Genomic DNA, 57,671 nt, shown 5'->3' with positions numbered 1-57,671 from the left:
TGACAGTAAATTATCTGTAGAATTGTTACAGGAATTGAAAGAAGATGGGAGGGAAGACCATTTATGGATGTACTGCTTGAAAAGGATCGACGAATATCTTAATCTTTTTGCTTTTAGTGTCATTGACAGGTTGAGGTTTACCGAGAATATTTTTTCTGCGTTTTCTGACGAATTTAACCTGGATAAGGATGGTAAGAAGAGTATTGCGGATAAGTTCAGGCAGCATTCAAAGGCGTTGGATGGCTTCTTACAAAAGGGAGATAGCAAATATGATAAGCTGATCAGCGCAGAAAGGAAGATAAGGGAAAATATTATTTTAGAAATGTTAGCGTGTATCCCGAAAGAAGAAATAGAGAATTTTGTGGCCAGTCATATACATATGCATGTGAATAGACTGATGAAATCCAGACCGAGATTACATGAAATGGTACTGTATGGAATACTGGTGAAAATTTATAGGAAGGAGGTGGGGATGAATAAATATAATGTTAGCTTGATATAAATAGGAAAATGAAATTTGTTGCTCAACATGATTTAATGGATTGCGGACCAGCATGCCTGTCAATGGTAGCCAGTCACCATGGCAAAAATTACGCATTGAATTTTTTAAGGGGGCTCTCTTTCCTTACCAGGGAGGGCGTGAGCTTATTAGGACTTAATGAAGCGGCTGAGAAGATAGGGTTTGAAACATTTTCTGCCAGTCTGACCCTGGAAGAGTTATCTGCCATGGGCGGATTGCCCTGCATTCTTCATTGGAACCAGAACCATTTTGTTGTGCTGAAGGACATCCGATCCCGCAGGAGGCTATTTTCAGAGGATAAAAGAAATATTTATGTGATCGCGGATCCTGGTCATGGGATAATTAAACTTGAAGAACCTGAATTTAAGCGGTCTTGGTATAGTACCGACAATAAAGGAATTGCTTTTTTTACAGAGCCGACAGATGCTTTTTATGGAAAAGAACCCGCCAAATCAACCAAGGGGTCTTTGAGATTCTTTTTCGATTATCTCAAGTCTTATAAATCAGAATTACTACAGCTAATACTCGGATTATTTGTAGGTACCGGTCTTACGCTTATTTTCCCTTTTCTAACCCAGGCACTTATAGATAAAGGAATTGGAAATAAGAGTATGTACATTGTATACATCATTCTCCTTGCACAGATTTTTTTATTTCTGGGTGCCTCTGTAATAGAAATTACCAGAAACTGGCTTATGCTATATATAGGAGCAAGGATTAATGTCACTATTATCTCTGATTTTTTAAAAAAAATAATGAAGCTGCCGATTAGCTTTTTTGATACAAAGATGATCGGAGATTTTACACAAAGGATTGCAGATCACGAGCGAATTGAACAATTTTTGACCTCTCAGAGCCTGTTTACCATTTTTTCTATGGTGAATGTTTCTGTGTATTTCTTTGTACTTGCTTTTTACGATTGGAAGCTGGTAGCTATTTATTTGTCCTTCACTTTATTTTCCATTTTATGGGCAATGTTTTTCCTAAAGAAGAGGAAGAAATTAGACTATCAGAGTTTTATCCAGAAAGCGGATAATCAAAGTGCCATTTATGAAGTAATAAATGGGATACAGGAAATAAAACTGAATGATTATGAGGCGCACAAACGTTCTGTATGGGAAGATATCCAGGTGAAGCTCTTTAAGATTAATCAAAGGGTATTGCAATTAGACCAATACCAGGGAGTCGGTTTTAATTTCATTAACCATCTGAAAAATATACTGGTAACCTTCATTGCTGTTAACGAAGTGATAAACGGAAAGATCACCCTGGGAGCAATGCTAAGTATTTCTTACATCATCGGCCAGATGAATGGACCTATTGGCCAACTGATCATTTTCTTCCGATTAATGCAGGAAGCAGAGATAAGTTTCGACAGATTACGGGAAGTGCATACTTTGGAAGAGGAAGAAAATATGAGGCAAGTTCACGATGTAAGCAATGATGAGCCCGTTGCTACAGGAATCCATTTACACCAGGTTTGTTTTCAGTATGAGGGTCCAAAGTCCCCATTGATACTGAAGAATATTGATCTGCATATTCCACAGGGAAAAGTAACCGCTATAACTGGAGCCAGCGGAAGCGGGAAAACAACGCTATTGAAAATTTTATTAAAATTTTATGCCCCCACAAGCGGAGCAATTCTAGTCAATAAAACCCAACTCGTAGATGTTTCTCCCAAAACATGGAGGAAAATTTGTGGGACTGTTATGCAAGACGGCTATATTTTCTCCGACACAATAGAAAGAAATATTGTTGCCGGAGATGAGTATATTAATGAAGAGAAACTCTGGAATGCTATCTACGCGGCAAATTTGCAAGACTTCATTGAAAACCTTCCACTGGGTTTAAAGACTAAAGTTGGTATATCTGGTAATGGCATTAGTGGTGGACAAAAGCAGAGAATATTGATTGCAAGGGCTATATATAAAGATCCGGCATATTTGTTTTTTGATGAGGCAACCAGTGCGCTGGATGCAGAGAATGAAAAAGTGATCATGAGAAATCTCGATAAATTTTTTAAAGGAAGAACAGTTGTTATTATCGCTCACCGTTTAAGCACTGTGAAAAATGCGCACAATATTATTGTGCTAAAGCATGGTGAAATTGTTGAAGTAGGTGATCATAATGCTCTTGTCGAGTCAAAGGGGAGCTATTTTAACCTTATCAAAAATCAATTGGAGCTGGGTAGTTAGTCATCTGAAACCAGGAAATATTGTTGGTTGTATCCATGGACAAAATTTCTGAAATATCGTTAGGGAACAAAAGCCGCCACATGAGAATAGGGGTGTTTGGTACTATTGTCCTAATTCTGGGAATAGTACTTATAGGACTTTATGCGGTGGAGATTCCAACCTATAGGGAAATAGAGATAATTGCAGAGGGTAATCACTATTACATGATGTCGAGGGTGGAGCTCAAAGAAAATGAAAGTATCCAGGTTGTGGGATCTGAGACCTCATACACCATAAATGCATCCATAACAAGATTGTCAACATATAAGTATGAACTTCTACAGATGACATTACCAGATACGGTGAAGGCCAATTTGAAGAAACAGTACATTACCAGGGGAAGAATATTAACAGGTAAAACCGGGCTCCTGAATGGAATAATGAATTTTTAACATATGAACAACGGGAAACATAATTATTGACGCTATGAATACAATAATATCAAAATACCTTGAGTAGGCCCCGTTTTACGGGGCTTTTGCTTTTATAAAATAATCCGGGAAAGAAGACGTAACAATAGTAAATTTATGACCGGTGAACATTCAAAAATTTAACATCCTACATGTATCAGATCAACCACCATTCCCGCAACATCAGGAAAGGATTACTGCTGGCAGGACTTACCTTCGGCGTTCTTACAACGGCCCATGCCCAGGAACTGAAGTATACTGCCGGTAACAACAGCTGGAACGCAGATTCGCTTGGTAACCACCGTGCAGTAGTCAGCTTTAACGGTACTTCCAACGTGGCCCGTGTGATGATTCCATGGCGCCGCCGCGATGAACATCCCGAAGCAAAACGCATCATTATCCAGGACGCCAAAACAAAACAGAAAATTACCAACGTAAAAACGTTGACCATTACCCGTGAACAGGGCGATATCTGTTTCGAACCAGTATCAGGAAAAGGCGACTATTATATATATTATCTCCCTTCAAAAAATGAGGGCCGCGATAACTACCCCAAAGGGGTATACCTGGCGCCGGAACAAACCGCCAATAACAACTGGCTGCAATCTGTTCCCGCCGGAATGAAACCGAATACCATCGTAAAAGAGCTGGAAGCGATTGATACTTTCAACAGCTTCTATCCTATGGAGGTCATCGCTACCGCAGCAGAAAAACAACAGCTTCTGTTGAAATACCCGGGTACCGGTTATATGGTGTTTCCGGAAGACCGGCAGTTCCCCATCAAAATGACGGAAGATCTGCCTCAACGCTGGATTAAGAAAGGCCCCTCGCAAAGCTTTGCCGGGGAAGCCGATAAAGGTGAATACTATTCATTTCAGCTTGGTATCTACGCCAAACGCGAGATGAAAAATGTGAAGATATCTTTTGCAGATCTTAAAGCAGCCAATGGCGCCGGTATCCCCGCCGCTCAACTCAGCTGTATTAACACCAGCGGCACCACCTATGATGCGAAGCCATTTGCGCCGGTGGTGAATATTCCGGCCGGCGAGGTACAGGCGCTCTGGTGCGGAGTAGATGTGCCAGCCAACGCTGCAGCAGGTATTTACAAGGGTACCGCTATCATCAGCGCAGACGGCATGCCTGCTATGCCCGTAAGGATTGCATTAACGGTAACGAATAAACAGGCCGTAAACAGTGGCTTTAATGAGCCCTGGAAACAAACCCGCTTAAAGTGGCTGAACTCCACACTGGCACAGGATAATTCCCTGATCTCTCCATACACGCCACTGGAAGTGAACGACAGCGTAATCAGTTTATTGGGTCGTAAAGTAGGCATCAACAAAGATGGTTTCCCGGCACAGATACAAACTTTTTTTACGCCTGAAATGACAGAACTGTCGGCACAGCCCAAAAATATTTTTACGGAGCCGGTACATTTTCATTTCACGGCAGCCGCCACCGGTAAGGATCTCCCATGGAAAAGCAATGGCTGGAAAATAACTTCCAAAGAAGCCGGTAAGGTGAGCTGGACCGCTGTTAATACCACCACCGGGTTACAGATGGAAGTAAATGCCACCCTGGAATTTGATGGTTTCCTGGACTATACCGTAAAGGTTACGGCCCTGGAAGATGTGTCCCTGAAGGAAATTACCATGCACCTGCCATTTGATAAAGGCGCTGCAAAATATATGATGGGTCTCAATCAAAAGGGCGGTGTACGTCCTGAAAAGATCGACTGGAAATGGGATGTGAAAAACAAAAACCAGGACGGCGCCTGGATTGGTGATGTAAATGCCGGCGTACAGTTTAACCTGCGTGATGAAAATTATGTACGCCCGTTGAACACTAACTTCTACCTGCAAAAACCTTTGCTGTTCCCTGTTTCCTGGGGCAATGGCGATAAAGGTGGTATCACCATCGGTGAAAAAGGTAAAGCGATCCTGGTGAATAGCTATAGCGGCGAAAGAACCATGCATAAGGGAGAAGTGCTGTACTATAACTTCCACCTGATCATCACACCATTCCATACTATTAATACGGATTTCCAGTGGTCTACGCGTTTCTATCACAGGTATCATAACCTGGACAGTATCAAAGCCACCGGCGCCACCGTGGTGAATATCCATCATGGTAATAATATCAATCCGTGGATCAACTATCCGTTTATTGAATGGAAGAAGATGAAGGATTATATCGACGAAGCGCATAGTAAAGGCCTGAAAGTAAAGATTTATAATACTGTAAGAGAGCTTTCTAATCATGCCTGGGAAACATTCCCTTTGCGTAGCCTGGGCCATGAAGTATATAGCCCCGGAAAAGGTGGTGGCTTCTCCTGGCTGCAGGAGCATGTGGGGAAAGACTACATTGCGGCCTGGTTTGTACCGGAATTCAAGGATGCTGCGATTATTAACAGTGGCATGAACCGCTGGCATAACTACTATGTGGAAGGCATGAACTGGCTGGTACAAAATGTGGGTATCGATGGTATCTATCTCGATGATGTGGCGTTTGACCGGGTAACCATGAAGCGGGTGAAAAGAGTGCTGACACAGGATAATCATCCGGGTATTATTGATCTGCACTCTGCTAACCAGTACAATAAATCAGATGGTTTTATTAACAGTGCTGTGCTGTATATGGAGCATTTCCCGTATCTGAACAGGCTTTGGTTTGGTGAATATTTCGACTACGAAAAAAATGGTCCCGACTTTTTCCTGACGGAAGTAAGCGGTATTCCATTTGGCTTGATGGGTGAGATGCTGCAGGATGGCGGAAACCAATGGCGTGGAATGGTATATGGGATGACTAATCGTATGCCATGGACAGAGAATGCAGATCCACGTCCTATCTGGAAAGTATGGGATGATTTTGGTATGCAGGGAACAAAAATGATTGGTTATTGGGTGGAGAACAATCCGGTTAAATCCAGTAATCCACTGGTACCAGCCACTATTTATAAAAAGAACGGCGCAGTGCTGGTGTCAGTGGCCAGCTGGGCTGCAGAGGATACGTCTGTTCAGTTGACGATCGACTGGAAGGCGTTGGGACTGGATCCTGCAAAGGCTGTAATAACAGCACCGGATATACGTAACTTCCAGACCGGCCAGGTGTTTGCCAAAGACGCCCCTATTCCGGTGGCTAAGAATAAAGGAATGTTGTTAATTATTAAGTAGAATTACGAATTACGAATTTGTGGGTAAACATCAGCGACTGTCAAACTTCGTCGGTCATCTGCCCACAAATTCGTAATTCGTAATTTCTAATTCGTAATTCTCCTTCCCGCTATCGCTACCCTGAAGGTTTCCACGCACTTCCTGTCCTGGAGTGTTACATAAACGGTTTTCCCGTCTTTATCTCCAAAAACGAGGTTGCTGCACTGTTTGCCTTTCAGGGGTACTTCGCGGATCAGTGCGCCTTGTGGTGACATAACGGCGATGACGCCTTTTCCCCATCTGGCAATATAGAGGTTGCCGGCTTTATCGCATTTCATACCATCAAACCCGAAGTCGGGGAAGGTAGCGAATAAGGTTTTATGGGAGATGTTGCCCGCGTCGTCTACATCGTATTTCCAGATCTTGCGCTGCACGCTTTCATTTACGTACAGGGTTTTTTCGTCGGGGCTCAGTTCTATCCCGTTGGTAGTACCCATATTGGCTTCCAGCAAAACGGGGGTGCGGTTGGCATCTATACGCCAAAGTTGCCCGGTGTTGTTGGCCCATTTCGGATCGGACACAAAGATCTGGTCTTTGCGATTGATACAGAGATCATTCGGCTGATTGAATTTATTGGAATGGACAAATACGCTGACCTTTTTTGTTTTCATGTTTATGGTCAGCACATTATGATTGATGAAATCGGGTAGGAACATGGTGCCTTTGCTATTGAAGTGAATGCCATTGGCCACGCTGCTGTCGGGGAGCGTTACAAAAACTTCTCCGCTGCCGGTATGGGTATTTATTTTTCCGATGGTGCCATCTTTCTCAAAATTTACCACATAAAAATTGCCTGCTTTGTCAAAGTTGGGTCCTTCAATGTTCACGGAAAACATATTTTCGGCGGTCAGGTCACGGGCTTCGTATAGTGGTCTGGCTGCGGTTTTTTGTTGGGCCATCATTGGCAGGCCCCAGCCGGCCATCATTACCACCAGGTATATGTGTTTTCTCATGTTCATTTTATTTTAAAGCTTTAAATTAAGGAACTAATCGGTACTTTTCAGTGTAATCGTGCAGGGGAGATGTTATGTAATGAAATTATCAAGAATTAATTACGGCCGGAAACGGTTCTGCTGCCTGTCAACTAATTTATTAATTTTGCGCCCATGATCCATGTTTCGGAGTTTAAAGATTTGGCGCACTTAACGATACACAAGGTGGGGAATTCTTCCAATGAGGAGGCGTTACTCTGTTCCAAAGCGCCTTTGCAGCTGGAAGATGAAACGATCAGCCAGTTATTGGTTACCTACTTTATACAGCCTTTTGCCAATGCAGCGGAGTATTTTCGGTTCCGGCATGATGCGGATATAGAATTGAATGAAATATTTCAATATTGTCGACGTATATTTACTGACCAAAGCGAATTTCAGGAGCAGTCGGTGAACATTGCCAAACATCTATATAAACATTCCACCCATCCCAAAATAAAAGGGGGAGAGCTATATATAGCCTACTTTAGCAAGTGCCAGGTAGATGGAGAAGAAGTGGAGGCAATCGGTATTTTCAAGTCGGAGAATCGCGATACTTATCTGAAAGTGTTCCTGGCAGATGAGAATTACCAGGTTAATTATGAAGATGGCATCAATATTAATAAGCTGGACAAGGGTTGCCTGGTTTTTAATACAGAAGAGTCAGAAGGTTTTAAGGTAAGTATAGTAGACAGCAACAGCAAACAAACCGAGGCTGTATACTGGAAAGATGCTTTCTTACAGGTTCAGCGGAGAGAAGATAGCTACCATCAGACAGAAACAGCAGTAGACATGTGTAAGCTGTTTATACATAACAAGCTGCCAACCGAATATGAGATGGATAGAGTGGATCAGGTAGATCTGTTAAATAAATCAGCCGCCTATTTCAAGGAAAAAGAGCAATTCCAGCTGGATGATTTCGCGAAAGAGGTACTGGGTCATCCCGACGCCATTGCTTCTTTTAAGGAATACAGAAATGAATACGCGAATCATTTCCAGCAAGATATCCCTGATGAATTTGAAATATCTGCACCTGCTGTAAAGAAACAGCAGAAAGTATTTAAGAGTATATTGAAACTGGATAAGAATTTTCATGTGTATATTCACGGCAACCGCGAAATGATTGAGCGTGGGTTTGATGAAGCCACCAACATGAACTATTATAAGCTGCTGTTTGAAAATGAAGCGTAGGTCCGTGTAAAAGAACAGTAGAGGCACCTGTGGGGTTGATTTTGTGAAGGGATAACAACGACATTTTATAATTTTCTCATAAGCAAAAACCAATTGTTAACAAAGGCTGCCTCGTCTGGGCGGCCTTTTATTTTTTTAGCTGTTAGCCTTTAGCAGTTAGCTTTTAGAAAAAATGCAAAGGGGTAAAAAATGAAAGAAATTATATGTTTCTCTCATTTTTTACCCCTTTGCATTTTTTCTAAAAGCTATTTTTCAGGATTGTTGTTCCTGTTTGGATTGCCTGGGCGGTGTTTATGCCTGGGCGGACGCCTGTCTTGTCTGGGTGCAGATCCCTGCTGACCGCCGGTTTGGTCGGGCTGCTGTCCTGGCTGGTCGGGTTGTGCAGACGGTTTCGGTCCTTGTTGTCTAGGTCCTTGCTGTCTCTGACCCTGTTGCCTTGGTCCCTGTTCAGACCGGGATCCTTGTTCAGGGCGGGGTTGCTGTTCGCGTCCCTGCTTGGGTTGGTTACCACCGGGTTGCCGTTGTTGCTGCTGACGGTTTTCCTGTTTAGGTTTACGGTCCTGCTGCTGGCGGTTGTCCGGCCGTTGATTGCCTTTAGGTTGTTCCGTTCTCGGTTGAGCGGAGCCCTGGCCTTGTTTCTGCTCGCCGGTTTTCTGTTGTTTTTGTTTGTCCTTATCTTTCTGTTTACGCTTTTGCGCTGTTTTTTCGAGAGATTTCAGACTAATCAGTCCAACCACATCAGCGTATCCGAGATCGGCTTCTTTTGGTTTGGCCGTTACCACCTCCACTGGTTTCAGGTCATCTGGTTTTACGCCTTGCCTGTTGAGCTGGCGTATTTCTTTAGCCCTGGAAATGGTGAGCGGGTATTGTTTGTTACTGCCTTCGTAGGAGTACCACATGAGGCTTTTGAAGATATCCCTTTTTTGCAGGTGGGCAACGCCGCCGGCAGTTTCAATGTTATCAGCATCATCGGGGAAGTCCTTCAGGGCATCGAGGTAGGTATCCAGTTCGTAGTTCAGGCAGCATTTCAAACGGCCGCATTGTCCGGATAGCTTAGCCTGGTTGATAGACAGGTTCTGATAGCGGGCAGCGGTTGTATTCACGCTTTTGAAGTCCGACAGCCAGGTGGAGCAGCAAAGCTCTCTGCCACAGCTGCCTATGCCACCTACTTTTCCGGCTTCCTGGCGGGCGCCTATCTGGCGCATCTCCACCTTGGCCCTGAATTCAGAGGCATATACTTTAATTAATTCTCTAAAATCAACGCGATCATCTGCTGTATAGAAGAACGTGGCTTTACGGCCATCGGCCTGTATTTCCACTTCTGCGAGTTTCATTTCAAGTCCGAGGTTACGGGCAAGTGCTCTCGATTTGATGAGCGCTTCCCTTTCGCGGGCCTTGTTGTCATTCATTCGCTGCAGGTCGTCGTTAGTTGAACGGCGTAGAACTTTTTTTACTTCGGGTGTGTCTTCCGCGCGTCGCTTCTTCATTTGCAGTTTTACCAGCTCGCCGGTGAGGCTTACTGTACCAACGTCAAATCCGCTAACTCCTTCCACTGTTACCATTTCTCCTTTATCAAAGAGCTGTTTGGTCACATTACGGAAAAAATCCTTGCGGCTGCCGTTGTTAAAACTTACTTCTATAATGTCAAATGGTGCTAAGCTATCACCAAGAGGAATATTGGACAGCCAATCAAATACATTCAGTCTGTTACAACCTCCTGTGCTGCATCCTCCATTACTCTTGCATCCTGACGGCTTCCCTTCCACACCCGTACCACATCCGGCACAAGCCATATTATTAATTAGTTTAAATTTTATAAATAAGCATTTCAGGTTATTCCAGTTCTTCAAAATACGTTTTTCCTTTTAGAAAAACAAAAGGCCGGAAGCAACAAAGATAGGGAAAAGCAGCAGATAAGCCCCCGGAGATGCGGATGCTTATTACATAACCGGTAAAGGTTTCTTTTTGAATATATATTGAAGCTTGATGGACAGTGCATGAAATAGCATCTTTCCGTTGGCGTTTCGTTCAATATAATAGCTGGCATTGTTCAATTCTTCGGCAATTTCCTGCATCTGGTCGAGATTGGCCAGTTTGGCCAGTTTGCCTGCAAAGTCCGTTTCTTCCGGGGAAAAAGCCAGCAGGTTCTTATCCAGGTATTGAAGCCGGATGGTATGTTCCAGCAGGTTAATGAAGTACCGGAGGAACTGTTTCTGGTTTTCCCGCCCGGTTTTGGCGCTGGAAATACCTTCTATCCATTCCTGCAGGGCTACCCGGTTCCCGGTAAACAGGTGGTTGAGCCAGCTCCGGAGTAATTCGTGATAGTCATCCTCGGAGTGTTGCAGCAGGTAGAGGGCTTCCCTGTAGTTGCCTGCCGTGAGAGTAGCTATCTGTTGTGCCCGGGATGCGGGTACATTGTTTCTCTCCTCCAGCGCAACTATCATGTCGGCTTTTGCCAGCGGATTTATTTTAATAAGATGTGTTCTTGATAAAATAGTGGCCAGTATCTGCTCCTGGTTTTCTGCTATGAGGATAAAAAGGGTGTTTTTAGGCGGTTCTTCGATGAGCTTCAGGAGGCGGTTGCCTTCATTGCCCAGGTACTCGGGCATCCACATGACCAGTATCTTATAGCCACTCTCAAAGCTTTTCAGGTTCAGTTTGTGGATAATATCCTGGCATTCCGTGGCCGTTATGTTTCCCTGTTTGTTTTCTGCGCCAATAAACTGAAGCCAGTCGTAGGCATTGCCATATGGCTGTGCTACCACAAATTCGCGCCACTCGCTGATATAATCAGTACTTACAGGTTTATCGCCCGACTTCCGGGGAATAACCGGGTAAGAGTAGTGAATATCCGGATGTACAAACTGCGATGCCTTGATACAGGCAGCGCATTGCCCGCAGGCATCCTGGTCCTTTTTGTTTTCGCAAACAAGGTATTGTGTGAATGCCAGTCCCAATGGGAGGCCGCCTGCTCCTTCCGGGGCAAGCAGTATCATGGCATGACTGAGCCGGTTATGCTGAACGGATTGAATGAGCTGCTGCTTTACATCAGCTTGTCCTATGATCTCTGAAAATAGCATGGGCGCAAGATAATGAAAAGGGGGATAATCGTCATTTTTACCAAGGCGCTCCCCTTACTGCAACGACACATAACAGGCATTTTCAAAGGCGCCTTCGCCGCTGATGCCCAGGTTATCTGCCATGAAAAAGAAATTGCCGGATATAGTTTGGGTCCTGGTATTTACTTTTTTAATGATGATATAAGAGGTGTCTGTGACTACAGGGTTATAATTGCCGGTGTTGTCTATTATCGCTGCGGCTACCAACCCGCCTTTTACAGGCCCGGTCCGCGAATAGAAGAAAGTATCCAGGCGCAGACTGTCATTCTTCAACGACGTTGCATCAGGAGCCCGGTCAGTAAGATTCAGCACTATCCTGAAGGTATCAGAGATGGCCTCCATACTGAAGAATTTCTCGCCGCCTTCATTATCCTCCGCTTTGCGGAATATAATGCTGTTGCTAAGGTTCATTGGCCTGCTGCGGCCTTCTATGGCAGTAGTCATTTTCATCTCCGGACAGGCAAGGGAAGGAGTGTCAACACTGTTCTGGCATGCAGACAAAAAAAGAAGGAGGCTGATGGCAATGCATGTCAGCGGTTTTCCAAAAGGGATAAGTTGGTGTTTCATGAATATAGTTGCTCGTTGTGTATAAAAATATCAGGATGCTTACGTTAACGACTATACGTTTAACGCAAGCACCTGCAAAAATCTTTTAAAACACAAAGTTGGCAACAGGAAAATAAAAACCGTATATCGCTACTTTTCTATTGCCGCAATAACTTCGGCTGATTCAGGTTGGGTTTTGGGAGAAAATACCGCCACCAGGTTTCCTTTTTCATCCAGGAGGTATTTCTGGAAGTTCCAGGTAACTTCAGCCGGTTCAAAATGTTTGGCTTTACTTTCTTCCAGCAACCATTTATAAAGCGGATGTATGTCGGCGCCCTTTACGGATATTTTAGCGGCCATAGGAAAGCTCACTGCATACTTTTTGGTGCAGAATTCCTGTATTTCCTTGTTACTGCCGGGTTCCTGTGAACCAAAGTTATTGGCAGGAAAACCAATGATCACCAGTTTGCCCTGGTATTTCTTATACAGTTTTTCCAGGCCTTCATATTGCGGCGTATTGCCACAGAGCGATGCTGTATTAACGATTAATACCTTCTTCCCTTTGTATTTGGAGAAATCAATTTTTCCTCCGTCAACGGCATCTACTTTAAAATCATAAAGGTGGGAAGAAGCAAAAAGCATAACAATTGATAATATTGCTAACCTGAACATATAGACAATTTTTTAAAGACTGATGAAAGGATCAGCGAAAATGCTGCACTTGTAAAGTTAGCATTCCCGCATGAAAAAAAAGAAGTTTTTTGGTTAATGGCCGGCCCCTGTCAAATACAACAGTAAACACCGCATCATCGACCTGATTAATCTCCGCTGCATTTGCTAATAGCTAACTGCTAATAGCTAACCGCTAGGTCCATGCATACGCCAGACAACATACGCTCACCCTGGCTCCCGCCTCCTGCAGGGCCACGCAGCAGGCTTCTGTGGTGGCGCCGGTAGTAATAACATCATCGATCAGTAATACGTGTGATCCGGGGCTGAGGTTGCCGCTGGTTTTGAAAGCGGCCGACACATTTTGCCAGCGGTCTGTCCGTCCTTTTTTTGTTTGTGTGGCGGTATATTGCTGTCGGCAGAGCGTAGCCGGGTATACTGGCAATGATATTATCCGGGCAATGCCATTGGCGAGCAGGGTGGCCTGGTTATAACCGCGTAGTTTTTCTTTCCGGGGAAACAGGGGTACCGGCGCCAGCAGATCAACATCGCTGATCCAGGAACAGTCCTGCAGCTGATAGCCTATTTGCTTACCCAGCCAAAGCGCAATATCTGATCGTTGCCGGTATTTGAACCGGTGTACCAGTTGCTGTATGCCGGAAGACTGGTTGTAATAATAGGCAGCGGTGGCCTGTTGTACCATTACTCTTCCGTTGAAGATGCGGGCAACCGGGTTGGCCGGATACCGGTGAAAGTGTGTGGCAGGCAATGCCTGCAGGCACCGGATACATAACAGTTCATCTGTTTGTTGCAGGTCTGTGCCGCAGAGTTCACAACAATGCGGATAAAACAGATGAACCAGTGGGGATAACAAACTGGTAAACATGTGTTGGATTTAAAAAGATATGGTGTTAACGGTGTTTTAAAATAATCGCTGATATACTTCTTCCACTCTTCCTACAGCAATTACTTCAATATGGAATTTACTGAAATCAATTCCTTTTTTGTTATAACGGGAGATAAATATTTTTTCGAAGCCCAGTTTTTCTGCTTCCGCGATCCTTTGTTCAATGCGGTTTACCGCCCTTATTTCTCCGCTCAGCCCTACTTCTCCTGAAAAACAAACTTTGGGAGGAATGGCATTGTCTTCATAAGAGGAGAGCAGCGCGCACAGCACGGCCAGATCGATGGCAGGATCTTCTACTCTGATGCCGCCTGCAATATTGAGGAATACATCTTTTACGCCGAAGTGAAAGCCGCCGCGTTTTTCGAGTACTGCCAGGAGCAGTTGCAGTCGGCGTAAATCGAAACCGGTGGCGGTGCGTTGCGGGGTACCGTAAACGGATTGTGTAACGAGCGCCTGTACTTCCACAAGGAGCGGTCGCATGCCTTCCATGGTAGCAGCAATAGCCACGCCGCTTAACAGGTCTTCACGTTGTGAGATCAGGATTTCCGAAGGATTGGTTACCTGTCTTAATCCTGTACCTGTCATTTCGTATATGCCCAGCTCGGCGGTAGAGCCGAACCTGTTTTTGATGGTACGTAAAATGCGGTAGGCGTAATGTTGGTCGCCCTCGAACTGTAAAACCGTATCCACCATATGTTCCAGCACTTTAGGGCCGGCTATGGAGCCATCTTTTGTAATATGACCGATAAGGAATACGGGGATGTTACTTTCTTTGGCAAAACGTTGTAATTCTGCTGTTGTTTCCCTGATCTGGGATACACTTCCCGGAGCGGATTCTATAAAAGGAGATTGGAGGGTTTGAATAGAATCTACAATCACGAGTTGTGGCTGTAGTTTTTTTATTTCCTGGAAAATTGTTTGTGTGGATGTTTCCGTGAGCAGGTAAAACTGTTCATTGGAATTTTGTATGCGGTCTGCCCGCATTTTTATCTGTTGTTCACTCTCCTCACCGCTGATATAAAGCGTTTTAATATGCTTCAATTGTAATGCATTCTGAAGGAAGAGGGTAGATTTCCCGATGCCTGGTTCTCCGCCCACCAATACGAGCGAACCCGCTACTATACCGCCTCCCAGCACACGATTCAATTCGTTGTCGGGTGTTAATATCCTTTCTTCTTCCCGGGTAACTACCTCGGCGAGGTTAATAATTTTATGGGTGCGGGCAGGTGAGATATCGTTGTTTTTCCAGTCTTGTTGCTTCTGCGGAATATCTTTTTGCACTCTTTCCTCCACAAACGTATTCCATTCTCCGCAGCTCGGACATTTTCCATTCCATTTTGCTGATTCATATCCACAATTCTGACAAAAAAAAGCAGTTCTTATTTTACTCATAATTTTTTTAAACAGGATGCATACAAAGTAAATGGTTTTATACTTATTGCATCGAAATGATAAAAAGAGAGGCGATAAAAAGAGAGGTAAAAAGGTATAAAAAGAGAAAAGAGCCAAACGGAAGATTCCGCTGACTCTTTCTACTTACTAACCCATTAAATTCAGGTCTAAATTACTAAATGGCTTCAGAATAAAAAAGTTTATTTAATTGATGTGAATAACTTTTGAGCCCTTGGCAGGATCTAACAAAGTGGCTGCCATCGCTTGTTTCAGCGTATGTTTTTATCCAATATTACTTTCATTGGGAACTCGTAAAATGTTGATAAATAGGGTTGATGTCGATGATTTTTGCATATGAGAAAAGTTTAATAAGATACTTTTTTATAAATGACAAACAGGCGCTTTTTGCTCGTAAAAAAAATATTTTAACGCCATAATGACAGTGTTAAATTTATAATTTCGGGACAAAAAGGGGAGATGGCAGTCAAGTGCTAAATAAAACTTAAAAGGGGGTATCTGGAGAGATATTTGTGCCTTCTTTTTATCAAATTTTACACAATATGACACCTGGAATCATGTTTTTATCGCTGATTTTTGTGGGGATCAGCATGCTGGTAAGCTATATACTTAAAAGTAAGTTCCAGGCTTACAGCCAAGTACCCACTTCTTCTGGTCTCACCGGTAAGCAAGTTGCCGATAAAATGTTGAGAGACAATCAAATATACGATGTTCAGGTACGGGAAACGGAAGGATTTCTGTCGGATCACTATAATCCGGCCGACAAAACCGTTAATCTTAGCCCGGACGTTTATAGCGGCGCCAACGTGGCGGCTGCTGCAGTAGCTGCCCATGAGTGCGGTCATGCCGTACAACATGCAGCAGCCTATCCCTGGCTGGGACTCCGGTCAAAGCTGGTACCGGCGGTACAGTTCAGCTCCAGTCTCGTTTCATGGGTATTGCTGGCCGGTATCTTCCTTATAAACACCTTTCCGCAACTGCTATTGGGGGGTATCATCCTTTTTGCCATTACCACCTTATTTGCCCTTATAACGCTGCCGGTGGAATTTGACGCCTCCCGCCGGGCGCTGGCCTGGCTGGATAATAGCCGAATAATGCCGGCTGCGGAGCATGACAAGGCAAAAAATGCGCTCTGGTGGGCCGCCATGACTTATGTGGTAGCTGCCCTGGCATCCGTGGCCACCCTGTTCCAATATATTTTAATATATATGGGCGCAAGAAACCGGAATAATTAATAATATAAATATCCCTGGATATGTAAAAAGCGACCGCCCAGGTCGCTTTTTTATTTTATCATGTTCCAGTATCCTTTAACATTTTGTTAAGGAATTGAAAATATTTTTCTATTTTTATTTCCTGAATGTGAATTTCAGCCACTTTAAAAGTGTTTCGCTTGTGTTTTTGCTTAATGATAAGGCCCAAAAGTACCTCATCAACCAATTTGTGTCAAACTGCTGTTCAATAATAACTCAAAATCTAAACTAAGAACCATGTTGCGATTCTACTCGTTGATGGGCATGTTGCTGTTCCTATGCACTATGTCATATGCCCAGTCAAAACAAATTTCTGGTAGGGTTACAGACCAGAAAGACGGTAGCAGCCTGCCAGGCGTTACAGTGAAAGTAAAGGGTACCAATGCCGGTACAGTAACCACCCCCGATGGAACTTATAAACTGGATGTGCCTGCCGAAGGAACTTCTATTATATTTTCTTTTGTAGGTTATAGCGATCAGGAAATAGTGATCGGTAATCAGAAAACAATCAACGTAATACTCAGCACCGGAAATAAAGACCTTTCCGAAGTGGTGGTAGTAGGTTATGGTACCCAGAATAAACGGGACCTGACCGGAGCGGTAAGTAAAATTTCCGCCAAGGAAATAGAGAACCAACCAGTAGTGAGCTTCGAATCAGCTATACAGGGTAAAACTCCCGGTGTGGTGATAGAATCCGGTAGCGGTAAGGTAGGACAGGGGATCAAAGTACGTATTCGCGGTACCTCCTCTATTTCTGCGAGCAGCCAACCATTATACGTGGTAGATGGTATGCCGGTAAACTCTACCAGCAATACGGATGTTAATAACGACCCCACCAACCCTATGGCGGATATTAATCCGAACGATATTGAATCTATTGAAGTACTGAAAGACGCATCTGCTGCAGCAATTTATGGTGCGCGGGCCTCAAACGGTGTAATTCTGATCACCACTAAAAAGGGTAAGTCGGGAGAGAAAACCAGACTGGAGCTGAATGCCAATGCTGGTTGGGGAAAGCCAACACAGAAAAGAGGTTTCCTTAATGCCAAGGAATATGTCACATTACTTGAAGAAAGGGCTGTGAATGATGGGAAAACTGCATTTGCAACTAAGGATCCAAGATTCCCTTTTCCCACGGAGGCGGCATCTATTGCCTATTTTAAGAAGCGCGTAGAAGACGAATTCACCTCACTGACACTCGGAAAAGATTTTAACAATTTAGGATACAGTACTAATTGGGAAGATGCTTCTTTCAGAAATACTGCCCATTCCCAGCAGTTGGATTTATCTGCTACGGGTGGAACTGACAAAACTAAATTCTATGTTTCCGGATTTTATAACAATCAGGAAGCGGTCGTTATCAATAACAAGTTTGTACGTTATGGTGGTCGACTGAATCTGGAACATGCAGCAACCGATAAGGTGTCATTTGGTATGAATGTAAACGTAAGCCGCTCACAGCTGGATCGCATAAGCAATGACAATACCTTTTCAACACCGAGTCAGTTGGTAGCACAATCCCCATTGTCACCATTGTACGATTCAACCGGTGCTATTAATAATAATACACTTTATCCGAACGGATTATTTGATGCGCAGTTTAATTCCAATAGGCAAGTAACTTTCCGCACGCTAGGTAATGTGTTTTTGAACTATAAAATATTACCTACATTATCATTCCGTTCAGAATTGGGTGCAGATATTTCCAGTCTTACCGAAGATCAATTTATAGGTGTACAATCATCTGACGCCTTTGGTAAGGGCGGTGGATTATCCAATTATACACAGGATGTGGCATTGAATACAAATAACTATTTTACATTTACACCAAACCTCGGTGCAGATCATTTATTTAGTGCTACAGCTGGTATGAGTTATCTGCAGGACGATTTCTCCACCACACAGGTTTCAGGTGAATTGTTTCCTTCCGATATCATCAAAAAGCTGGTAGCAGCGGCTTCTATTACCTTCGGTAATTCTACTGCACAGCGTTATACATTCCTTTCTTATTTCGGCAGAGCTAACTACGCGTATAAGGGCAAATACTTGGCCTCCGTAAGTTTGCGTGGGGATGGTTCATCCCGCTTTGGACCTAATAAGCGATATGGTGCGTTCCCGGCAGGATCATTGGGTTGGGTTGCTTCTGAAGAAGGCTTCCTGAAAGATAATAAAACCCTGAATTTCCTGAAGTTTCGCGTGAGCTATGGTACTACCGGTAACGCCGAAATTGGCGAGAACAGGTACCTTACTCTGTTGGAGCCAACTGCTTACCCCTTGTTACCGGGCTATCGCCCAAGACAAATGGGAAACCCGGATTTGAAATGGGAGAAAACAAAGCAATTTGATGTTGGGCTCGAGTTTGGGTTATTTAACAATCGACTGAGCGGAGAGGTGGACTACTATAATAAACAAACTTCCGACCTCCTGCTCCAGGCTAATCTTCCTTACACAACCGGTTACGATTTCCAATACCTGAACATTGGTAATATGGAAAATAAAGGTGTGGAAATCATGTTGAACAGTGTTAACATAGATACTCGCCATTTCAAATGGAATACTTCACTTAACCTTGCTTATAATAAGAACAGGGTGAAGGATATCAAAGGGCAGATTATTGAATCTACTAGTGGTGAACAAAGAGCAGTAGAAGGTCAGCCAATCGGCGTTTTTTATATGGCTAAATTTGCAGGGGTAGATCCACAAACCGGTAATGCTTTATATATCGATGGCAGCGGTAAACCTAATGCAGACTTTTCCCAGGCAGAAAGAATGGTAGTGGGTAAATCTACGCCAGATTGGACAGGTGGTTTTACAAACACATTCTCCGGATATGGATTTGATCTGAGCGTGTTCTTTTCCTTTGTTCAAGGTAACGATATCTATAATCGCGCAGCTATTTATCAGGATAATGGATTTGCTTCCGGTTATGATAATCAGTTAAGGGATGTATTGAACAGATGGCAGAAACCAGGGGATATTACCAATGTTCCGCGTTTGTCCCGTTATTACTCTGATGGAGCTTCAGATAACTCCAGCCGTTGGCTCTTTGATGGCTCTTATATTCGCTTGAAATCCCTTACATTGGGTTATTCATTACCAAAGAGCGTAATCAATACGCTGAAGATCTCTGGACTGCGTGTGTATGTAGCGGGCTACAACTTATGGACTAAAACTAAGTATAATGGAGATCCTGAAATTAATTCAGACGTGATGGGGAATATTGCAGGTGGTATAGACTATTATACAGTACCTCAGGCAAAGCAAATTACATTGGGACTGAATGTTAAATTTTAACCTTAAACATGCAAATGATGAAATCATATAAAAGATATATAACCCTTTGCCTGCTGGCGGTTTCCGCTGTAGGGTTGCCTGCCTGTAATAAAAAGTTGGAGGTTGCACCAGGATCCTATATTGTACCGGATCAGGTAAAAACTGAAAGCGATGTTCGGGCTGAATTATTAGGCGCCTACAGTAATTTACAGCACTATGATGCCTACGGTGAGCGTGCTATACTGATTCCTGAGTTATTATCTGATGAAGGAGAGCTCTCCTTCGAAGGAACATTTTTAACATATAGACAATATCAGGATAAGGCACAGCTAAAAACGAGCGCTATTGCGGAAGGTATTTGGCAAAGAGGGTTCAAGACCATTAATAACGTAAATATTGTGTTGAGTAATCTCAACCTCGTATCTAAAGACAATAAAACCGCAATAGAGGCAGAAGCGAAATTTGTCAGAGGACTGATGTATTTCAATCTTTGTAACCTTTTTGGGAAACCTTATTCCGCTGGTGCTGTAACAACTAATCTGGCAATACCACTTATTCTGGATCCTATTATTGCCCAGGAAGATCTGCAAAAAGGATATCAGCCAAGAGCCACAGTAGATGCTGTTCATAAGCAGATTGTAGCAGATTTAGTATTTGCCACAACGAATCTTGGTGAAACAAACGAAAAGGGAAGAGCGAATAAATATGCGGCATATGCAATTCTTTCCAGGGTGTATATGGCTGAAGGGCTTTATGATAAAGCTGCAATTGCCGCAAACGAAGTTATTAAAAGTGATGCCTTTGCTTTAACCTCAACATTTGACAAGGCTTTTAATAACGGATTGAATTCTTCAGAAGATATTTTCGCTATTCAGCAAACAAATCAAAGTAATGCCGGCACCGTAAATAATGGGTTGCAAACATTTTATGCGGGATATGATTTTGGAAGTAGAGGGGATATCATTATTGATCTGGATAAAATACCTGCATACGAGCCGGATGATGTTCGCGGAAGTTTCTTCTATGAGAATTACGGGCTGGCTGTTGATGATGGTTTCTATACAGGTAAATGGAAAGAGCAATATAAGGTCATTCCCGTGGTGCGTCTGGCGGAGATGTACCTGACCCGTGCAGAGTCTAATTTGCGGGCAGGCACTACTGTAGGGGCAGAGCCATTGGATGATATAAACCTCGTAAGAGAAAGGTCACATGCAACCGCGCTCGCAGCTGTTACTGCAGATATCGCGGTAGCGGAGCGCATACGGGAACTGGCATTCGAAGGTGACAAACTGTGGACGTATAAACGGTTGAAAAAAAGTGTAGGTGCATTTACCTATACTGACAACAAGCTGGTACTTCCAATTCCACAACGCGAAACTGACGTCAATACCAAGCTCACCCAGAATCCCGGATACTAATTATTCTTAATATAATAAGTCTTTACAGGGCTTCCCATCACCGGGAAGCCCTCTTTTATTAAATAAATATTCATAATATTAACAGCCTTTCATTTGTTGTTAATAACTTTTATTCAAATTTTTTATTGAAAATCAATTGATTGTAAAGGTATCTTATAAAAAAGTGCCCAAAATGTATGGTTATTAAGATTCGGCAATGTACCTTTGCACTCCTCATAATGAGGAATTGTTTACAAGACGTAATTTTTATCGTATACAACAATGAATACATTAAGTTTCAGAACTAAATCGGCTAACGACGCTTACGTAAAGCGTGACTGGCATATAGTAGATGCTACCAACCTGACACTCGGAAGAGTTGCTGCGAAAATGGCTGCTATCTTAAGAGGTAAAAACAAACCTTACTATACGCCTCATACTGATTGTGGTGATTATATCATCGTAATCAATGCAGAAAAGATTGCTTTAACCGGCAACAAAATGCAGGAAAAAGAATATATGCACTACACTGGTTTCCCCGGTGGTCAGAGAATCGAGTTGGCTAAGGACCTGATCCGTCGCCGTCCTGAGGTGTTGATCGAAAAGGCTGTTAAAGGTATGTTGCCTAAAAACCGCCTGGGCCGTGCGATGTACAAAAAATTATTTGTATATGCTGGTGCTGAACATCCTCATGCTGCGCAGAAACCACAACCTTTAACTTTCTAATTTTTCTCTGATACATGGAAAAGCAAAAAAATACAATAGGTCGTCGTAAGGAAGCTGTTGCCCGTGTTTACATCAACAAGGGTACCGGTAACATTACTGTTAACGACAAAGATTATAAAAACTACTTTTCTTTGATCTACCTGCAGAACCAGGTGGAGCTGCCTTTCAAAACTATCGATGCGCTCGATAAATTTGATGTGAAAGTAAACGCACAGGGCGGTGGTATCAAAGGTCAGGCAGAAGCAATTAAGCTCGGTATTGCCCGCGCACTTTGCGAAGTGAACATTGAGTTCCGTCCCGCACTGAAAGCCGCTGGTCTGCTGAAACGTGATCCACGTGGAGTTGAACGTAAGAAACCAGGTAAAGCGAAAGCAAGAAGAAGCTTCCAGTTCTCTAAACGCTAATATTTTTGAGCTATTGGCTATTAGCTACTGGCTAATTCGCCGGATGCTAAAAGCTAAACATTATTTGATCCTTTTAATTGAGTAATATAAACATGGAAAATAATACCTCATTGCAGCAGCAGTTACTGGAGGCAGGTGTTCACTTCGGTCACCTGAAGAAAAAGTGGAATCCCAAGATGCTGCCTTATATTTTCGCAGAAAAGAAAGGTATTCATATCATTGATCTGAACAAAACCGTAGAAGGATTACAGGAAGCAGCAGCTGCCCTGAAATCTATCGCTAAAAGCGGTAAAAAGATCATGTTCGTTGCTACTAAAAAGCAAGCGAAAGAAATCGTAGCAGATGCTGCGCGTAACATCAACATGCCTTTCGTTACTGAAAGATGGTTAGGTGGTATGCTCACCAACTTCTCTACTATCCGTAAGAGTGTGAAGAAAATGCAGAGCATTGAAAAAATGCTGCAGGATGGAACATTCGACAACATCACAAAGAAAGAACGTCTTACTTTAAGCCGCGATAAAGAGAAAATGGAGAAAGTGCTGGGTGGTATTGCCCAACTGGCACGTGTACCAGCTGCATTGTTTATGGTTGATATCAGCCACGAACACATTGCACTGGCAGAAGCTAAACGTCTCGGTATCTCTACTTTCGGTATGGTTGATACCAACTCCGATCCTACTAAAGTAGATTTCGCTATCCCGGCAAACGATGACGCTACCAAATCTATCGCTATCGTTACCAGCTACATTTGCGCAGCGATCGCTGAAGGTCTGTCTGAAAGAGCTACAGAGAAATCTGAAGAAGTTGAGGAAGAAGAAGAAGCAGACGATAAGGCACGCAAATTCGAAGTAGAAGGCGGTGAAGATCGTGAAAGAGGTCGCAAACCAGGTGCTCCCGGTGGACGCGGTCAAGGCGGTCCTGGTGGTGCTAACCGTGGCGGCGGCGGTCGTGGTCCTGGTGGCCAGGGCGGCGGTGCTAACCGTGGCGGTGGTGCAGGTGGTAACCGTGGCGGCGGTGCAGCAGGCGGACAACGTCGTCCATCTGGCGCTGGCGGCGGTGGCCCTAGAAAACCAGGCGGCGGAAGATAAATTTTATTTTAAGCTTTAGCTATTAGCCTTTAGATTTTAGTAAATGCAACAGCAATAACATTATTGTTATTCACCGCACTTACTAGAAGCTAAAGGCTAATAGCTAAAAGCTGGTCATAAATTTTTACAACAATAAAACTAATTATAGCTCATGGCAACAATTACAGCAGCTGATGTAAATAAACTGCGTCAGCAAACTGGTGCTGGTATGATGGATTGCAGAAAGGCACTGGTAGAAAGTGATGGCGATTTTGAACAAGCAGTAGACTACCTGCGTAAGAAAGGTCAGAAAGTGGCCGCTTTACGCTCCGATCGTGAAACAAAAGAAGGCGTTATTATCGCTAAAACAGCAGCTGATGGTAAATCCGGCGTTATCGTAGGTCTGGGTTGTGAAACTGACTTCGTTGCTAAAAACGAAGACTTCGTAAAATTTGCACAGGCTATCGTTGATCTGGCACTCTCCAGCGGTATCAAAACTGTTGAAGATCTGAACGCAGCTCCACTCGATGGCGCTACTGTAGCAGATAAAGTAAACGACCAGGTAGCAAAAATCGGTGAAAAAATCACCCTCAATAAATTCGAATTCGTTGAAGCTGGCGCGGTAACCTCTTACATCCACGGTAACTACCGTATGGGTGTACTGGTTGCTTTCTCTAAACCTGTTTCTGAAGAAGTAGGTAAAGACGTAGCTATGCAGATCGCTGCTATGAACCCAATCGCTGTTGATGCTGATGGCGTTCCTGCTGAAGTGATTGCACGCGAAAAAGATATCGCAGTTGAACAGGTGAAAGCGGAAGGCAAACCTGCTGAAATGGCGGAAAAAATCGCTGCCGGTAAAGTAAATAAATTCTTCAAAGAAAGCACCCTGCTGCAACAGGCTTTCGTTAAGGACAACAATAAGTCCGTAGCGGATTACCTGAAATCAGTAGATGCTGACCTGAAAGTGACTGGCTTTAAGCGAATCGCTTTAGGTTAATACCACCATATTGAAAAAAAGGAGAGAATTCGTTTCTCTCCTTTTTTTTGTGCATAACTAATCATACACTTTTTTTCATAGGACCCAGGCAATAAAAAGGCATTTTTTCCTTCCATTCCTCCTTTCTGCATTTAAGTTGTATATTAGAATACCGTAACCAAGTTTAGGAAATCACAATCTTACAATATTTTATAGCGTCATGTTGCCAAAGTATAAGCGTATTTTGCTCAAATTGAGCGGAGAGGCCCTCATGGGGGATGCAAATTATGGTATTGATCCGAAGGTGATAACACAATATGCCTACGATATCAAGGCAGTTACCGACCTCGGAGTACAGGTAGCCGTTGTAATTGGCGGAGGTAATATCTACCGCGGTATGAACGAAGCCGAAACCGGAATTGAAAGAGCACAGGGAGATTACATGGGCATGCTCGCAACAGTGATCAATGGCATGGCCCTGCAAAGCGGATTGGAAAAAGTTGGACTCTACACCCGCCTGCAGTCTGCCATCAAAATGGAACAGATCGCAGAACCTTATATCCGCCGCCGTGCTATCCGCCACGTGGAAAAAGGCCGTGTAGTAATATTTGGTGGTGGTACCGGTAACCCATATTTTACTACCGATACAGCCGCTTCCCTTCGCGCTATAGAAATTCAGGCCGATGTTATCCTCAAAGGAACCCGTGTAGATGGTATCTATACAGCCGATCCTGAAAAAGATAAAACAGCCACCCGCTTCGAAACCATTACTTTCTCTGAAGTATACCAAAAATCCCTCAACGTGATGGATATGACAGCATTTACCCTTTGCCAGGAAAATAAGCTGCCTATTATCGTGTTTGATATGAATCGCCAGGGTAACCTCCTGAACGTGATCATGGGTAAAAATGTAGGTACTTTGGTAAAAGGATAAAGCAGAAAGGATAAAGCTGAAAGCAAAAAGCTATTGAGGCGAATGATTAAAGTGGATATTCATCCTTTGCTTTAATCATTCGCCTCAATAGCTTTTTGCTTTCAGCTTTATCCTTTCTGCTATTTAAGCAATCCTTTCAACGCCACAATCGGTATAAACAATGTTACCTGCCCCAACGCATAAGGTCCTATTTCATAAGGCACATAGCTGAAAGCCACTCCCTTGTCGGTTACAATCATATTATTATTCGGTGGAATTGTTTTTACCAGCAGGTTCTGATCCAGCGCTTCTTCCTCACTCATGTGATACTTGTCCTTGAAGGCCTTATCCAGCAAGGTACTCAGCGCTTCTTTATAACCGGGTTTGAAAACATCGTCTGGTGTCAGTACCCTCTTTTTTGAAAGATCCAGTGTTTTATAAGTAGCGCCCCAGTTGCCATGCGCTCCCCCCGTAAAATCATAAGCATAACGCTCTATCACCAGCAAGGGCCAGGTGTTATATACCACCTTCATATCATTATCCGTGGTCCAGTTCCAGGACATTGCTGCTGAAGCATCACTGAATTCACTGCTGTCGGCATCTTTGGCCGACACCCGGTAACTCAGGATAAAAGAGTCGATACCTCTTTTCAAATAGCGTTGCGGATCCGTAAAATGTGAGCTGCCGGTCACCTGCTGAATAATAAACTGTGCAATCGTTGAATCTACTAGTGAATCCGGCCAGATCACACTGCTGGAAACGGTACCAACAGGAGATTTTGGAAAAGACGGAATCAGCTTGGCGGAATCAATCTGGAAGAAGACTTTTAACGGTACCGCCTTGTTCAGGTCAGTATGAAACTCAAAATGATAGGAGGTGCCGTTGCCGTGCCATACACCTTTGAATTTTCCATCGTCGGAAAGATAACCACTAAACAGCCTGTCTTCCGCATTGTTACCGGTTTCTTCATTGAGGTTTACCAGGTTGGAATCCAGCGTTCCCCACAGCGCGATAGGCTGACCGATACTATCATAACAATAATAGCCACGAAACAGGTTGGGTGCGGTTTTCAGCAGCTGCATGGTAATATCCTTATCTGCCAGTTTGCCCTTGAGTTGTGTATAATACAGCGGGGTAGATACCAGGGGTACAATAAGGCCGGCGGTGCCGCCGGCAGTACTATTGTCGCTTTTATTGCCTGTATGACACGACAGTAACGCTACAGTCATCAACAATACCAATAATGAAACTCTTTTCATAGTATGATTTATATCAGGTACATCAAAATTACTATTATCCTTCCATACCTTTGATGACCCGTTTGAACCAATAAAATTAACAGACCATGTTGAACCAGAAAATAGCGGATTTAAGAAAAGATTATAAACTGGCTTCCCTGGATGAAAGTGAGATAGCCCCTTATCCATTGGCCCAGTTTGACAAATGGTGGCAGGACGCCATCCATAGTGAAATAGATGAAGCCAATGCCATGACACTGGCTACCAGCACGCCAGACGGGCATCCTTCCGCAAGGATTGTACTCCTTAAAAGTTTTGATGAAGAAGGCTTTTTGTTTTTTACCAACTACGAAAGCCGCAAGGGACAAGAGCTGGCACAAAACCCACATGTTACATTGTTGTTCTTCTGGCGGGAGCTGGAGCGGCAGGTTCGTATAGAGGGCACCGTTAGCAAAGCGCCGGCAGGTATCAGCAATGAATATTATAACAGTCGTCCGTTAGGCAGCAGAATCGGCGCCATCGCTTCACCTCAAAGCAAGGTTATTCCGGGTCGATCTTTCCTGGAAGAACAGGTAGACCAGTTGACAGCAAAATATCAGCATACAGCGCCTCAAAGACCTGATTACTGGGGAGGTTATTTAGTGAAGCCTCAGGTGATTGAATTCTGGCAGGGGAGAAGCAGCCGCTTACATGACCGGATTTTGTATTCCCTTACCCCCGCCGGAAGCTGGAAAATAGAGCGGTTGGCGCCGTAAAGCTGTTAGCTATTAGCAGTTAGCTTTTAGCAGAATGCAGCGGAGTAGGCGTTTTGATAGTGTCCGCCAGCATTAAGCCGTGCATAAAAACGATGAAATATGTTATGCCTTAGCCGGTTGTATGGGTTTCTGAAAATAATTATTGAAATAGCCTTTAGCAAAAATGCTGCGAAAACGATCCTTTAATATCGTCTTCGCAGCATTTTTGCTAAAGGCTAATAGCTGGCAGCTAATAGCTGAAGTATTATCCTTTTGGTGCAGTAGCAGCAGCCTTTGCAGCAGTATTTTTTCTTGTTTTAGCAGATCTTACTTTACCGAAAGATTTGCTGAAGATCTTACCTTTTTTGGTTTTAATATCTCCTCTACCCATAACGAATAATTTGAAGTTTGTTGTTTGTTAAATATGATGTTATCAGGCTGCAAATTAACGTAATTCGATGAAATAGTGTAGTGCCGGCCGTTTGATATAAAAAAAAAGCAAGAAACATAATTGTTCCTTGCTTGAATAAGTTGTGGTAACTGATTAGAGCTTGTCGGATAAAGCTTTACCAGCCTTGAACTTAGCAACTTTCTTAGCTTTGATCTTGATGATCTGACCGGTTTGTGGGTTTCTACCGTTACGTGCTGCACGTTTAGAAACGGAGAAAGTACCGAAACCAACCAAAGTTACTTTGCCACCTTTTTTCAGGGTATCAGCAACTGCTTTGGTGAAAGAATCCAGAGCTTCGTTAGCTTGGGTTTTGGTAATAGCTGCATCTTTAGCAAGCTTGTCGATTAATTCGGCTTTGTTCATAGTTAGTAAGATTTAACTAGTGAAAAAATGTTTGATGTGAGCAAATATAGCGCGTTTTATCAGATTACCAAATTTTTTACAAGATTTTTATAGAAAATTTTATCGGCTGAAAAACGCTACTGGTAACGGTTACAGCTGATTGTCTTTATCCATGCTAAAGTGGCGAACTTTAGCAGGATCTTGTAAAACCCTGCACCGTGGCATGTTTGCCTGTTTTTTTACTAATAACGCGGCTTTAAACCAAGTATTGTACCAAAGTCCGGATAGCCCGAAAATAGTGGATTTCCTGTGGATAAGTTTAGTAAAGATCCCTTACTTAAATCACCTCCATAACGGTATTAAAGGCAATAAACCGATCCCCGAAAAGCGCATGCCCGCTTTGCCGGAGGCCCTGTTGGTGCCTTTCTGAGAACGTATTATACTGCTCCAGGCTATCGGCAAAATACTGTACCACATAGGTGGGCCCGTCTTCGTCGTCCTGCTCCAGTAACCGGCTCATACGGTAGTCACTAAACAATCCCGTAGCCATTACGGCCGGAATATACGATTCCCTCATCCACTGAAGCCACTGAAAGTGTACGTCTGTGGCCACTTTCGTGGTTACATTGTATATGATCATATGGAAATAGACTTATTCATAAATGCTATTCTGCCAGTTCCACAAATACCGGGCAGTGGTCAGAATGCTTTACCTGCTGGTAAATGGTTGCATGTTTAAGCCGGGCTTTCAGCGGTTCCGTTACGTTGATATAATCGATACGCCAGCCCTTGTTATTGTTCCTGGCATTGGCCCGGAAGCTCCACCAGCTGTACTGATGCGGGTCTGTATTAAAATGACGGAAACTGTCTACAAAGCCGCTTTCAAAGAAACGGTCCATCCAGGCCCGTTCTTCGGGCAAAAAGCCGGTCGAGTTTTTATTGCTTACCGGATCATGGATGTCAATTGCCTTGTGACAAATATTGTAATCGCCGCATACTACCAGCTTTGGGCGGGTTTTCCGCAACTCCGCCAGGTACATGAAAAACTCCTCCAGCCACTGGTATTTATAGGTTTGCCTGATATCCCCGCTGGTTCCGGAGGGGAAGTAGGTATTGATCAGCGTAATATCGCCGAAATCCAGGCGTATAAAACGCCCCTCTGTGTCGCTTTGCTCATGCCCGCTGCCATACTGAACAAAGTCTGGCTTAACACGCGTCAGTACAGCTACTCCACTATATCCTTTCTTTTGGGCAGGATACCAGTAATGCTCATAACCGAGCTTCTCAAATTGCTGAAAATCGACGTTCTCCTGGTGGGCTTTGATTTCCTGGAGACAAATAACATCTGCGGGATCTGATTGTAACCATTCAGTGAATCCTTTGGTCATAGCAGAACGCAAACCATTCACATTGTAAGAGATAATGCGCATAAACAGCTTTTAACTTTAAGCTATTGGCCTAAGGTGAATGCAGCGGAGAAGGGTGTTTACACGCCCTTCTCCGCTACCGTGGTATGGCCAATAGCCATTAATCTTATTTATTTCGTATTGTTAACCGGATATTACTTTCGTTTGGACTCAAATCCAGCAATCCTTTATCTCCGCTGCATTTACTAAAAGCTAAAAGCTAACCGCTAACAGCTTAAATATCGTACTCCAGGTTGGGGCGAAGCCACTGTTCTGCTTCTTCTACTGTCCAGCCTTTGCGGGCGGCGTAATCTGTTACCTGGTCTTTTTCTATTTTGCCCAGGCCAAAATATTTGCCCTCAGGGTTAGCAAAATACCAGCCACTAACGCTGGAAGCAGGGTACATCGCCAGCGATTCCGTCAGCGTAATACCTGTGTTTTCCGTTGCATTCAGCAGGTCAAACAGTTTGTATTTTTCAGTATGGTCAGGGCAGGCAGGGTAACCCGGCGCCGGACGTATACCTGCATATTCTTCTTTAATGAGTTCTTCATTGGTCAGATGCTCTTCGCTGGCATATCCCCAGAACTCTTTGCGCACGCGTTCGTGCATCAGTTCTGCAAACGCTTCCGCGAGCCTGTCAGCTAAAGCCTTCAGCATGATGCTGTTATAATCATCATGTTCTTCTTTGAATTTGTCCAGCCACTTTTCAATACCAATACCGGTGGTTACTGCAAAGCCGCCAATGTAGTCGGTTTTGCCGGTTTCAGCGGGGGCTATGAAGTCGGCCAGGGAGAAGTTGGCCTGTCCGGGCGCCTTCTTTACCTGTTGACGGAGGAATTCCAGCTGCACCGGCGCAATGGAAGCCTGTTCAGGCGTAACCTTCACAGAATCTGCAGCCACGCGGCTGGCAGGGTAGAGGCCTATCACTGCGTTGGCGCCCAGCCATTTCTCCTTAATAATTTTGTTCAGCAGGTCTTTGGCATCATTGAAGAGCCGGGTGGCTTCCACACCTACCACTTCGTCGGTGAGGATCTGGGGGAATTTACCGTGAAGCTCCCAGGCAATGAAGAAGGGCTGCCAGTCAATATATTGGGCGATTTCTCCCAGGTCGTAGTTTTCAAATTTTATCACCCCTGTCTGTTTAGGTTTTACCGGTGTAAAGGTATCCCAGTTGATAAGGGTTTTGTTTTCCTGCGCTTCGGCTATCGGGAGGAACTGTTTGGTTTGTTTTTTATTTTTAAATGCTTCATTCAGTTTATAGTATTCAGCCTGTATACCAGCCAGGAAGTCGGGCTTCAGGGCTTTGTTAAGCAGGCTGCCGGTAACGGTAACGCTACGGGACGCATCCAGTACATGTACTACGCCATGACCATATTCCTGGGCTATCTTTACCGCGGTATGGGTACGGCTGGTAGTAGCGCCGCCAATGATCAGCGGAATGTCGAAGTCCTGTCTTTTCAATTCACGGGCCACATGTACCATTTCATCCAGGCTGGGGGTAATCAGGCCACTCAGCCCTATGATGTCGACCTTCTCCTGGCGGGCAGTCTGCAGGATCTTTTCCGCCGGTACCATTACACCCAGGTCAATAATTTCATAGCCATTGCAGGCCAGTACTACACCTACAATGTTTTTACCAATATCGTGTACGTCGCCCTTTACAGTGGCCAGCAGTATTTTACCGGCGGCTTTGATGTCTCCGCCAAATTCTGCCTGCATACGCAGTTTCTCTTCTTCAATATATGGAGTAAGGATGGCCACAGACTTTTTCATTACACGGGCGCTCTTTACTACCTGGGGCAAAAACATTTTACCACTGCCGAACAGGTCTCCCACGATATTCATACCGGCCATCAGCGGACCTTCGATTACGTCCAGCGGGCGGGGATATTGCTGACGCGCTTCTTCTGTATCTGCATCAATAAATTCGGTGATACCGTTTACGAGGGCATGACTTAACCGCTCTTCCACTGTTCCCAGCCTCCAGGTTTCGTCTTTCTCCACCACCTTTCCTTTGGCCTTTACGGTTTCTGCAAACTGTATCAGCCTTTCGGTAGCATCTTCCCTTCTGTTTAGTATGGCATCCTCACATAGTTCGCGGAGCTGTGGTTCTATGTCGTCATAGATCTGCAACATGCCGGCATTCACAATACCCATATCCATGCCTGCTTTGATGGCGTGGAACAGGAATACGGAGTGCATGGCCTCCCGCACAGTTTCGTTGCCCCTGAACGAGAACGATACGTTACTCACCCCGCCACTTATTTTAGCCAATGGCATCAGGGCTTTAATACGGCGGGTAGCGTTGATGAATTCTACTGCGTAATTGTTATGCTCCTCAATACCGGTAGCAATGGCAAATATGTTAGGGTCGAAGATGATGTCCTGGGGATCGTAACCCACTACTTCTGTCAGTATTTTATAGGCACGGTGGCTGAAGCTGACTCTTTTTTCTTCGGTATCTGCCTGTCCGTATTCATCAAAAGCCATTACCACTACCGCTGCGCCATAGCTTTTGCAGATATGTGCATGCTCAATGAATTTGGCTTCTCCTTCTTTTAAGCTGATAGAGTTAACAATACATTTACCCTGTACGCATTTCAGACCGGATTCGATCACGGAGAACTTACTGGAGTCGATCATCACCGGGATACGGGAAATATCCGGTTCTGCTGCCAGCAGGTTCAGAAAGGTCGACATGGCCGCTTCTCCGTCCAGCAGGGCATCGTCCATGTTTACATCCAGGATCTGTGCGCCGCTTTCCACCTGTTGGCGGGCAACGGACAGGGCTTCTTCATAAAGACCTTCCCTGATCAGGCGTGCAAATTTCTTGGACCCGGTAACGTTGGTTCGTTCCCCTACGTTAATAAAATTGGTCTCAGGTCTTACCACCAGTGGCTCCAGGCCGCTCAAACGCATAAAGGGTTTAATCACCCTGCGCTCTTCGTTGGTAACCGGTTCACTGATAATAGCTGTATTTATAATTGTGTCGCTCATTGTTGCTGTTGGTGTGTTTAAATAGAAACCTGCCGGTTGAATTATGCCAGTGTTTCGGCCAATATAGGTTTAAGGCGTGGTTTGATATGTTTCACATGGGATGCAATGTGGCGTATATGATCCGGTGTGGTACCGCAACAACCACCTACAACGTTAACAAAGCCGGATGCGGCAAAGTCTTCGATAATACAGGCAGTGTCTTCCGGTTCCTCATCATATTCCCCGAAGGCGTTGGGTAACCCGGCGTTAGGGTAGCAGCTCACATAGCAGCTGGCAATGTTGGAAAGCTCTTCCACATAAGGCCGCATCTGCTGACCACCTAATGCGCAGTTTAAACCAATAGAGAAAGGATTGGCATGCATTACAGAGATGTAAAAGGCTTCCAGCGTTTGCCCGCTGAGGGTTCTGCCGGAGGCATCTGTAATGGTACCCGAAATCATTACCGGCAGTTCAGGCTTTCCTGATTCCCGGAAGTATTTCTTGATGGCATATATGGCTGCTTTACAGTTCAGCGTATCGAAGATGGTTTCTATCAGGAGTATGTCCACACCACCGTCAGACAAGCCACGGATCTGCTCTTCGTAGGCCGTAGCCACTTCGTCGAAGTAAACGGACCGGAAGCCGGGGTTGTTTACGTCAGGCGACAGGGACAGCGTTTTATTCATGGGGCCAATGGCGCCTGCCACAAAACGCGGTTTATCAGGGGTTTTGGCATTATACTCCGCTGTTGCCTTTTTGGCAATGGTAGCTGCAGCTACGTTCAGCTCATAGGCCAGTTCCTGCATATCATAGTCCGCCATAGCAATAGAAGTACTGCTGAAAGTATTGGTTTCAATAATGTCAGCGCCTGCTTCCAGGTACTCCTTGTGAATCGCTTCAATAATATGTGGCTGCGTAAGATTAAGGAGGTCGTTGTTGCCTTTTAGATCACTGGGATAGTTAGCAAAGCGGGTGCCCCTGTAGTCTGATTCCTGGAGTTGATAGCGTTGTATCATGGTGCCCATTGCACCATCAATGATAAGTATGCGCTCATTAGCGCAGTCTTGTAAAGATTTCATAAATGAAGGCGTTTATTAGTTACCGTTTGGAAAATGATAACGGGGTCGAACAATAAACAAATCTACCCCGTAAAAGTCCCCACAAATATAACCTTTTCCCAGGTAATTTCTTGTTTTGTGAGTTAAGGTTTCGTACGACCGGGCAAAGGTTCTATCTCATTTTTTTAAATAACTATATTTATACCTGTTAGTATAGATTTTGTTTATACTGTATATTTTTATTTGGAAATAGTCTACAAAGTCTACTATATTTGTGGAGTAATAGAAAGACGCAATGCAACAAAATGATAGAAATATAGTAGTATACCCGGCCATGGCCACCCACCAGACCTCCGCCTGCACTCCTTGTAATTGCTGCTGCAATTAAGAGATTCGTCATTAGTTCTTCTCAAATATTTTATTACAACAAAATTTATGTCAGTCATGACAATATCAGAACACATCCATACCCTGCATAAACACCTGGCCAGTCTGGGCTTGCAACCAGTGCCACAATCGAATGATGAACGGCAGCCGGAAGTTTTCAAGGTATGTTTCCTGAACAAATATGAAATGCAGCGGTGGAAAGAGCTGCAGGCAGAAAAGGAATCAGAAACCAATCATACAATATTTCAGGACGGTCCTTTGAAGGATGCCGTCTGACAACTTTTCATAACGTGGAATTACAGGTTAAACGAAGACGGGTGCTATTGAGCACCCGTATTTTTTTTAAAGCATTACGAATTGGGAATTACGAGTTACGAATTAACCTGGTATCCTCCTAAATCCGTAATTCCCAATTCCCGATTCGTAATGCTTATTTATTCTGTACATAGTTTTCCAGTGGCAGCCTGTTGCTGATAGACCTGGCCAGCGTCATCTCATCAGCATATTCCAGCTCACCCCCAAAGGCAATACCACGGGCAATAGTGGTAATTTTTACCGGGAATTCCTTTAGTTTTTTAGAGAGATAATAGATGGTAGTATCTCCTTCAATGGTTGGACTTACCGCCATAATCACTTCCTCCACACCCTGGTACTGCACCCTTTCCACCAGCGAATGTATATTCAACTGATCCGGACCAATACCATCAATGGGAGAAATAATTCCCCCCAGCACATGATATAAACCATTGAATTGCTGGGTGTTCTCTATGGCCATTACATCCCGGATGCTCTCCACCACGCATACTACCTGCTTTTGCCGCGAATGACTGCTGCATATACTGCATACCTCGGCATCGGATACATTGTGACACACATTGCAAAACCGGATCTGTTGCCGCATACGTGCAATCGCCTCTCCAAACTGCTCTACCTGTGCTGTTTCCTGTTTTAACAGGTGCAACACCAGGCGCAGCGCCGTTTTTTTTCCGATCCCCGGCAGTTTCGCAAATTCATTTACCGCGTTTTCTATCAGTGCAGAAGAAAATATCATAGTGCAAAGTTAGGAATATTGCAGCGGAGGGAAAGCGCAGGCTACCTCCGCCGTCGTGATTTAAATGCTTATTTTCTTTGGCACGGTCCAGTAAGCCTTGAGATTTACCTTCTCAATGATGATCACCCGCTCGGGCTGTTTCTTCGGCTTGCTGTAATACCGGCCCCGATCCCAACGGCCATTGCCATTGGTGTCCAGTAATACCCGTATCTCATATTCGCCGGGTGTAATAAAGCGCTGGTTCCACTTGCCGTTTACAATGGTACCGGAGTATTTAATGGTTTTATCCTGTACCAGTTGTACTACATAGTGCATGGCAGTATCATTGATAGCCGACCTGGTACTGTCGCTGATAGTCAGTTCTGTTACGGCAAAAATGGCATAATCCGCTACCTTCTTGGTTCTGAAATTGATCGTATCCGCTCTTGCCAGGTGCTGTCCTGCGGTATCCGTAGGCGCATCTTTAGGGATAATGAACCGGTAGGGAGTGCCTTCTTTCCAGGTATAACCTACGGTGAGCTGCGTTTTGGTGGAATCCATCGTGCTGGTAAAGGTCACCGGGTGATAAGCGCTGTCTTCCGCCAGGATCAACCGGTTACTGTCCAGGTTCCGCAGTGGCAGCGCAAAAGTGATTTTCAACGGCGCCGGTAATTCCTGCATACCGCCTTCAAGAGAAGGTGCAATGGTTAATTTCGGTAGTTTCTTCTTTTTCTTATCTTCTTCTTCCTGTTGAATATCGGTAGAGTCCACCGGCTCTGGTGGCGCTTTTATTGTACTGTCGGTTTCCATAAACAACAGCATGTTCACATCCGCCAGGTTGGCTTCCGTCAGTACCACCGGAGCTTCTACAAATGCAATCATCTCTGTGGGCTGGTTATACTGTAGGTCACGATCTTCCTCTTTCAGTGCAAATATCTTATATGCGCCCGGTGCAATATTTTTAAACCGGAAAGAGCCATCACCTTTGGTTTTGGCGTAATACACCGGCTTTTCCTTGGAAACAATGGAGTCCGTCAGGTCGCGGTATAGCATCACCGCCACATTACTGTCTACCTTGCCATTTTCCGCATCTATCAGGTGACCGCTTACCTGCAAACTATCCAGGTAATCGCCGGTAGATACCACATACTGGAAGTCCTGTGTGATATTCCGTTCGTTGATATCGCGGATGGCATCCGCAAAATTGAACGTGTAAGTGGTATTGGGTACCAGTGTATCTTTTATTTCCAGGGTAACGGTGTGCAGTTTGGCGGTAACGATAGGCGGCCGTTTCAGGGTCGGCGATACAATGAGCTTATCGTTCACATTATCCAGTTCTACATATTCGTCAAATATAAACGACACCTTTTTGCTGTGGAAATGAAGGGTGGAATCCCGTGGCGTCACCTGCATCAAAACAGGAGGTAAACTATCTCTCGGCCCCCCGCTGGGCGGCACTATGTTGGCGCATCGCGTAAATGAAATGGAAACGATAATAAACATCAGCCAGAATAACCAGCTCCTGAAAAATTGATTCATATAACGAAGATAAAGCAGAAAGCTAAAGGCAAAAAGCAAAAAGCTCCGGGGACGAAGATAGGGGCAATTTTGCTATTTATAAGGCTTCCGCCTGTATCTTCGCTCCGGGAGCTTTTTGCCTCCCGGCTTCCTTTAAAATTAATTCCTCATGGCCAGCATTTACCTGTTGCAGCGTACGCAGATTATCCCGGGAACACCGGAGGAGGTCTGGAATTATTTTTCCACGCCAGACAACCTGCTGCATATTACACCCGCCTTTATGCGTTTTACGGTTACCTCACCTCCCTATACCGGGCAGGTATATCCGGGCCAGGTAATTACGTATACAGTGGCGCCCCTGCTGGGAATACCGCTGGAGTGGATGACAGAAATTACCCATGTGGAATATCTCTCTTACTTTGTTGATGAGCAAAGAGTAGGACCCTACAGCATCTGGCATCATGAACACCATTTCCGGCTGGTGGCCGGTGGCGTAAAAATGACAGATATTGTTCACTACCGCCTTCCCTTTGGCTGGCTGGGAAGACTGGCGCATAGCCTGTTTGTAAAGCAACAGCTGGACAACCTGTTTAGCTACCGGCACCAGGCCATAGAGAAGATTTTTGGCCAGCCTATTGTTGCGCCGTAATGGTTTTTGTTAAATTATCTCCCGTATACAACTGAAAAGTGCTTTTACCCGTTTTGGGAACTGCACCCAGCCATAAAGGAACAATGGAAGAACTTCCCTTTTCCGGGTTGCCGGCAGCCACGAAATGCAGCGCTGCATTGTTGTTCTCCGTGTTGGAGGTGGCGGATGCCAGCTGTATCTGCGTACCGTAATAAGTAGGCGGCATTGTGGCGGCAATTACAAGCTGGGTGCCGAAATCGGGCTTGTCAATAGTGTTACTCATGGTTTTGGCCACTCCAAACAGGCTGTCGAACGAAGCCTGGTTATCGATGATCCAGAAGGTAAGACTATCATTCACCGTAATGGTATTCTTCAGGAAATAACCGGATATGGGCTTTACCTCCAGTTGGCTGTCGGACGATGGCTGTACTGTTAACGTGGTATCGTTGTCATTGTTCGTGGCGTCGCCGCCTGTCTTTTTCCCTTCATTACAGGATAATGCCAGGATACCAGCAGCAAACAGGATCATTTTGAAATGCATGGGTGATATGTTTTTGGTAAATAACATTATTTGTTGATAATAGTTTTACGGGAGATGGGTATTAACAGGGTAATGTTTCCCACCGAATGCTTCCCGGTGCCGCTCATCCACTCGGTATGTGTTTTTTGTGTATAACTGAGACTCATGCGGTTAACCACAATCGCTATCCCATAATCCATGCCAATGGAAAAGCGCCGCATATGTGTTTTCTGATTGCCTTCCAACTGTTCAAAGTTGGTATCACGGGACTTAAATATTCCCCCCTGCAGCAGCGCATTATAAGCCGTGAAGCTGAATTGGGGCCGGGCTATTGCATACAATTGAAACCGCCTGCGGGTAGCGGTTGCCAGGTTACGGTTACCAAAATAAGGATTGAAAATACCAAACCGGATGTACGACAACGCACTGATACCGGATGTCATAGTACCCGCCCTGATATTAACACTGCCCAATATTTCCAGGCTTTTGATACGATCCCATAACATTCGCTCATAGGTGAAATTATAGTTGATCAGCGGAGCATTCGGTACCTGGTATTCCCAGCCCATGGGCGACTGGTACCCGATCAGGTGATGAAAAAATGTTTGTGTTTCTTTCGCAAGCGCCCATGGGCCCAGTACGCCAAATACAAACTCTGAGTGAAGACTGTACTTTTTCTCCGGATTATAAGAAGTAAGGCCATGGGTGGCAAACAAGGCGCCGGCATAGTAAAAATCGCTGGGTATAAAGCTGGAATCTGCAATCTGGTTGGGCGTAATCATCACCTGCATCAGGCCCCACTCATATACGTTAATGGCATTGGGTCCGGCTTTGGCTAGTATCCATTTATCAAGGAAAACGGATTTCTTTTCTTTCATATAAAGATAACTTGCGCCACTGCCATTGCTGTAACCCCGGTCGGTACCACGGCCCCAGATATTAAAGAAATCATCGTCTTCGTATATCCGTAATTGTTTAGTGGCATCCTGGGTGATTTGCCCGGATACTGCCGTTACAAAGGCACAAAGAAATAAACTGAGTACGATGTGCTTCATGCCTCCGTTATTAAATCAGAACACCTTGAAGATATCAAATGCGTCTTTTTCCAATTGTTCCCGGTGATCCGGGTGTGCAATATTGATGAGTGCCTGTGCGCGTTGTTTTAAATTCTTTCCCAGCAGGTAAGCAATCCCATATTCCGTGACTACATAATGCACATGCGCCCTGGTGGTAACTACGCTGGCGCCGGGTTGCAGCCGTGATACAATGCGGGAAATGCCTTTAGACGTAACTGATGGAATGGCGATAATAGGTTTGCCTTCCTGCGACAGCGCGGCTCCCCGCATAAAGTCCATTTGCCCGCCCACGCCGCTATATTGCCGGAACCCGATAGAGTCTGCACATACCTGTCCGAAGATATCTATTTCTATCGCACTGTTGATCGCGGTAACACGGGGATTTTTCCGGATGGTAGTAGGGTTATTTACGTATTCCACATCCATCAGCCGCATAATGAGGTTGGTATCCATAAAGTCATATAAACGCTGACTGCCAATGGCAAAGCTGGAAATGAGCAGACCGGGATGAACCGCCTTGTATTTGCCGGTAATTACACCTGTTTCCACAAGGTCGATAATACCATCTGAAAACATTTCGGTGTGAATACCAAGATCTTTATGGTTCGATAAACATTGCAACACCGCATTAGGGATGCCGCCAATGCCCATCTGCAACGTGGCACGGTCATCGATCAGCGAGGCTACATGCCTGCCTATGGAAAGTTCTGTATGGCTGGGAGGATTAATTTTTTGTGCGTAGATAGGGTAGTCTACTTCTACAGCGGCATTTATCCGTGAAATATGTATGACGCCATCGCCCAATACCCTCGGCATACGGGGATTTACTTCTGCAATAATGATCTTTGCCATATCTACGGCTGCCTTGCTCACATCGCAGGATACTCCCAATGTGCAGTAGCCGTTTTTATCCGGAGGCGATACTGATATGAGCGCTACATCGATGGGCTGCCCGCAGGTGCGGAAATAACGGGGTATTTCGCTGAGAAACATGGGTACATAGTTGGCGCGTCCTTCGTTAACCGCTTTACGGATATTTTTGCCAACAAAAAATGCGTCTACCTGGAAAGCGTGTACATGCTCCGGTTCCGCATAAGGCGCCTCCCATTCTGTATGGATGCTTACCAGTCGCACCTGTTTCAATTCATGGCTGCGGACAGTCATGGCGTTGACCAGTTCTCTTGGGGTGGCGGCGGCGGTATGTATAAATACGGTGTGGCCGGACTGTATAAGTGCTGCGGCATCTTTAACGGAAGTGTAAGGCATGAATGGTAATTTTCTCCAAAATTATCGTGCAGGAAAAAAAATAACTATGAGCAAAGTCATGTCGTAATTTTAATTGTCGGCACCTGTATTATCAACAACTAATACGGGATAATTGTTGGCGGTTTTAAATAACGGTGATGGATACACTGAACTACAGGTCTGCCGTAGCAGCAGATGCGGCAGCTATCCGGGCTACTTCTTTGCAGAGTTATCGTCAGTTTGAAAAAGTACTGTCGCGGGAGTACTGGGAACAAATGCATCATGGTATGACAGACCCCGGGGTACTGGATGAGCTGATGAGCATAGCAGCTACTTTTGTTTGTGATACAGGTTCGGGATTGGCAGGAGTGGTATTCCTGGTTCCTTCGGGGCATCCAACCCCTATCTATCCGGCCAATTGGGCCTATATACGCCGCCTGGGGGTAGATCCGGCTTTCCGCAGCATGGGCGTGGGCCGGCGGTTAATAGAGCTATGTATAGAACAGGCGCGTATAAACGGTGAAAAAATACTGGGTCTGCATACCGGTACTATGATGCCGGAAGCCCGCCGTTTGTACGACAGGCTTGGTTTTTCACTGATAAAGGAGCTGGAACCGTTGCTGGGGCAACAGTACTGGTTGTATAGCATGGATTTATCGCAATAATTATCCATTTTAGCTTTTAATGTTGATAAATTCATATTAGCTGTTGTGACGCCTACATAGAATTATTCTCTATATTAGCACTCTAAAAATCCGGTACAACTATTATTCCCCTTGCGGCGTGACCTGGTACATATAAGTGAGCATATGCTCATTGAGCAGTTGGTAATGGGAAAACCGGCGGCAAAAGAATTATTATACGACCGGTATGCAGGAGCAATTTATACAATGGTACTGCAACTGGTACCAATAAGGGAACGGGCGGACGATGTAATGGTGAGGGTATTTACCTGGAGCTTTCAGCACATTGGAACATTTCAAACGTCTGGTTATAAAACCTTATTTGCCTGGTTAATGCGTAAAGCCAGGGAATTAGCTATCAAAGAAGCATTGCCGGAAACGGCGCTGACCGGATCCGAACTCATGAAGCAGGAAGAAGGGATGTTGCAACGATTTTACCTGATATTGCCCGCCGATCAGCAACAGGTATTCCGGCTCAGTTATTTCAAAGGATTATCAATCACAACGATAGCTCGCTTACTGGCTTTGCCGGAGCAGCAAATAAATAACATCTTGGGAGATTCAATGAAATCTTTTAGACAATTCTTGAAAGATACTTGGAACTAAAGTTTTACATAGAAAGCGGTATAATCGAGTCTTTTGTTCTCGGCCTTGCTTCTGAAGCAGAAGTGGAAGAGCTGGAGCACATGAGAAAGCTATATCCGGAACTCAATACCGAAGTAGAGTTCGTAGAACGCCGGCTGGAAAGAGCTGCGTTTGATGAGCCTGCTATGCCTCCTGTTGAAGTACGCGACCGTGTGCTGCAAAAGATCCGGTGGGAACAGGGACATGCCTATTCAGATCCCGCATCCAATTATACTTTTATCAATATTCAGCCGAAAGATGGTAACCATATTACCGTTCACCGCTGGTGGAAGATCTTCTTCATTATCTTCTTCATCATGTCCAAAGTATTTCTCTTTCTCGCGATCTTCTATTACCTCAAATATCGTATGTCACAGGACAAACAAGGCTACAATCTCCCCCGCCAGGTTAAACAGGAACAGGTTCAGATTGCCGGCGTGTAATTTTCTGACTGGAAAGTCGTTAATAGGAAAAATATTTTATTGTTTTGAGAATCCACTATCGATGGGTTAACGTATCTATATGATATAGTATTTATTACTTATATTTTACATGCAGAGGGTTTTGTAAACTACTAATTTGAACATCAGTAACTATATCGAAAGCGGCATTATCGAGCGTTATTTGCTGGGTCTGGCCTCTCCTGAACAAACAGAAGAGTTGATACACCTGCGCATGGTATATCCGTTACTGGACTTGGAAATTACGGCAGCGGAACTCCGGTTTGAAGACAGGTTGCTGGAAGAAGGGGTAGCGCCTCCATGTGAACTGAAGAATGCTGTTTTACAACATATCCGGCCTGATAGCAAAACAGGCGGCTCCTCCAGAACCTATAACTCCTACGGGCATACGTATCAGAAAAATACCTATATCCTGGAGCCATTCTGGAACCGCCGGATCTCTGTCAGCGTCTGGTGGCGTTGCACCTTTATAGCCCTCACCGTGCTTACCATGGCGCTGGCCGCAAGCACGTGGCACTTCTATCACCGCGCTGCCCAGCTGGAAGAGGTGCTCATAAAGCTCAAAGTCCCGGTGGTAAATAGTCCCGCCCCATCTGCCCGTTAAAGGGATACTTTCATTTGGTACGTTTCTTGTAAATGCTGAACTTGCCGCTGTATTCTTGCTGTTATAAAACCTTATTTGATAACTGCTTGTTGAATACCAGGCATTAAACACACAAATTAATTTCCCATGAGAAAATTTTCATTTGCAGCATTACTGATGGCTATTGTCGCCGTTTTTGCATCTTCATGTTCCCCCAAACAAGGTGTAACGCAAGACATTAACAAAGGTGCCGTAAGAGGTAACTGGGTACTTACAGATATTAAATACGAAGGTATTCCCGACAACGCCAAAGTGACGGTATTCGACGAGGCCAATGCAAAATGCTTTATCGGCAGCCAGTGGATATTGCCCGATAATTTTGCCGGTGGTTCTTATACCATTTCCTCCACTGAAAATGGCTGCAGCCCGGTAACACAGAAAATTGCATGGTCACTCACCAAATCAGGCGGTGTATCTATGTTTGGCTTCAAAAAGTTGTATAGCGGCGATAAAGCCAAAAATGTAACCACCGGTTACAGGATGGAAATTACAGGAGCCGGTAGCACCATGACCTGGAGAGCAAGCGTGAATTTCGAAGACAAAGCAGCAGCTATCATTTACACCTTGCAACGTCAATAGCAGCATAAAGCAAAAGGCATAAAGCAAAAAGCTATTGAGGCGAATAACTAAGGCGAATATTATTTTTCCGCTCAATTCAATCGCCTCAATAGCTTTTTGCTTTATGCCTTTTGCTTTATGCTTATCTTTATGCAAAGCTCCGGAATTATGAGCACGCACTCCCAAATTCAGTTCCTGGCACATGCCAGTTTTCAGATCACCACGCCCGAAGGACACGTTATTTTAATAGACCCCTGGTATACAAATAACCCTGCCTTGCCGGCTGATCTGAAACTCCCGGAAAAAATAGACCTGATCCTGATTACACACGGCCATCGCGATCACCTGGACAGTAAAATGGTAGACATCATACGCACGAAGTCGCCCAAGGTAATTGCCAACCCGATGGTCCGCTTTTTCCTGCAGGAACAGGGTGTACCGGAACACGTTTTTGAACCGCTGAATGCCGGTGGTACGGTGAACATCCTGGATGCGAAAATAACGATGACCAACGCATTTCACTTTGCACATATCAATCTGCCAGATGGAAAGATCGGGTACCCGCATACAAGTAATGGATTTATAATTTGGATGAGCGATGACATCTCTGTATACTATTCCGGTGATACCGGCGTTTTTGGAGACATGGAACTGATAGGTGAAATATATGAACCAGACATCGCCATACTGCCCGTCGGTGACCGGTTTACCATGGGCCCGCTGGAGGCTGCATTTGCCATCCGTTTGCTGAAAGTAAAACATGTAATACCTTGTCACTATGGTACCATGCCCGTACTCAGTGGTACGCCCGAAAGACTGAAAGCATTAACTGAAGATGTAGAGCGCCTGGAGATCCATGCACTGAAGGCAGGAGAAATATTAAATACAAATAGCATTAAAGCGCGATATCATTAGCTGAAATGCAAATACATATGTTAAATCCCGAGTCATGTTGCCCCTTAATACTGCACGCTTATTGATATACCCCTGCCGTTTACCCTTGTTAACGGAAATATACCTGCGGCACCCGCATGCGCAGGAGTCGCTACAGGCAAGCATCCCCGAAGAATGGCCCCAGCAAGATCTGAAGGAACAATTGCCACATTTTATAGAACTGCTGCAACACGATCCTAAATCATTTCCCTGGATGCTATGGATCATTGTATCCAAAGCAGAAAAGAAAGTGATCGGCGATGCCGGTTTTAAAGGCCGCCCGGATAAAAATGGTGTAGTGGAAATTGGGTACGCTATGCTGCCTGCCTACCAGCGTAACGGATACATGAAAGAAGCTTCCGCAGCCCTTGTAAAATGGGCATTTCGGCAACCGCATGTAAAAAAACTGATTGCAGAATGTGATGTCACGAACATTCCTTCGATGCGGATATTACAACACCTGGGCATGGAAGAAATAGCGTCGGCAGGTGAAATGCTTCACTGGCATTTATTGAATAAACAACACTAATGATTCCGGGAAAAATTTGCCGCAGGCAGATGATCGTTAACCGGCCATTTCAGGGTTGCGCTATAGGGCCGGGGCCTCCGTTATATTTTGTTTGGCAAAGCGGATAAAGAGCTGGCATAGCTTATCCTGCAAACCTTGCAGATATGTGAAATGTAGCTTCCTGACCAGTTTGAAATTTTTTACCGGTAAAATGGTAAACTCTCCCAGCTCCAGTTCGCGCTGTACTGCCTGTAAAGAAATAAAGGCAGCACAGGGCGAATGGTGCAGATATGATTTGATACTTTCCGTGCTGCCCATATACATGGCCACATTCAGGTCAGTGATCTTTAATTTTAATCTTTTCAGCTCTTCGGTAATCACTTCCAGCGTACCGGAACCATGTTCACGCATCAGCAACGGAATGGTTTTAAGATCAGTTGCTGAAAGCGGCTCCCCGGTACCATACCGGTGTTTTACATTACCCACCAGCACAATTTCATCTTTCGCAAACTCAACATATTTCAGCAGCGGATTTTTAGAACTGCCTTCTATAATGCCCAGCTGTATGGTTTTTTCAAACAGCGCCTGTTCTATTTGCTCCGTGTTTCCATTGGTCAGCGAGGTTTTGACATCCGGGTAGCGTTGGTTAAATTTTGCCAGCAGCGGCGGTATCAGGTATTGTGCAATGGTGGTGCTGGCGCCAATGGGAAGCAAGCCGCCCTGCATATGTTTCAGCTGATTTACATCGTACTCAAGGTTGCGGTAATCGGTAAAAATGATTTCAGCATGATGCATTACCAGCAACCCTGCCCGGGTCAGCTTTATTTTGTTGCCGATCCTTTCAAACAACGCCATGCCCAGCTGCTGCTCCAATTCATGTATATGCTTGGTCACCGCCGGTTGTGAAATATATAATTCCTCTGCAGCTTTGGTAAAGCTGAGACGCTTGGCTACGGTATGAAATACCCTGAGTCTGAAATCGAACATGCAATAAAAATACAAAATAACCTTACAACTCAGGCGGCGTAAAGCCAAAGTGTTTGTAAATAGCCTGCCCCTGTGGCCCCAGGAGGAAGTTCATAAAGTCTTTTGCCGCCGCCGGATGTGGAGCACTTTTCAATATCCCTGCCCAGTAGGAAGCCCTGATATTTTCCTTTTCCGGAATGGTTACCAGGCTTACCGGGTGTGAAATCATCTGTTGGTACCGGACCTCTGTAAACCATACCGGACCTGCATCTGCTTCGTTGTATAGGATGCGTAAAGGTGTTTCCCGGTGATGTATTTTTGTAAGCCAGGTACTTCCGTTGGCGACCTTTTCTTTCATAATGGTTTGCTGCAGCGAAACGCCTCCCGCCTTTACATAGGCTTCCTCTATCCGTTTCCCGATTCCTTCCCATGCGGGGTTGGGCATGCTGACCCTGATGTTTTTCCGCGCCAGGTCGGCAAGACCGGCCACCTTTTTAGGATTGCCTTTTTGTACCATAATGGCCAGGGTGTTACCGGCGTAGTTTTTTACCAGGGAGAAGCTATCCCGTAACTGGTCTATACGGTTTTTACCAGCAGTATAAATGTCCGGCGTTACGGCAATCCGCAGATTGCCCACCACCAGCGATCCATTGAGGATTTGCTGCGCCAGTATACCAGGGGGCAGCGTTTCTGCAAATACGCGTTGGTATTGCGGATATGTCTTCTTAAAACTGGTAATCAGGGAATCGATTACCATAAACTGGTTACCTGCAAAAAAGATCACGAGCTGCGGATCAATGATATCGCCGTACAGATCGGGTACATTATCTATGCCCGGTACAGTAAACGATACACCTGCCGCCGGTGGCGTATTCCAGGGCGGATCAAAACGGTGGTCCTGGGCATGCAGTGCCCTTGCCAACAGTAGGGTTACCATTAGCGTTGCTATAATGTATTTCATGATTATTCGTTTATGGGTGTACGTAAGACCAGCCTTCCGTTTGTTTGATGATTAATTCACCGTTGCCGCTGGGGGTGTAATTGATAAAAGAAAACAATTCTTCTTTGGTAATGTTTCTTTCGCGCATGGTATTTTCACATTCTACCAGTATCACGCCTTTTGTTTGCAGTTCTTTTAACAATGTTTCATAGGGGTGGTCTTTCCTGTAGGCGGTAACACCGCTGCCATGGGCCACCAGTTCTATTGTTACCCGGTTTTGCAGCCGGGGATCGTCTACCGCATTTTTAATATTCCGCAGGGTGTTTCGGATCACTTTATCGTCGTCGCTATTCAGCTGGTATACAGCCCGGTACTTCGTTTTACGCTGGCTCACAGCATATTGGGTACCCAACAGGCTAAAAATACAGAGCAGGAGCATTACTTTCTTCATGGTTCTTCTATTGTTTAACGATTAATGTTGCATGGGTTTAAAAGGCCCGTATTTATGCTGTTGTTCTGAATAGGCATCCGCATAGGGACCAAACGGGAAGTCGATTGGTTTTTGCTTGATATCCTGCCAGTCGGCCGATTGATCTTTATGTGGTCTTGGCTGTGAATTTACGAACGCGGCTACATCCCAGGCTTCTTCGTCAGAGAGGCGGGTGCTGTTGTAGTCAACACCAAAGGGCATATTATACTTTACATAACCCGCGAATCGTGTGAGCCGGAACAGCCCGGCAGCGTCGTTGTAGCTTTGCGGTCCCCACAGCGGCGGAAAGGTGTAGGTAATGTCATCGGCGGCTTTCGCGCCTTCCCCGTTGGCGCCGTGGCAGCTACGGCATTGCTGTTGGTATATTTTCCCGCCTTTTTCCGGATCGGCCGGGCGTGATAAAAAAGCCAGTTTTTTGATGCCGCTGCCATCAGGCTTTTCTTTAGGTTGTACTTCACTGCCCAGCCATTCTATATAGGCTTTGATGGCCGTCATTTCCTTGCTGCCGCTATCTGGTGCAGTGCCATTCAAACTACGCTCAAAACAGTGGCTGATGCGTTTATTCAGCGTTTCAGTACTGTTGGATCTGGCCCTGAATTTAGGGTAAGAAGCTGCTGTGAAACTGTAGTTATTGCCAAAGGGTTTGGTGCCTGCCTGCAAATGACAGTTCTGGCAGTTCATGCCGTTGGTCATAGCACGTACGCTGCCTTTCGGCCCCAGGTAGCGCGCTGTTTGGCTCACCAGCGCTTGTCCGTAAAGGATGGCGCTGCCTTTTTCTCCAGCAGGAATGGTGGTAACAGCAGGCGGTTGCCACACCCGTTTTGCAGCTGGTAATCCGGCGGCCGCTTTGGGTTCATTCGAATGCGTGATATTGCGCGTGCAAATAACGAATGTTTCAATACCTACCAGTATCACTAAAATAAGCAGGCAGGCAAAAGATCCCGCCAGGATCCGCTTGTAACGTTGAATTTTGTCGGTTTCCATTAAAATTACAGGTTGGTGGATTACGCAAAAGTAGGCGGCCACCAGAGCGAAGTCAAATAACTAATAACTATTAGTAATAACCATTAGTTATCGACTCCCGGGTTTAAAACATGAAGCGCTAAAAGTAGAAAAAATGTTTTTTAAAAGAAATGAAGGTGTTACCAGTGGTAAATAACGGGTATGAATAAACGATGAGCTTTTAGCGGTTAGCTATCAGCCTTTAGCAAAAATGCAGCGAAGCCGCTTTTAGCTTTTAGCCGTTAGCTCTTAGCAAATGCAGCGAAGACCAACGTTACATGATCTTTCCTGTATTTCCTAAGAGCTAACGGCTAAAAGCTAAAAGCGGCTTCGCTGTATTTTCGCTAATGGCTAATTGCTAATCAATTATTTGGTTCAGTTCAGAAAGGTTATGCCTTCTTCTTTCCTGCGTTTTTGTTATTTGATTTGTAGCGCATGTCAGGAGTGCCATCTTTTTTTGTTGGTCCCGCTGCTGCTGGTGCAGTTTTATTTTCTTTAAAGCGTTTATCGGGTGTACCGTCTTTTTTTGTTTTAGGGGCGGCTGCCGGCGCTGGTGCTGCTGCTGGTGCAGCTTTTTCAGCCTTCTGTGCTTTCTGCTCAGTTTTGGCTTTAGTTGCTTTTACTTCTTTTTTAGCAGTGGCAGGTGTTTGCGCCATTGTTACGGTTAAACCCATGAACATGGCCAACAATCCGGTGAGGAGCTTTTTCATATCAAATTGTTTTATGAAAATTTAAGCCTTTTTCTTCATTGCTGTACCCGCTATGCTGCTTTTTAAGCAATATTTAATAATTAGTTTTTCTCCACCCACATGCCATTTTCGCGTATCAGGTTAATCAGTTCATTCACGGCCACATCACTGTTGAGACCGCGTTTAACGATTTCCTTGCCCCGGTAAAGGGTTATTTTGCCCACTCCGCTGCCCACATAGCCAAAATCTGCATCCGCCATTTCGCCGGGTCCGTTTACGATACAGCCCATGATGGCTATTTTTACGCCTTTGAGGTGGTGGGTAACCGCCCGGATCCTGGCAGTAGTTTCCTGTAAATCAAACAGGGTGCGGCCGCAGGAGGGGCAGGAGATGTATTCTGTTTTGGAAATACGGGTACGGGTGGCCTGTAAAATGCCAAATGCAATGTTATTCAGCGTGGTGGTGTGGCCGGGTTGTTCGTCCTGGTTGCTGAGCCACAATCCATCGCCAAGGCCATCCAGGAGCAGGGCTCCGGCTTCGGTGGCATGGTGGATCAGGTGTTCATCTGCCGAAGGCTGATGACTGATACTATGGATAATAACCGGTACCTGGATGTTTTTTTCCAGCAGGGCGATGAACAAACGCCTGATAGCAGCCATGGCATTGCTTCCTGTGGCAGTGGCTACCAGCACGGTGCTGGCTGCAACTGCAGCATTACCAAGTTGCAGCAGTAGTTGTTCATGATGTTCTGTATCAAGGTGATTACAATCAAATTGTACCAAGTTGATATGACCGGTTTGGTGTTGTTCACAGGCTATTACATAGTGCCGGGCATCAAAATACGGAACCAGTTCCTGGTTATTGCTCAGGTTTTGCCAGTATTCCGCATCTATCACCACCCGAAGGGTACCCGGTAAACCAAAGGCAGGCAACTGTTTGCCGGTATAGATATAATCTGCTGCTGCATCTCCGATATTCCATTTATCACTGGGTTCATCATAGTGATAACCAATAGCGTTCAGGTCCTCCGGGAGAAGATGCTCTTTGTTACTGAAATCTGCCACTACTACCGGCACCTGCTTTTCCCCGATATTTTCCACATGCGTGCTTTCGCGGCGCTTGTAGGTGAAAGGGGAGTAGGGCACAGTGGTTACCGGTGGAATTGCCGTATAGTCGTTACGGTTAGCATATCTTTTCACAATATCCTTACATACCGGCAGTTCAAATTCAGGATCTTCCGTCAGCGAAACGCGGATAGTGTCACCCACGCCGTCTTCCAGCAGGGTACCGATACCAATAGCTGATTTAATACGGCCATCTTCGCCATCCCCGGCTTCTGTTACGCCCAGGTGAAGCGGGTAGCAGTGGCCCAGTTCCTGTTGCATGGTTTGTACCAGCAGGCGATAGGCCTGTACCATTACCTGCGGGTTACTGGCTTTCATGCTCAGCACAATATTGCGGTAGTCCAGGTTTTCTGCAATACGCAGAAATTCCATGGCACTTTCCACCATTCCCATCGGGGTATCTCCGTAGCGGCTCATGATACGATCGCTCAGCGAACCATGGTTGGTACCAATGCGCATAGCTGTACCATATTCCCTGCAGATCTTTACCAGTGGAGAAAAGCGCTCGCGGATGCGGTCTATTTCTTCCAGGTATTCGCTGTCAGTATAGTCAATCTGTTCAAATTTCTTTTTATCTACATAATTCCCCGGGTTCACCCGCACTTTTTCCACGATACGTGCGGCTATTTCTGCTGCATTGGGTGTAAAATGAATATCGGCTACCAGGGGAACGTTATAGCCCCGTTTCCGCAGTTCGTTTTTGATTACCAGCAGGTTATCCGCCTCTTTCTTACTGGGAGCGGTAATGCGCACCAGCTCTGCACCGGCTTCAATACAACGGATCGTTTGCGCAACGGTGGCTGCGGTATCCATGGTATCGGTGGTCGTCATGGTTTGAATGCGGATCGGGTTAAAATTTCCGATGATAAGATCTCCCACCTTTACTTCCAGTGTGGCCAGTCGCTTGTATTCTGTCAGAGAGTCGCAATAAAGTTGCATACGTTTTTTTATTTTCCTGCGGCAGCAAAGTTAGTAAAATAGCCTTAGCTTGTAAAAGCTAAAGGCTGAAAGCTAAAAGCTAAAAGCTTCTCGGCTCACCTTAAAGCTACATTAAATTCCACGAACGGCGCTTGCAGCACTACATAAATCAGGGATAAAGCCGTAAATTTGAACCTCCATATGTTAGTTAATAAAAGTCTTGATATACCTTATCAGCAACTGCCATTTGACGGACAGTTTAATGTAGCGCAGCTGGGCATGTTCAGGAATGAACTGACAGACCAGCCCCACCGCCATGATCATTTTCAGATTATCTGGTTTACAAAGGGGAAAGGCAGGCACATGGTGGATTTTGTGTGGTATGATGTGGAAGATAATATGATCTTCCTGCTCAGACCCGGACAGGTGCATCAGCTGGACTGTGAGCGGGAAGGCTACTTCCTGTCCTTTACAGAACAGTTTTATTTTACCAACAAACATGATAAGGAAACACTTTACGATTTTACCACGCTTTTCGATAACTGGCACGGATACGGGCCCATCAGTGTAGGAAGTAGTACCACGGCCTCTTTACAAGGACTGGTAGACCTGATGAGCAGGGAAAAGAACTACGCGCCCAACTGCAGCCGGGGTATTGTGAAACACTACCTGAATGCCTTCCTTTTGTTGACGGAACGGGAAAAGAAACGCAATATCACGGAAACCATGATGCCGCTTACCCATGATGCCCGCGTAGTACACCTCCGGCGACTGCTGGAGCAACATTACCACTGCGAACACCAGGTAGCTTTTTATGCCAATGCTTTTGCCCTTACCCCAAAAAGACTCAACGAAATTACCAAAGATGGTACCGGCCGCACCGTCACAGAACTGTTGCACGACCGTATCGTACTCGAATCCAAACGTAACCTGGCATTTAGTCACAAAAGTGTCAAGGAAATCTGCTATGAGCTTGGATTTGAAGACCCTGCCTATTTTAGCCGCTTTTTTAAAAATAACACAGGCATCTCTCCACAGGATTTCCGGGACATGATGTTCAAATAGTACAAGTCAATAGCTGAATTGTCCTAACACGCTCCAACTACCCCGGTCTATATTTGCATACTTATTTGCCAGCCCTTATCGACGGCTTTTTTTAGACGCTATAGATTAACATATGAACATCAGGAAACCGCTTTGTCTGCTGTTGATTACAGCAGGCTGCAGTTCAGCGGCTGTGATGGGTCAAACCCGCCCGCTCACCTTGCAGGAAGCACTACAAACAGGCCTGAAGAATTATCAGTCCATCAAGGCAAAGGAAAACTATGCTAAAGCAGCTACAGAAAATATCAGCGCAGTAAAAAGAGAATATTTACCTGATCTGAATCTTTCCGCGCAAAACAGCTATGGTACCGTGAATGGAGAAAATGGCCCTATGTGGGGATATAAAGGCTGGACTACCGGCGCCTCCGGACCTGCACTGTCCACACAAAACTGGAATGCGGCATTTGGCGGATTATACCTGGCCAATATCAGCTGGGATGTAGTAACCTTCGGTCGCCAGCATGCAAAAGTATTGGCCGCCAAAGAACAATTACATACCAACCAGGCCGACCTGGAACAGGAAAAATTTGAACAACAGGTGCGTATCGCCGGCGCCTATCTTAACCTCCTGGCAGCACAACGCCTGAGAGGTTCCATGGAATCGAATCTGAAACGTGCGGAAGACCTGCAGCATATCATCGTATCGAGGGCATTGAATGGCCTCAGTGCAGGAGTCGACAGTTCCATCGCCAACGCAGAAGTATCCAAGGCAAAACTTACCCTGGTGGATGCCGTGAATTATGAGAATGCGCAAAGCAACAAGCTGGCAGAAATGATGGATGTGCCGCCACAGGGCTTTACTTTAGATACCACCTTCGTTACCAAAATACCTAACCAGTTGCTGGAAACCGTGTCTGCACAGGATTCCGTGTCATTGAAAGATCAGCCGCTGCTGAAATTATTCAGTTCCCGTGTTATCCTGAGTGAAGCCAACCAGCAACTGATCAGCAAAAATGCCATGCCCAGACTGTCGTTTATGGGCGTGATGCAAACGCGTGGCTCCGGCTTCGACTACGACTATAGCGCCGCTAACCTGAGCCACTACAGCCAGGCCTATTGGTCGGGGATAAAACCGCAGGTATCCAATTACCTGGTGGGCCTCAACCTGTCGTGGACGGTAACAGACCTGTGGCGCACGCATTCCCAGGTGGCCCGTCAGCACTACACCACGGAGGGATTGAAAAATGAATACAATCAAACCTACAGCCGCCTGCAACATCAGCTGCAGCTGTCGGAACAACAGATAGACAATGCCGTAAAGAAATACCGGGAAGCACCAGTGGGGCTGAAAGCAGCCAGCGACGCGTTTTTGCAGAAGAGTACCCTGTATGAAAATGGTTTATCCAATATTGCCGACCTGGCGCAGGCGCTGTACAATATTAACCGTGCAGAAACCGACAGAGACATCGCCTACAACGGCGTTTGGCAGGCAATACTTTATAAATCAGCTACAGTAGGGGATTTGCAGTTATTTCTCGGACAGCTGTAGTTTTTAGCAAATAGCTAAAAGCTACATCGAAACCTTCAATTTTTGAACAGATTTTTATGAACCTGATAAAAACCGCATTACAAAAACCAATAGCCATCATTGTTGTAGTGATGGGCCTCTTGTTTTTTGGTATTAAATCAACGCGGGATATTAAGATAGACATCTTTCCGGACCTCAATCTGCCGGCCATCTACGTATCACAACCCTACGGTGGTATGTCGCCTCAGCAGATGGAAGGTTTTATTGCCACCAATTACCAGAACCTCTTCCTGTATGTGACAGGTGTAAAAGATATTGAGGCCAAGAATATCCAGGGCCTCACCATGATTAAGATCTCTTTTTATGAAGGGACAAATATGGCGCAAGCTGCGGCGGAAGTAACTGCCATGGCCAATCGTGCGTTCTCCGCGATGCCGTCTGGTACCCAACCACCTTTTATTATTCGCTTTGACGCGAGCACTTTGCCCATCGGGCAGTTGGCGCTCAGCAGTCCTACCCGCTCCAACAATGAACTGCAGGATCTGGCCATGACCATTGTACGGCCTTCCTTTAGCCGTATTGCAGGTCTTACTTCGCCGGCGCCTTTTGGTGGTAATTCCAGAACTATCGTGATCCACGTAGATCCGGAGCAGATGCGCAGTCATCACCTCACGGCAGACCAGGTAGTAGCCACCATCAAAGACAATAACCAGATATCGCCTGCCGGTAACGTACGTATCGGTGATATCACCTATCTCACACCGGCCAACACAGTAATACGCACCGTAAAGGAATTTGAAAATATCCCACTGGTAATGGGAGATGGCCCTACCGTGTTCGTGAAGGATGTGGCCAAGGTGGAAGATGCTGCCGATGTGACCAGCAGTTATGCGGTGATCAATGGTAAACGCTCCGTTTACCTGCCAATCATCAAAACAGCCGATGCCTCGACCTGGACAGTAGTAAATAATCTGAAAGAAGCATTACCGAAAATCCAGAAACTACTCCCGGAAGATGTAAAGATATCTTTCGTGTTTGACCAGAGCGTATACGTTATCAATGCGGTAAAAAGCCTGATCAGCGAAGGCGTGATAGGTGCGGTATTAACAGCATTGATGGTATTGTTGTTCCTGGGCGACCGCCGTAGTGCTTATATCGTTATCATCACGATCCCGGTATCGATTATCATCGGGGTGATGTTCCTGAAACTGTTCGGACAAACGATCAACATCATGACGTTAAGCGGGTTGGCCCTCGCTATCGGTATCCTGGTAGATGAGTCGACGGTGACCATTGAAAATATCCACCAGCATCTCGAGATGGGCAAACCCAAAGCGCAGGCAGTATGGCACGCATGCCAGGAGATCGCTTTCCCAAAACTGCTGATCCTGTTATGTATCCTGGCAGTATTTGCGCCATCGTTTACAATGGCCGGTGTGCCCCGCGCCATGTTTATGCCTTTGTCGCTGGCCATCGGGTTTTCCATGATTGCATCTTACCTGTTATCACAAACCCTGGTGCCCATCCTCGCCAACTGGATGCTGAAAACAGAAAAGTTCCAGCATCATAGTCACGCGCATGTACACAGCAATGATCCGCATAAAACAGCGGGATACATTGAAACAGAAATTGCTGATGAAAAGCAACATGTGAAAACCATCTCCGGGTTCGACCGGTTTAAGCTCCGCTTTATTGGATGGCTGGAAACGTTGCTGAAAAGACGCAAACTGGTAATAGGCGCCTACTTCGCCGGCATTATCGGCATCGTAGCATTATGTATGAGTATTATAGGCCGTGATATATTACCTAAACTGAATAACGGGCAATTCCAGTTGCGGCTGAAAGAGCCAACCGGAACCCGGTTGGAACGGACGGAAACCATGCTTATTAAATCAACGGAGATTCTGAAGGAGATGGTCGGTGCTAAAAACATCGACATCACCTCCTCCTTTATCGGAACACATCCGTCGTCCTATTCCACTAACCCCATCTACCTGTTTATGGCCACACCCAATGAGGCCGTGTTGCAGGTGAATATGAAGGAAGATTACAAGGTAAATATGGATGAGTTCAAGGAAAAGCTGCGCAAGCGTATCCACGAACAAATGCCGGAAGTGAAAATGAGTTTTGAACCCATCGATCTTACTGATAAAGTAATGAGCCAGGGCGCCGCTACCCCGATTGAAATTGCGGTAATGGGTAAAAACCTGAAAGAGAGCGTACCGTTTGCACAAAAGGTAATGGCTGAAATGAAAAAGATCCCTTATCTGCGCGACGTACAGATCAATCAGCCGATGGATTACCCGGCTATCCGCATCAATATTGACCGGGAAAGGGCCGGACAACTGGGCGTAAGCGTAACAGATATTGCAAAATCACTGACGGCATCTACTTCTTCCAGCCGCTTTACAGAAAAGAACAACTGGCTGGATGAACGAAATGCGACCTCCTATTTTGTACAGATATCTATACCGGAAAATGAGATGAGCAGCATCAACGATATAGCAGCGATTCCTGTAAGTAAAGATAAGTCCCGCCCTTCCCTGGGCGATGTGGCTACTTTACAGCCAGATACTGTTGTTGGTGAATATGATCGTATCGGCGCGGTAAGAATTGTATCTATTGGCGCCAATATTTATAAGAAAGATTTGGGCAATGCCTCTGCGGCCGTGGCGGCGGCTATTAAGCGCGCCGGTGAACCGCCGCGTGGTATCACGGTAGAAAAACGTGGCTTGATGAATCTCCTGGGGGAAACACTGGACAGCCTGCAATCTGGTTTGGCGGTAGCCATTGTTGTGATCCTGTTGTTACTGGCGGCTAATTTCCAGTCTTTCAAAGTAGCGTTGGTGGTTATTTCCACTATCCCTGCGGTGTTGGCCGGTTCGTTAATCATGTTGCTGATCACCGGGTCAACCCTTAACCTGCAATCCTACATGGGTATCATCATGTCGGTAGGGGTGTCGGTAGCCAATGCGATTTTATTGATTACGAATGCGGAAAAGCTGCGGCTGGAAAATCATGATGCCCGCAGGTCGGCGCTGGAAGGTACTTCCATCCGTTTGCGTCCCATCCTGATGACGACCATCGCCATGGTGGCAGGTATGATACCAATGGCCTCCGGTTTGGGAGAAGCCGGTGATCAGACAGCGCCATTGGGTCGCGCGGTAATTGGCGGATTGATTGCCAGCACATTCGCGTCACTGTTTATTCTGCCATTGATTTTCTCCTGGGTACAACAGAAAACATCTGTAAAATCAGTATCACTGGATCCGGAAGATGAAAACAGTCAGTATTATGTTCCGGGGGCAGAACGTGTTTAACGGTGATTGCTTATAAGTATAACTATAATGACTAAACGACATATCAATATCATGAATATAAATAAATACAGCCTGTCTTATCGGGTCATGACGGCTGCCGCGTTATTGCCCATCGGGTTGTTTTTTGCCTCTTGTCATAGTTCCATGGCAGACGATGAAAATAGCGCAGAGAATGAGCGCGTACAGGTGAAAATTATTCATCTGCAGAAAAGTCAGCTGGATGCATCGCTCCGGCTGCCTGGTGAAATAAAGCCGTTCCAGTTTGCTGATCTCTATGCAAAGGTGAACAGCTATGTGAAAAATGTAAATGTAGACCTGGGCAGCCAGGTAAAAGCAGGCCAGGTACTGGCTACGCTCGATGCGCCTGAAATGAATACGCAACTGCTGGAAGCTCAATCGCGCCTCCACACCAAAGAAGCCATGTACCGCGCCAGCAAGGCTACTTACGATCGTTTGCTTAAAACGAGCAAGGTGCCGGGCACCATTTCTCCCAACGACCTGGATATGGCCTTTGAGAAAATGAGTGCTGATAGCGCAGAGTTATTGTCGTCCCGTTCTTCCTATCACGAAGTACAGCAAATGCTGGGTTACCTCGTTATCCGTGCTCCATTCAGCGGTGTTATCAGTCAGCGTAATGTGCATCCTGGCACCTACGTAGGTCCGGCAGGTAAAGGTTCTGATAAGCCCTTATTTCGTTTGGAAGAACAGCAGAAATTACGTTTATCCGTTGCCGTACCGGAAATATATACTGACGAAGCACATCATGCCGGGGATGTTCGTTTCACCGTGAAATCTTTACCTGGAGATACTTTCACGGCTAAGGTGAATCGTATTGCCGGCAGCCTGGATGTAAAGCTTCGCTCAGAAATACTGGAAATGGATGTAGCCAATAAAAATGCACGCCTGCTGCCGGGCATGTACGCAGAAGTGCAGATGCCAATGCCCGGGAAAAAGGATGTGTATATCGTGCCCCGGTCAGCGATCATCACCAATTCGGAGAAAGTATTTGTGATCAAGTCGGTCAATAGCAAAGCCGTATGGATACCGGTGAAATGTGGGAATGAATCCAACGGAAAGGTGGAGGTATTTGGTGATTTATCGGACAACGACCAGCTGGTGCAAAACGGCAGCGATGAAATAAAAGAAGGAACGCCCTTACAGGCGGTTGCAAAATAATGTGTGTTTAAAAAGGAAGGAAGTGGTTTGTGTAGGAAGAATCAATATGGTAAAGGAATCAGATAAATGGTTAAATGAATCGAGTGATGAAGAATCAGTTAATCGGCCTATTTACGGTAGTAAAAATAATGACGCGTAGCAGGCAAACTACTTCCCTGATGAATCAAGCAATACAGCGCTTCCGTAAAAGGTAGCGCTGTTGCTTTAAAACACGAAAGAGAATTGTTACCACCGCGTAACAGTTGTAGGTTTAGGTAAA

At 45.3% G+C, this 57,671-nt stretch carries 52 protein-coding genes (1 of these 52 running past the window's edge); 27 read left to right on the top strand and 25 right to left on the bottom strand.

The features are described 5' to 3' along the window. The 4 genes from KE626_RS00260 to KE626_RS00245 form a co-directional block, all read left to right on the top strand. Window positions 1–502 carry the final stretch of a lantibiotic dehydratase gene (locus tag KE626_RS00260; protein WP_211970750.1) on the top strand. Its footprint begins 2,666 nt before the window's first position, so 502 of the gene's 3,168 nt are visible here — the last part of the coding sequence; its start codon lies off the left edge, out of view; it ends in the stop codon at window positions 500–502. An 8-nt stretch (window positions 503–510) separates the two neighbouring features. Further along, entirely contained in the window at window positions 511–2,715 is a 2,205-nt protein-coding gene (locus KE626_RS00255) for a peptidase domain-containing ABC transporter (RefSeq protein ID WP_211970748.1), read from the top strand. 80 nt (window positions 2,716–2,795) lie between these two features. Continuing rightward, window positions 2,796–3,146: a hypothetical protein gene (locus KE626_RS00250; RefSeq protein WP_211970746.1), complete on the top strand. Its 351-nt coding sequence runs from the start codon at window positions 2,796–2,798 to the stop codon at window positions 3,144–3,146. A 170-nt stretch (window positions 3,147–3,316) separates the two neighbouring features. Beyond that, window positions 3,317–6,337: a glycoside hydrolase domain-containing protein gene (locus tag KE626_RS00245; protein WP_249207174.1), complete on the top strand. Its 3,021-nt coding sequence runs from the start codon at window positions 3,317–3,319 to the stop codon at window positions 6,335–6,337. Window positions 6,338–6,423: 86 nt separating this feature from the next. Here KE626_RS00245 and KE626_RS00240 read toward each other — a convergent pair whose 3' ends face one another. Beyond that, window positions 6,424–7,329, bottom strand: a complete 906-nt coding sequence (locus tag KE626_RS00240; RefSeq protein ID WP_211970744.1) for an SMP-30/gluconolactonase/LRE family protein — start codon at window positions 7,327–7,329, stop codon at window positions 6,424–6,426. Window positions 7,330–7,482: 153 nt separating this feature from the next. On the opposite strand from KE626_RS00240, the gene KE626_RS00235 reads away from it, so the two are divergent. After that, the gene (locus tag KE626_RS00235; protein WP_211970743.1) at window positions 7,483–8,535 is read left to right on the top strand and encodes a nucleoid-associated protein; all 1,053 of its coding nucleotides are present in this window, start codon (window positions 7,483–7,485) and stop codon (window positions 8,533–8,535) included. A gap of 245 nt (window positions 8,536–8,780) precedes the next feature. On the opposite strand, the gene KE626_RS00230 is transcribed toward KE626_RS00235, so the two are convergent. The 6 genes from KE626_RS00230 to radA all read right to left on the bottom strand — a co-directional run bounded on the left by KE626_RS00230 (window position 8,781) and on the right by radA (window position 15,168). Continuing rightward, the gene (locus KE626_RS00230) at window positions 8,781–10,328 is read right to left on the bottom strand and encodes a PSP1 domain-containing protein (protein ID WP_211970741.1); all 1,548 of its coding nucleotides are present in this window, start codon (window positions 10,326–10,328) and stop codon (window positions 8,781–8,783) included. Window positions 10,329–10,475: 147 nt separating this feature from the next. Next, window positions 10,476–11,615, bottom strand: a complete 1,140-nt coding sequence (locus KE626_RS00225; protein WP_211970739.1) for a DNA polymerase III subunit — start codon at window positions 11,613–11,615, stop codon at window positions 10,476–10,478. Window positions 11,616–11,669: 54 nt separating this feature from the next. Beyond that, entirely contained in the window at window positions 11,670–12,221 is a 552-nt protein-coding gene (locus tag KE626_RS00220; protein WP_211970737.1) for a hypothetical protein, read from the bottom strand. Window positions 12,222–12,350: 129 nt separating this feature from the next. After that, the gene (locus tag KE626_RS00215) at window positions 12,351–12,872 is read right to left on the bottom strand and encodes a glutathione peroxidase (RefSeq protein WP_211970735.1); all 522 of its coding nucleotides are present in this window, start codon (window positions 12,870–12,872) and stop codon (window positions 12,351–12,353) included. A gap of 193 nt (window positions 12,873–13,065) precedes the next feature. After that, window positions 13,066–13,755, bottom strand: a complete 690-nt coding sequence (locus tag KE626_RS00210; RefSeq protein ID WP_211970733.1) for a ComF family protein — start codon at window positions 13,753–13,755, stop codon at window positions 13,066–13,068. A gap of 36 nt (window positions 13,756–13,791) precedes the next feature. Further along, window positions 13,792–15,168 (bottom strand): DNA repair protein RadA, encoded by a 1,377-nt coding sequence (radA, locus tag KE626_RS00205; RefSeq protein ID WP_211970730.1) that lies wholly within the window; start codon window positions 15,166–15,168, stop codon window positions 13,792–13,794. Between the two features lie 560 nt (window positions 15,169–15,728). Here radA and KE626_RS00200 point away from each other — a divergent pair. From KE626_RS00200 to pyrH, 8 genes are all read left to right on the top strand, one after another. Beyond that, window positions 15,729–16,421, top strand: a complete 693-nt coding sequence (locus tag KE626_RS00200; protein ID WP_211970728.1) for a zinc metallopeptidase — start codon at window positions 15,729–15,731, stop codon at window positions 16,419–16,421. A gap of 255 nt (window positions 16,422–16,676) precedes the next feature. Further along, window positions 16,677–19,733, top strand: coding sequence for a SusC/RagA family TonB-linked outer membrane protein (locus KE626_RS00195; protein WP_211970726.1), 3,057 nt, complete (start codon window positions 16,677–16,679; stop codon window positions 19,731–19,733). 8 nt (window positions 19,734–19,741) lie between these two features. Further along, window positions 19,742–21,130, top strand: coding sequence for a RagB/SusD family nutrient uptake outer membrane protein (locus KE626_RS00190; RefSeq protein WP_211970724.1), 1,389 nt, complete (start codon window positions 19,742–19,744; stop codon window positions 21,128–21,130). 261 nt (window positions 21,131–21,391) lie between these two features. After that, window positions 21,392–21,835: a 50S ribosomal protein L13 gene (rplM, locus tag KE626_RS00185; protein WP_079471351.1), complete on the top strand. Its 444-nt coding sequence runs from the start codon at window positions 21,392–21,394 to the stop codon at window positions 21,833–21,835. Window positions 21,836–21,849: 14 nt separating this feature from the next. Beyond that, window positions 21,850–22,239 carry a 30S ribosomal protein S9 gene (rpsI, locus tag KE626_RS00180; RefSeq protein ID WP_089890120.1) on the top strand — a complete coding sequence of 130 codons (390 nt, stop codon included), beginning with the start codon at window positions 21,850–21,852 and terminating at the stop codon, window positions 22,237–22,239. Window positions 22,240–22,331: 92 nt separating this feature from the next. Continuing rightward, a complete protein-coding gene (gene rpsB, locus KE626_RS00175) occupies window positions 22,332–23,327 on the top strand; it encodes a 30S ribosomal protein S2 (RefSeq protein WP_211970722.1) in 996 nt (331 codons plus the stop codon). A 151-nt stretch (window positions 23,328–23,478) separates the two neighbouring features. Continuing rightward, window positions 23,479–24,303 (top strand): translation elongation factor Ts, encoded by an 825-nt coding sequence (tsf, locus tag KE626_RS00170; RefSeq protein ID WP_211970720.1) that lies wholly within the window; start codon window positions 23,479–23,481, stop codon window positions 24,301–24,303. Between the two features lie 199 nt (window positions 24,304–24,502). Beyond that, a complete protein-coding gene (gene pyrH / locus KE626_RS00165; protein WP_211970719.1) occupies window positions 24,503–25,216 on the top strand; it encodes a UMP kinase in 714 nt (237 codons plus the stop codon). 119 nt (window positions 25,217–25,335) lie between these two features. Here the strand turns inward: pyrH and KE626_RS00160 are convergent, their stop codons facing one another. Further along, entirely contained in the window at window positions 25,336–26,454 is a 1,119-nt protein-coding gene (locus tag KE626_RS00160; RefSeq protein WP_211970718.1) for a DUF3298 and DUF4163 domain-containing protein, read from the bottom strand. Window positions 26,455–26,540: 86 nt separating this feature from the next. Here KE626_RS00160 and pdxH point away from each other — a divergent pair, with 86 nt between their 5' ends. After that, window positions 26,541–27,188: a pyridoxamine 5'-phosphate oxidase gene (gene pdxH / locus KE626_RS00155; RefSeq protein ID WP_211970717.1), complete on the top strand. Its 648-nt coding sequence runs from the start codon at window positions 26,541–26,543 to the stop codon at window positions 27,186–27,188. 244 nt (window positions 27,189–27,432) lie between these two features. Here pdxH and KE626_RS00150 read toward each other — a convergent pair whose 3' ends face one another. From KE626_RS00150 to KE626_RS00125, 6 genes are all read right to left on the bottom strand, one after another. Continuing rightward, window positions 27,433–27,558: a 30S ribosomal protein THX gene (locus KE626_RS00150; RefSeq protein WP_211970716.1), complete on the bottom strand. Its 126-nt coding sequence runs from the start codon at window positions 27,556–27,558 to the stop codon at window positions 27,433–27,435. Window positions 27,559–27,711: 153 nt separating this feature from the next. After that, window positions 27,712–27,981, bottom strand: coding sequence for an HU family DNA-binding protein (locus KE626_RS00145; RefSeq protein WP_029465307.1), 270 nt, complete (start codon window positions 27,979–27,981; stop codon window positions 27,712–27,714). A 316-nt stretch (window positions 27,982–28,297) separates the two neighbouring features. Beyond that, complete coding sequence (locus tag KE626_RS00140) at window positions 28,298–28,600, bottom strand: DUF4286 family protein (RefSeq protein WP_211970715.1); 303 nt, start codon at window positions 28,598–28,600, stop codon at window positions 28,298–28,300. 25 nt (window positions 28,601–28,625) lie between these two features. Continuing rightward, entirely contained in the window at window positions 28,626–29,390 is a 765-nt protein-coding gene (locus KE626_RS00135; RefSeq protein WP_211970714.1) for an exodeoxyribonuclease III, read from the bottom strand. Window positions 29,391–29,601: 211 nt separating this feature from the next. Further along, a complete protein-coding gene (metH, locus tag KE626_RS00130; protein ID WP_211970713.1) occupies window positions 29,602–32,364 on the bottom strand; it encodes a methionine synthase in 2,763 nt (920 codons plus the stop codon). 41 nt (window positions 32,365–32,405) lie between these two features. Then, window positions 32,406–33,422 carry a homocysteine S-methyltransferase family protein gene (locus KE626_RS00125; RefSeq protein ID WP_211970712.1) on the bottom strand — a complete coding sequence of 339 codons (1,017 nt, stop codon included), beginning with the start codon at window positions 33,420–33,422 and terminating at the stop codon, window positions 32,406–32,408. Between the two features lie 423 nt (window positions 33,423–33,845). Between KE626_RS00125 and KE626_RS00120 the strand changes: the two genes are divergently transcribed. Next, window positions 33,846–34,064, top strand: a complete 219-nt coding sequence (locus KE626_RS00120) for a hypothetical protein (protein WP_211970711.1) — start codon at window positions 33,846–33,848, stop codon at window positions 34,062–34,064. A gap of 154 nt (window positions 34,065–34,218) precedes the next feature. Here KE626_RS00120 and recR read toward each other — a convergent pair whose 3' ends face one another. Together recR and KE626_RS00110 are read right to left on the bottom strand one after the other, a co-directional pair. Continuing rightward, window positions 34,219–34,839: a recombination mediator RecR gene (gene recR / locus KE626_RS00115; RefSeq protein WP_211970710.1), complete on the bottom strand. Its 621-nt coding sequence runs from the start codon at window positions 34,837–34,839 to the stop codon at window positions 34,219–34,221. A gap of 60 nt (window positions 34,840–34,899) precedes the next feature. Continuing rightward, entirely contained in the window at window positions 34,900–36,357 is a 1,458-nt protein-coding gene (locus KE626_RS00110; RefSeq protein WP_211970708.1) for an Ig-like domain-containing protein, read from the bottom strand. Between the two features lie 148 nt (window positions 36,358–36,505). On the opposite strand from KE626_RS00110, the gene KE626_RS00105 reads away from it, so the two are divergent. Beyond that, window positions 36,506–36,985, top strand: a complete 480-nt coding sequence (locus tag KE626_RS00105) for an SRPBCC family protein (protein WP_211970707.1) — start codon at window positions 36,506–36,508, stop codon at window positions 36,983–36,985. Here KE626_RS00105 and KE626_RS00100 read toward each other — a convergent pair. Genes KE626_RS00100 through KE626_RS00090 form a run of 3 tightly spaced genes read right to left on the bottom strand, consistent with a single transcriptional unit; the run spans window position 36,969 to window position 39,826 of the window. After that, on the bottom strand, window positions 36,969–37,505 hold the full coding sequence (locus tag KE626_RS00100; protein WP_211970706.1) for a hypothetical protein: 537 nt from the start codon (window positions 37,503–37,505) through the stop codon (window positions 36,969–36,971). The two genes, KE626_RS00105 and KE626_RS00100, sit on opposite strands and share 17 nt — an antisense overlap. A 26-nt stretch (window positions 37,506–37,531) precedes the next feature. After that, window positions 37,532–38,539, bottom strand: a complete 1,008-nt coding sequence (locus KE626_RS00095) for a lipid A deacylase LpxR family protein (protein WP_211970705.1) — start codon at window positions 38,537–38,539, stop codon at window positions 37,532–37,534. Window positions 38,540–38,554: 15 nt separating this feature from the next. Then, complete coding sequence (locus KE626_RS00090) at window positions 38,555–39,826, bottom strand: acetyl-CoA hydrolase/transferase family protein (protein WP_211970704.1); 1,272 nt, start codon at window positions 39,824–39,826, stop codon at window positions 38,555–38,557. A gap of 137 nt (window positions 39,827–39,963) precedes the next feature. Between KE626_RS00090 and KE626_RS00085 the strand changes: the two genes are divergently transcribed. The 7 genes from KE626_RS00085 (at window position 39,964) to KE626_RS00055 (ending at window position 44,236) form a co-directional block, all read left to right on the top strand. Beyond that, window positions 39,964–40,470, top strand: coding sequence for a GNAT family N-acetyltransferase (locus tag KE626_RS00085; RefSeq protein ID WP_211970703.1), 507 nt, complete (start codon window positions 39,964–39,966; stop codon window positions 40,468–40,470). 144 nt (window positions 40,471–40,614) lie between these two features. Next, window positions 40,615–41,094 (top strand): RNA polymerase sigma factor, encoded by a 480-nt coding sequence (locus tag KE626_RS00080; protein ID WP_211970702.1) that lies wholly within the window; start codon window positions 40,615–40,617, stop codon window positions 41,092–41,094. After that, on the top strand, window positions 41,085–41,555 hold the full coding sequence (locus tag KE626_RS00075) for a hypothetical protein (RefSeq protein ID WP_211970701.1): 471 nt from the start codon (window positions 41,085–41,087) through the stop codon (window positions 41,553–41,555). The genes KE626_RS00080 and KE626_RS00075 overlap by 10 nt, the downstream gene beginning before the upstream one ends. Window positions 41,556–41,691: 136 nt before the next feature. Next, on the top strand, window positions 41,692–42,177 hold the full coding sequence (locus KE626_RS00070; protein WP_211970700.1) for a hypothetical protein: 486 nt from the start codon (window positions 41,692–41,694) through the stop codon (window positions 42,175–42,177). Window positions 42,178–42,303: 126 nt separating this feature from the next. Continuing rightward, entirely contained in the window at window positions 42,304–42,795 is a 492-nt protein-coding gene (locus KE626_RS00065) for a lipocalin family protein (RefSeq protein ID WP_211970698.1), read from the top strand. A gap of 147 nt (window positions 42,796–42,942) precedes the next feature. After that, complete coding sequence (locus tag KE626_RS00060) at window positions 42,943–43,689, top strand: metal-dependent hydrolase (protein WP_211970696.1); 747 nt, start codon at window positions 42,943–42,945, stop codon at window positions 43,687–43,689. A gap of 34 nt (window positions 43,690–43,723) precedes the next feature. After that, window positions 43,724–44,236 carry a GNAT family N-acetyltransferase gene (locus KE626_RS00055; RefSeq protein WP_211970695.1) on the top strand — a complete coding sequence of 171 codons (513 nt, stop codon included), beginning with the start codon at window positions 43,724–43,726 and terminating at the stop codon, window positions 44,234–44,236. A gap of 60 nt (window positions 44,237–44,296) precedes the next feature. Here the strand turns inward: KE626_RS00055 and KE626_RS00050 are convergent, their stop codons facing one another. The 6 genes from KE626_RS00050 to ispG form a co-directional block, all read right to left on the bottom strand. Beyond that, window positions 44,297–45,202, bottom strand: a complete 906-nt coding sequence (locus KE626_RS00050; protein WP_211970694.1) for a LysR substrate-binding domain-containing protein — start codon at window positions 45,200–45,202, stop codon at window positions 44,297–44,299. 22 nt (window positions 45,203–45,224) lie between these two features. Then, window positions 45,225–46,142, bottom strand: coding sequence for a molybdate ABC transporter substrate-binding protein (locus KE626_RS00045; protein ID WP_211970692.1), 918 nt, complete (start codon window positions 46,140–46,142; stop codon window positions 45,225–45,227). A gap of 10 nt (window positions 46,143–46,152) precedes the next feature. After that, a complete protein-coding gene (locus tag KE626_RS00040) occupies window positions 46,153–46,572 on the bottom strand; it encodes a DsrE family protein (protein WP_211970691.1) in 420 nt (139 codons plus the stop codon). Window positions 46,573–46,593: 21 nt separating this feature from the next. Further along, complete coding sequence (locus KE626_RS00035; RefSeq protein ID WP_211970690.1) at window positions 46,594–47,595, bottom strand: c-type cytochrome; 1,002 nt, start codon at window positions 47,593–47,595, stop codon at window positions 46,594–46,596. A gap of 407 nt (window positions 47,596–48,002) precedes the next feature. Beyond that, complete coding sequence (locus KE626_RS00030; protein ID WP_211970688.1) at window positions 48,003–48,323, bottom strand: hypothetical protein; 321 nt, start codon at window positions 48,321–48,323, stop codon at window positions 48,003–48,005. A gap of 80 nt (window positions 48,324–48,403) precedes the next feature. After that, the gene (gene ispG, locus KE626_RS00025) at window positions 48,404–50,365 is read right to left on the bottom strand and encodes a (E)-4-hydroxy-3-methylbut-2-enyl-diphosphate synthase (RefSeq protein WP_211970686.1); all 1,962 of its coding nucleotides are present in this window, start codon (window positions 50,363–50,365) and stop codon (window positions 48,404–48,406) included. Between the two features lie 180 nt (window positions 50,366–50,545). On the opposite strand from ispG, the gene KE626_RS00020 reads away from it, so the two are divergent. The 4 genes from KE626_RS00020 (at window position 50,546) to KE626_RS00005 (ending at window position 57,412) form a co-directional block, all read left to right on the top strand. Continuing rightward, on the top strand, window positions 50,546–51,409 hold the full coding sequence (locus KE626_RS00020) for a helix-turn-helix domain-containing protein (RefSeq protein WP_211970684.1): 864 nt from the start codon (window positions 50,546–50,548) through the stop codon (window positions 51,407–51,409). A gap of 112 nt (window positions 51,410–51,521) precedes the next feature. Beyond that, window positions 51,522–52,937: a TolC family protein gene (locus KE626_RS00015; RefSeq protein WP_211970682.1), complete on the top strand. Its 1,416-nt coding sequence runs from the start codon at window positions 51,522–51,524 to the stop codon at window positions 52,935–52,937. A gap of 56 nt (window positions 52,938–52,993) precedes the next feature. Further along, window positions 52,994–56,236 carry an efflux RND transporter permease subunit gene (locus KE626_RS00010; RefSeq protein WP_211970680.1) on the top strand — a complete coding sequence of 1,081 codons (3,243 nt, stop codon included), beginning with the start codon at window positions 52,994–52,996 and terminating at the stop codon, window positions 56,234–56,236. Window positions 56,237–56,287: 51 nt separating this feature from the next. Then, window positions 56,288–57,412, top strand: coding sequence for an efflux RND transporter periplasmic adaptor subunit (locus KE626_RS00005; RefSeq protein WP_211970679.1), 1,125 nt, complete (start codon window positions 56,288–56,290; stop codon window positions 57,410–57,412). Window positions 57,413–57,671: the final 259 nt, after the last annotated feature.

Source organism: Chitinophaga hostae (genome assembly GCF_018224885.1).
Lineage (GTDB): Bacteria > Bacteroidota > Bacteroidia > Chitinophagales > Chitinophagaceae > Chitinophaga > Chitinophaga hostae.
The sequence above is the reverse complement of the archived record's forward strand: the minus strand, read 5'-3'. Positions and strand labels throughout refer to the sequence as shown.

What these genes read in the sequence shown, in the direction of transcription:
- radA (WP_211970730.1), bottom strand. Translation starts at nt 15,168, where the DNA reads ATGAGTAAAATAAGAACTGCTTTTTTTTGTCAGAATTGTGGATATGAA.
- KE626_RS00105 (WP_211970707.1), top strand. Translation starts at nt 36,506, where the DNA reads ATGGCCAGCATTTACCTGTTGCAGCGTACGCAGATTATCCCGGGAACA.
- KE626_RS00095 (WP_211970705.1), bottom strand. Translation starts at nt 38,539, where the DNA reads ATGAAGCACATCGTACTCAGTTTATTTCTTTGTGCCTTTGTAACGGCA.
- pyrH (WP_211970719.1), top strand. Translation starts at nt 24,503, where the DNA reads ATGTTGCCAAAGTATAAGCGTATTTTGCTCAAATTGAGCGGAGAGGCC.
- metH (WP_211970713.1), bottom strand. Translation starts at nt 32,364, where the DNA reads ATGAGCGACACAATTATAAATACAGCTATTATCAGTGAACCGGTTACC.
- ispG (WP_211970686.1), bottom strand. Translation starts at nt 50,365, where the DNA reads ATGCAACTTTATTGCGACTCTCTGACAGAATACAAGCGACTGGCCACA.
- KE626_RS00040 (WP_211970691.1), bottom strand. Translation starts at nt 46,572, where the DNA reads ATGAAGAAAGTAATGCTCCTGCTCTGTATTTTTAGCCTGTTGGGTACC.
- KE626_RS00215 (WP_211970735.1), bottom strand. Translation starts at nt 12,872, where the DNA reads ATGTTCAGGTTAGCAATATTATCAATTGTTATGCTTTTTGCTTCTTCC.
- KE626_RS00245 (WP_249207174.1), top strand. Translation starts at nt 3,317, where the DNA reads ATGTATCAGATCAACCACCATTCCCGCAACATCAGGAAAGGATTACTG.
- KE626_RS00195 (WP_211970726.1), top strand. Translation starts at nt 16,677, where the DNA reads ATGTTGCGATTCTACTCGTTGATGGGCATGTTGCTGTTCCTATGCACT.
- KE626_RS00110 (WP_211970708.1), bottom strand. Translation starts at nt 36,357, where the DNA reads ATGAATCAATTTTTCAGGAGCTGGTTATTCTGGCTGATGTTTATTATC.
- KE626_RS00135 (WP_211970714.1), bottom strand. Translation starts at nt 29,390, where the DNA reads ATGCGCATTATCTCTTACAATGTGAATGGTTTGCGTTCTGCTATGACC.
- KE626_RS00090 (WP_211970704.1), bottom strand. Translation starts at nt 39,826, where the DNA reads ATGCCTTACACTTCCGTTAAAGATGCCGCAGCACTTATACAGTCCGGC.
- KE626_RS00225 (WP_211970739.1), bottom strand. Translation starts at nt 11,615, where the DNA reads ATGCTATTTTCAGAGATCATAGGACAAGCTGATGTAAAGCAGCAGCTC.
- KE626_RS00255 (WP_211970748.1), top strand. Translation starts at nt 511, where the DNA reads ATGAAATTTGTTGCTCAACATGATTTAATGGATTGCGGACCAGCATGC.
- KE626_RS00100 (WP_211970706.1), bottom strand. Translation starts at nt 37,505, where the DNA reads ATGCATTTCAAAATGATCCTGTTTGCTGCTGGTATCCTGGCATTATCC.
- KE626_RS00235 (WP_211970743.1), top strand. Translation starts at nt 7,483, where the DNA reads ATGATCCATGTTTCGGAGTTTAAAGATTTGGCGCACTTAACGATACAC.
- KE626_RS00250 (WP_211970746.1), top strand. Translation starts at nt 2,796, where the DNA reads ATGAGAATAGGGGTGTTTGGTACTATTGTCCTAATTCTGGGAATAGTA.
- KE626_RS00210 (WP_211970733.1), bottom strand. Translation starts at nt 13,755, where the DNA reads ATGTTTACCAGTTTGTTATCCCCACTGGTTCATCTGTTTTATCCGCAT.
- KE626_RS00230 (WP_211970741.1), bottom strand. Translation starts at nt 10,328, where the DNA reads ATGGCTTGTGCCGGATGTGGTACGGGTGTGGAAGGGAAGCCGTCAGGA.
- recR (WP_211970710.1), bottom strand. Translation starts at nt 34,839, where the DNA reads ATGATATTTTCTTCTGCACTGATAGAAAACGCGGTAAATGAATTTGCG.
- KE626_RS00080 (WP_211970702.1), top strand. Translation starts at nt 40,615, where the DNA reads ATGCTCATTGAGCAGTTGGTAATGGGAAAACCGGCGGCAAAAGAATTA.
- KE626_RS00050 (WP_211970694.1), bottom strand. Translation starts at nt 45,202, where the DNA reads ATGTTCGATTTCAGACTCAGGGTATTTCATACCGTAGCCAAGCGTCTC.
- KE626_RS00140 (WP_211970715.1), bottom strand. Translation starts at nt 28,600, where the DNA reads ATGATCATATACAATGTAACCACGAAAGTGGCCACAGACGTACACTTT.
- KE626_RS00240 (WP_211970744.1), bottom strand. Translation starts at nt 7,329, where the DNA reads ATGAGAAAACACATATACCTGGTGGTAATGATGGCCGGCTGGGGCCTG.
- KE626_RS00190 (WP_211970724.1), top strand. Translation starts at nt 19,742, where the DNA reads ATGCAAATGATGAAATCATATAAAAGATATATAACCCTTTGCCTGCTG.
- KE626_RS00065 (WP_211970698.1), top strand. Translation starts at nt 42,304, where the DNA reads ATGAGAAAATTTTCATTTGCAGCATTACTGATGGCTATTGTCGCCGTT.
- tsf (WP_211970720.1), top strand. Translation starts at nt 23,479, where the DNA reads ATGGCAACAATTACAGCAGCTGATGTAAATAAACTGCGTCAGCAAACT.
- KE626_RS00055 (WP_211970695.1), top strand. Translation starts at nt 43,724, where the DNA reads ATGTTGCCCCTTAATACTGCACGCTTATTGATATACCCCTGCCGTTTA.
- pdxH (WP_211970717.1), top strand. Translation starts at nt 26,541, where the DNA reads ATGTTGAACCAGAAAATAGCGGATTTAAGAAAAGATTATAAACTGGCT.
- KE626_RS00030 (WP_211970688.1), bottom strand. Translation starts at nt 48,323, where the DNA reads ATGAAAAAGCTCCTCACCGGATTGTTGGCCATGTTCATGGGTTTAACC.
- KE626_RS00015 (WP_211970682.1), top strand. Translation starts at nt 51,522, where the DNA reads ATGAACATCAGGAAACCGCTTTGTCTGCTGTTGATTACAGCAGGCTGC.
- KE626_RS00200 (WP_211970728.1), top strand. Translation starts at nt 15,729, where the DNA reads ATGACACCTGGAATCATGTTTTTATCGCTGATTTTTGTGGGGATCAGC.
- KE626_RS00085 (WP_211970703.1), top strand. Translation starts at nt 39,964, where the DNA reads ATGGATACACTGAACTACAGGTCTGCCGTAGCAGCAGATGCGGCAGCT.
- KE626_RS00060 (WP_211970696.1), top strand. Translation starts at nt 42,943, where the DNA reads ATGAGCACGCACTCCCAAATTCAGTTCCTGGCACATGCCAGTTTTCAG.
- KE626_RS00035 (WP_211970690.1), bottom strand. Translation starts at nt 47,595, where the DNA reads ATGGAAACCGACAAAATTCAACGTTACAAGCGGATCCTGGCGGGATCT.
- KE626_RS00020 (WP_211970684.1), top strand. Translation starts at nt 50,546, where the DNA reads ATGTTAGTTAATAAAAGTCTTGATATACCTTATCAGCAACTGCCATTT.
- KE626_RS00220 (WP_211970737.1), bottom strand. Translation starts at nt 12,221, where the DNA reads ATGAAACACCAACTTATCCCTTTTGGAAAACCGCTGACATGCATTGCC.
- KE626_RS00150 (WP_211970716.1), bottom strand. Translation starts at nt 27,558, where the DNA reads ATGGGTAGAGGAGATATTAAAACCAAAAAAGGTAAGATCTTCAGCAAA.
- rplM (WP_079471351.1), top strand. Translation starts at nt 21,392, where the DNA reads ATGAATACATTAAGTTTCAGAACTAAATCGGCTAACGACGCTTACGTA.
- KE626_RS00045 (WP_211970692.1), bottom strand. Translation starts at nt 46,142, where the DNA reads ATGAAATACATTATAGCAACGCTAATGGTAACCCTACTGTTGGCAAGG.
- KE626_RS00145 (WP_029465307.1), bottom strand. Translation starts at nt 27,981, where the DNA reads ATGAACAAAGCCGAATTAATCGACAAGCTTGCTAAAGATGCAGCTATT.
- rpsB (WP_211970722.1), top strand. Translation starts at nt 22,332, where the DNA reads ATGGAAAATAATACCTCATTGCAGCAGCAGTTACTGGAGGCAGGTGTT.
- rpsI (WP_089890120.1), top strand. Translation starts at nt 21,850, where the DNA reads ATGGAAAAGCAAAAAAATACAATAGGTCGTCGTAAGGAAGCTGTTGCC.
- KE626_RS00120 (WP_211970711.1), top strand. Translation starts at nt 33,846, where the DNA reads ATGACAATATCAGAACACATCCATACCCTGCATAAACACCTGGCCAGT.
- KE626_RS00160 (WP_211970718.1), bottom strand. Translation starts at nt 26,454, where the DNA reads ATGAAAAGAGTTTCATTATTGGTATTGTTGATGACTGTAGCGTTACTG.
- KE626_RS00005 (WP_211970679.1), top strand. Translation starts at nt 56,288, where the DNA reads ATGAATATAAATAAATACAGCCTGTCTTATCGGGTCATGACGGCTGCC.
- KE626_RS00010 (WP_211970680.1), top strand. Translation starts at nt 52,994, where the DNA reads ATGAACCTGATAAAAACCGCATTACAAAAACCAATAGCCATCATTGTT.
- KE626_RS00125 (WP_211970712.1), bottom strand. Translation starts at nt 33,422, where the DNA reads ATGAAATCTTTACAAGACTGCGCTAATGAGCGCATACTTATCATTGAT.